The 57,366-nt window shown below is 63.1% G+C and carries 50 protein-coding genes (1 of these 50 only partly in view); 23 read left to right on the top strand and 27 right to left on the bottom strand.

The window, feature by feature from the left end; genetic code table 11:
- The 3 genes from LB513_RS19045 to LB513_RS19035 all read left to right on the top strand — a co-directional run.
- Window positions 1-395, top strand: partial view of an LLM class flavin-dependent oxidoreductase gene (locus LB513_RS19045; RefSeq protein WP_224665054.1) — the end only. It extends 658 nt beyond the left edge of the window; 395 of the gene's 1,053 nt are visible here — the last part of the coding sequence; the start codon falls outside the window, past its left edge; it ends in the stop codon at window positions 393-395.
- 89 nt (window positions 396-484) lie between these two features.
- Window positions 485-1,654, top strand: a complete 1,170-nt coding sequence (locus tag LB513_RS19040) for an AI-2E family transporter (protein ID WP_224665053.1) — start codon at window positions 485-487, stop codon at window positions 1,652-1,654.
- A gap of 67 nt (window positions 1,655-1,721) precedes the next feature.
- Window positions 1,722-2,723, top strand: a complete 1,002-nt coding sequence (locus LB513_RS19035) for an LLM class flavin-dependent oxidoreductase (RefSeq protein ID WP_224665052.1) — start codon at window positions 1,722-1,724, stop codon at window positions 2,721-2,723.
- A 64-nt stretch (window positions 2,724-2,787) separates the two neighbouring features.
- On the opposite strand, the gene LB513_RS19030 is transcribed toward LB513_RS19035, so the two are convergent.
- Genes LB513_RS19030 through LB513_RS19005 form a run of 6 tightly spaced genes read right to left on the bottom strand, consistent with a single transcriptional unit; the run spans window position 2,788 to window position 10,095 of the window.
- Window positions 2,788-3,249: a MarR family winged helix-turn-helix transcriptional regulator gene (locus LB513_RS19030; protein ID WP_224665210.1), complete on the bottom strand. Its 462-nt coding sequence runs from the start codon at window positions 3,247-3,249 to the stop codon at window positions 2,788-2,790.
- Window positions 3,246-3,830, bottom strand: a complete 585-nt coding sequence (locus LB513_RS19025) for an amino acid synthesis family protein (protein ID WP_224665051.1) — start codon at window positions 3,828-3,830, stop codon at window positions 3,246-3,248. The genes LB513_RS19030 and LB513_RS19025 overlap by 4 nt, the downstream gene beginning before the upstream one ends.
- Window positions 3,823-4,707 (bottom strand): UPF0280 family protein, encoded by an 885-nt coding sequence (locus tag LB513_RS19020; RefSeq protein ID WP_224665050.1) that lies wholly within the window; start codon window positions 4,705-4,707, stop codon window positions 3,823-3,825. The genes LB513_RS19025 and LB513_RS19020 overlap by 8 nt, the downstream gene beginning before the upstream one ends.
- Window positions 4,707-6,248, bottom strand: coding sequence for a 6-hydroxynicotinate reductase (locus LB513_RS19015; protein WP_224665049.1), 1,542 nt, complete (start codon window positions 6,246-6,248; stop codon window positions 4,707-4,709). The genes LB513_RS19020 and LB513_RS19015 overlap by 1 nt, the downstream gene beginning before the upstream one ends.
- Entirely contained in the window at window positions 6,245-9,235 is a 2,991-nt protein-coding gene (locus tag LB513_RS19010; RefSeq protein ID WP_224665048.1) for a molybdopterin-dependent oxidoreductase, read from the bottom strand. The genes LB513_RS19015 and LB513_RS19010 overlap by 4 nt, the downstream gene beginning before the upstream one ends.
- On the bottom strand, window positions 9,232-10,095 hold the full coding sequence (locus LB513_RS19005) for an FAD binding domain-containing protein (RefSeq protein ID WP_224665047.1): 864 nt from the start codon (window positions 10,093-10,095) through the stop codon (window positions 9,232-9,234). Before LB513_RS19005 ends, LB513_RS19010 begins: the two co-directional genes overlap by 4 nt.
- Window positions 10,096-10,339: 244 nt before the next feature.
- On the opposite strand from LB513_RS19005, the gene pncA reads away from it, so the two are divergent.
- On the top strand, window positions 10,340-10,954 hold the full coding sequence (gene pncA, locus LB513_RS19000; protein ID WP_224665046.1) for a bifunctional nicotinamidase/pyrazinamidase: 615 nt from the start codon (window positions 10,340-10,342) through the stop codon (window positions 10,952-10,954).
- Between the two features lie 58 nt (window positions 10,955-11,012).
- Window positions 11,013-12,407 carry a sodium:proton antiporter gene (locus LB513_RS18995; RefSeq protein WP_224665209.1) on the top strand — a complete coding sequence of 465 codons (1,395 nt, stop codon included), beginning with the start codon at window positions 11,013-11,015 and terminating at the stop codon, window positions 12,405-12,407.
- Here LB513_RS18995 and LB513_RS18990 read toward each other — a convergent pair whose 3' ends face one another.
- The 8 genes from LB513_RS18990 to gcvA all read right to left on the bottom strand — a co-directional run bounded on the left by LB513_RS18990 (window position 12,408) and on the right by gcvA (window position 21,433).
- On the bottom strand, window positions 12,408-13,142 hold the full coding sequence (locus LB513_RS18990; protein WP_224665045.1) for an ABC transporter ATP-binding protein: 735 nt from the start codon (window positions 13,140-13,142) through the stop codon (window positions 12,408-12,410).
- Window positions 13,139-13,864: an ABC transporter ATP-binding protein gene (locus LB513_RS18985; protein ID WP_224665044.1), complete on the bottom strand. Its 726-nt coding sequence runs from the start codon at window positions 13,862-13,864 to the stop codon at window positions 13,139-13,141. The genes LB513_RS18990 and LB513_RS18985 overlap by 4 nt, the downstream gene beginning before the upstream one ends.
- Window positions 13,861-14,823 (bottom strand): branched-chain amino acid ABC transporter permease, encoded by a 963-nt coding sequence (locus LB513_RS18980; protein ID WP_224665043.1) that lies wholly within the window; start codon window positions 14,821-14,823, stop codon window positions 13,861-13,863. Before LB513_RS18980 ends, LB513_RS18985 begins: the two co-directional genes overlap by 4 nt.
- Entirely contained in the window at window positions 14,820-15,701 is an 882-nt protein-coding gene (locus LB513_RS18975) for a branched-chain amino acid ABC transporter permease (RefSeq protein WP_224665042.1), read from the bottom strand. Before LB513_RS18975 ends, LB513_RS18980 begins: the two co-directional genes overlap by 4 nt.
- A 217-nt stretch (window positions 15,702-15,918) precedes the next feature.
- Window positions 15,919-17,223: an ABC transporter substrate-binding protein gene (locus LB513_RS18970; RefSeq protein WP_224665041.1), complete on the bottom strand. Its 1,305-nt coding sequence runs from the start codon at window positions 17,221-17,223 to the stop codon at window positions 15,919-15,921.
- Between the two features lie 156 nt (window positions 17,224-17,379).
- On the bottom strand, window positions 17,380-18,819 hold the full coding sequence (locus LB513_RS18965) for a hypothetical protein (protein ID WP_224665040.1): 1,440 nt from the start codon (window positions 18,817-18,819) through the stop codon (window positions 17,380-17,382).
- A 196-nt stretch (window positions 18,820-19,015) separates the two neighbouring features.
- Window positions 19,016-20,320: a nicotinate phosphoribosyltransferase gene (gene pncB, locus LB513_RS18960; RefSeq protein ID WP_224665039.1), complete on the bottom strand. Its 1,305-nt coding sequence runs from the start codon at window positions 20,318-20,320 to the stop codon at window positions 19,016-19,018.
- 138 nt (window positions 20,321-20,458) lie between these two features.
- Window positions 20,459-21,433 (bottom strand): transcriptional regulator GcvA, encoded by a 975-nt coding sequence (gene gcvA / locus LB513_RS18955; RefSeq protein ID WP_224665038.1) that lies wholly within the window; start codon window positions 21,431-21,433, stop codon window positions 20,459-20,461.
- Window positions 21,434-21,637: 204 nt separating this feature from the next.
- Between gcvA and speB the strand changes: the two genes are divergently transcribed.
- The 7 genes from speB to LB513_RS18920 all read left to right on the top strand — a co-directional run bounded on the left by speB (window position 21,638) and on the right by LB513_RS18920 (window position 30,412).
- A complete protein-coding gene (gene speB, locus LB513_RS18950; RefSeq protein ID WP_224665037.1) occupies window positions 21,638-22,699 on the top strand; it encodes an agmatinase in 1,062 nt (353 codons plus the stop codon).
- A 78-nt stretch (window positions 22,700-22,777) separates the two neighbouring features.
- Window positions 22,778-23,578: a transporter substrate-binding domain-containing protein gene (locus tag LB513_RS18945; RefSeq protein WP_224665036.1), complete on the top strand. Its 801-nt coding sequence runs from the start codon at window positions 22,778-22,780 to the stop codon at window positions 23,576-23,578.
- Window positions 23,579-23,584: 6 nt separating this feature from the next.
- Window positions 23,585-24,241, top strand: coding sequence for an amino acid ABC transporter permease (locus LB513_RS18940; protein WP_224665035.1), 657 nt, complete (start codon window positions 23,585-23,587; stop codon window positions 24,239-24,241).
- Entirely contained in the window at window positions 24,238-24,885 is a 648-nt protein-coding gene (locus LB513_RS18935) for an amino acid ABC transporter permease (RefSeq protein WP_224665034.1), read from the top strand. The genes LB513_RS18940 and LB513_RS18935 overlap by 4 nt, the downstream gene beginning before the upstream one ends.
- An 86-nt stretch (window positions 24,886-24,971) precedes the next feature.
- The gene (locus LB513_RS18930) at window positions 24,972-25,676 is read left to right on the top strand and encodes a DUF2270 domain-containing protein (RefSeq protein WP_224665033.1); all 705 of its coding nucleotides are present in this window, start codon (window positions 24,972-24,974) and stop codon (window positions 25,674-25,676) included.
- 124 nt (window positions 25,677-25,800) lie between these two features.
- Window positions 25,801-27,573 carry an SLC13 family permease gene (locus LB513_RS18925; protein WP_224665032.1) on the top strand — a complete coding sequence of 591 codons (1,773 nt, stop codon included), beginning with the start codon at window positions 25,801-25,803 and terminating at the stop codon, window positions 27,571-27,573.
- Window positions 27,574-27,712: 139 nt separating this feature from the next.
- Window positions 27,713-30,412: a glycosyltransferase gene (locus LB513_RS18920; RefSeq protein WP_224665031.1), complete on the top strand. Its 2,700-nt coding sequence runs from the start codon at window positions 27,713-27,715 to the stop codon at window positions 30,410-30,412.
- A gap of 227 nt (window positions 30,413-30,639) precedes the next feature.
- On the opposite strand, the gene greA is transcribed toward LB513_RS18920, so the two are convergent.
- Window positions 30,640-31,125: a transcription elongation factor GreA gene (gene greA, locus LB513_RS18915; protein WP_224665030.1), complete on the bottom strand. Its 486-nt coding sequence runs from the start codon at window positions 31,123-31,125 to the stop codon at window positions 30,640-30,642.
- Window positions 31,126-31,363: 238 nt separating this feature from the next.
- Here greA and thyX point away from each other — a divergent pair, with 238 nt between their 5' ends.
- The 5 genes from thyX to LB513_RS18890 are packed head-to-tail and all read left to right on the top strand — an operon-like array spanning window position 31,364 to window position 37,541.
- The gene (gene thyX / locus LB513_RS18910) at window positions 31,364-32,293 is read left to right on the top strand and encodes an FAD-dependent thymidylate synthase (RefSeq protein WP_224665029.1); all 930 of its coding nucleotides are present in this window, start codon (window positions 31,364-31,366) and stop codon (window positions 32,291-32,293) included.
- Complete coding sequence (locus LB513_RS18905) at window positions 32,290-33,615, top strand: hypothetical protein (RefSeq protein WP_224665028.1); 1,326 nt, start codon at window positions 32,290-32,292, stop codon at window positions 33,613-33,615. The genes thyX and LB513_RS18905 overlap by 4 nt, the downstream gene beginning before the upstream one ends.
- A gap of 3 nt (window positions 33,616-33,618) precedes the next feature.
- A complete protein-coding gene (locus LB513_RS18900) occupies window positions 33,619-34,581 on the top strand; it encodes a hypothetical protein (protein WP_224665027.1) in 963 nt (320 codons plus the stop codon).
- Between the two features lie 3 nt (window positions 34,582-34,584).
- A complete protein-coding gene (locus LB513_RS18895) occupies window positions 34,585-36,609 on the top strand; it encodes a hypothetical protein (protein WP_224665026.1) in 2,025 nt (674 codons plus the stop codon).
- A complete protein-coding gene (locus tag LB513_RS18890; protein WP_224665025.1) occupies window positions 36,606-37,541 on the top strand; it encodes a hypothetical protein in 936 nt (311 codons plus the stop codon). Before LB513_RS18895 ends, LB513_RS18890 begins: the two co-directional genes overlap by 4 nt.
- Before the next feature lie 160 nt (window positions 37,542-37,701).
- On the opposite strand, the gene LB513_RS18885 is transcribed toward LB513_RS18890, so the two are convergent.
- The 5 genes from LB513_RS18885 to LB513_RS18865 form a co-directional block, all read right to left on the bottom strand.
- Window positions 37,702-37,947, bottom strand: a complete 246-nt coding sequence (locus LB513_RS18885) for a MoaD/ThiS family protein (RefSeq protein ID WP_224665024.1) — start codon at window positions 37,945-37,947, stop codon at window positions 37,702-37,704.
- 158 nt (window positions 37,948-38,105) lie between these two features.
- Window positions 38,106-40,370, bottom strand: a complete 2,265-nt coding sequence (locus LB513_RS18880; RefSeq protein WP_224665023.1) for a xanthine dehydrogenase family protein molybdopterin-binding subunit — start codon at window positions 40,368-40,370, stop codon at window positions 38,106-38,108.
- Window position 40,371: 1 nt separating this feature from the next.
- Window positions 40,372-40,848: a (2Fe-2S)-binding protein gene (locus LB513_RS18875; protein WP_224665022.1), complete on the bottom strand. Its 477-nt coding sequence runs from the start codon at window positions 40,846-40,848 to the stop codon at window positions 40,372-40,374.
- Window positions 40,848-41,708 (bottom strand): FAD binding domain-containing protein, encoded by an 861-nt coding sequence (locus tag LB513_RS18870; RefSeq protein ID WP_224665021.1) that lies wholly within the window; start codon window positions 41,706-41,708, stop codon window positions 40,848-40,850. Before LB513_RS18870 ends, LB513_RS18875 begins: the two co-directional genes overlap by 1 nt.
- Window positions 41,709-41,887: 179 nt before the next feature.
- On the bottom strand, window positions 41,888-43,291 hold the full coding sequence (locus tag LB513_RS18865) for an MATE family efflux transporter (RefSeq protein WP_224665020.1): 1,404 nt from the start codon (window positions 43,289-43,291) through the stop codon (window positions 41,888-41,890).
- A 239-nt stretch (window positions 43,292-43,530) separates the two neighbouring features.
- On the opposite strand from LB513_RS18865, the gene LB513_RS18860 reads away from it, so the two are divergent.
- From LB513_RS18860 to LB513_RS18835, 6 genes are all read left to right on the top strand, one after another.
- Window positions 43,531-44,448 carry an AraC family transcriptional regulator gene (locus LB513_RS18860; protein WP_224665019.1) on the top strand — a complete coding sequence of 306 codons (918 nt, stop codon included), beginning with the start codon at window positions 43,531-43,533 and terminating at the stop codon, window positions 44,446-44,448.
- Between the two features lie 228 nt (window positions 44,449-44,676).
- Window positions 44,677-45,948 carry an ABC transporter substrate-binding protein gene (locus tag LB513_RS18855; protein ID WP_411962724.1) on the top strand — a complete coding sequence of 424 codons (1,272 nt, stop codon included), beginning with the start codon at window positions 44,677-44,679 and terminating at the stop codon, window positions 45,946-45,948.
- Between the two features lie 108 nt (window positions 45,949-46,056).
- Window positions 46,057-46,923 carry a carbohydrate ABC transporter permease gene (locus tag LB513_RS18850; RefSeq protein ID WP_224665018.1) on the top strand — a complete coding sequence of 289 codons (867 nt, stop codon included), beginning with the start codon at window positions 46,057-46,059 and terminating at the stop codon, window positions 46,921-46,923.
- Window positions 46,920-47,747, top strand: a complete 828-nt coding sequence (locus tag LB513_RS18845; RefSeq protein ID WP_224665017.1) for a carbohydrate ABC transporter permease — start codon at window positions 46,920-46,922, stop codon at window positions 47,745-47,747. The genes LB513_RS18850 and LB513_RS18845 overlap by 4 nt, the downstream gene beginning before the upstream one ends.
- A 15-nt stretch (window positions 47,748-47,762) precedes the next feature.
- Window positions 47,763-48,809, top strand: a complete 1,047-nt coding sequence (locus LB513_RS18840; protein ID WP_224665016.1) for an NAD(P)-dependent alcohol dehydrogenase — start codon at window positions 47,763-47,765, stop codon at window positions 48,807-48,809.
- A 7-nt stretch (window positions 48,810-48,816) separates the two neighbouring features.
- The gene (locus LB513_RS18835) at window positions 48,817-49,905 is read left to right on the top strand and encodes an ABC transporter ATP-binding protein (RefSeq protein ID WP_224665015.1); all 1,089 of its coding nucleotides are present in this window, start codon (window positions 48,817-48,819) and stop codon (window positions 49,903-49,905) included.
- A gap of 12 nt (window positions 49,906-49,917) precedes the next feature.
- Here the strand turns inward: LB513_RS18835 and LB513_RS18830 are convergent, their stop codons facing one another.
- Genes LB513_RS18830 through LB513_RS18800 form a run of 7 tightly spaced genes read right to left on the bottom strand, consistent with a single transcriptional unit; the run spans window position 49,918 to window position 57,244 of the window.
- Window positions 49,918-51,501: an FGGY-family carbohydrate kinase gene (locus LB513_RS18830; protein ID WP_224665014.1), complete on the bottom strand. Its 1,584-nt coding sequence runs from the start codon at window positions 51,499-51,501 to the stop codon at window positions 49,918-49,920.
- On the bottom strand, window positions 51,498-52,181 hold the full coding sequence (locus tag LB513_RS18825) for an HAD family hydrolase (RefSeq protein WP_224665013.1): 684 nt from the start codon (window positions 52,179-52,181) through the stop codon (window positions 51,498-51,500). The genes LB513_RS18830 and LB513_RS18825 overlap by 4 nt, the downstream gene beginning before the upstream one ends.
- A gap of 15 nt (window positions 52,182-52,196) precedes the next feature.
- Entirely contained in the window at window positions 52,197-53,675 is a 1,479-nt protein-coding gene (locus LB513_RS18820; protein WP_224665012.1) for a mannitol dehydrogenase family protein, read from the bottom strand.
- A gap of 38 nt (window positions 53,676-53,713) precedes the next feature.
- A complete protein-coding gene (locus LB513_RS18815) occupies window positions 53,714-54,484 on the bottom strand; it encodes an L-iditol 2-dehydrogenase (protein WP_224665207.1) in 771 nt (256 codons plus the stop codon).
- 2 nt (window positions 54,485-54,486) lie between these two features.
- A complete protein-coding gene (locus tag LB513_RS18810) occupies window positions 54,487-55,485 on the bottom strand; it encodes an ABC transporter ATP-binding protein (RefSeq protein WP_224665011.1) in 999 nt (332 codons plus the stop codon).
- A gap of 51 nt (window positions 55,486-55,536) precedes the next feature.
- The gene (locus tag LB513_RS18805; protein ID WP_224665010.1) at window positions 55,537-56,361 is read right to left on the bottom strand and encodes a carbohydrate ABC transporter permease; all 825 of its coding nucleotides are present in this window, start codon (window positions 56,359-56,361) and stop codon (window positions 55,537-55,539) included.
- 10 nt (window positions 56,362-56,371) lie between these two features.
- The gene (locus LB513_RS18800) at window positions 56,372-57,244 is read right to left on the bottom strand and encodes a carbohydrate ABC transporter permease (RefSeq protein WP_224665009.1); all 873 of its coding nucleotides are present in this window, start codon (window positions 57,242-57,244) and stop codon (window positions 56,372-56,374) included.
- Between the last annotated feature and the right edge of the window lie 122 nt (window positions 57,245-57,366).

Raw genomic sequence — 57,366 nt, 5'->3', positions numbered from 1 at the left:
GTGCCGGCAGCGACCAGGCTAGCCTCGCCACCAGCATCAACGTGCACGGCTTCATTGCCGAAACGACCGAGCAGGCGGCCGATGATTTCTACGGTCCGCAGGCCGAGGTAATGAACCGCATCGGCCGCGAACGCGGCTGGGGCCCGACTTCGAGGGCGCATTTCGATCAGTCGCGCGGCCCGACTGGCGCGTTGTTCGTCGGCAATCCCGAACAGGTCGCGGAAAAGATCGTTGCCCATCACAGGATCTTCCGCAACGACCGTTTCCTTCTGCAAATGGCGATCGGCACCATGCCGCATGCCAAGATCATGAAGGCGATCGAACTGTATGGCACCAGGGTGGCGCCGATCGTACGCAAGGAAACCGCTATGATCGCGCCAGTGGCTGCTGCATGACGACCGCGCCCAGCTGATCCGCTGGAACCTTGGTAGGCCCTCGCACGTTTGGGAGGATTCGCCCCGTTGGTGGTGCGTGGGGGCAAGAGATGAAAGCCGAACCGGTCGCCTCGGGCGCCAGTGTTGTCGAGAGCCCGGATGAGCGCGCCGCTTCATGGGCCGACATCCGCCTGATGCGCTCCATGCTGGTCGGCATCTTCATTTTCCTGGCGACAGGCGCGCTTTATTTCGGGCGCGCCTTTTTCATGCCCGTCATCCTCGCTTTCCTGCTCACGCTCACGCTCACCCCGATTGTGCGTTTCCTGCGCAAGCGCGGCATTCCCGAGTTTGTCTCGGCGACAATGCTGGTTTTGCTGTCGATTTTCATCTTCGCCACCGCCGGCTATCTGCTGAGCGGCCCGATCATCGACCTCATGAACAACACGACGTCGATCGGCCAGCAACTCACCGAGCGGCTGGCGCAGTTCAAGCGGCCGCTCGCCCGGATCATGGACCTCTCGCATCAGGTCGAAGCACTCACCGAGACGGCGCAGGAGCCCGGCGTGCAGAAAGTCGCCGTCGCCCCCTCCGGGATCCTGTCGACGGCCGCTGGAAATCTCCTCGAGGCGGGCACCAGCATTACCATCGTCTTCGTGCTGTCGCTGTTCCTGCTGGCCTCGGGGACGCTCTTCTACGAGAAGATCATCCAGTCCTTTGCCAGCCTCTCGCAAAAGAAGCGGGCCCTGCGTGTCGTCTATGATGTGGAGCGCGAGATCTCGCACTATCTGCTCACCGTCGCCATCATCAATACGGGGTTGGGCACGGTGATCGGCCTCGGCCTCTGGGCCCTTGGCATGCCAAATCCCCTGGTCTGGGGTGCCGCCGCGGCAATGCTCAACTTTCTGCCCTATGTCGGCGCTCTGATAACCCTGGTGCTTGTCGCGGTCATAGCCCTGATCAGCTTCGACACGATCACCTACGCGCTCCTGGCGCCTGCGTTCGTGCTGTTATGCGACATCATCGAGGGTCAGTTCGTGACGCCCATGGTGGTCGGCCGGCGCCTCGAGATCAACGCCGTGGCGATTTTCATCGCCATCGCCTTCTGGTCGTGGCTCTGGGGCTTCGTCGGCGCGCTTATGGCGGTGCCGTTGCTGGTCGTCATAAAAGTGTTCTGCGACCATTTTGACGGCCTTAGCCATGTCGGCAATTTCCTCGCCGCCCAGCAGACCACGACGGTGGAGGACGAGGTCGACGACGACGCGCCATCCACGAGTGGCTGATCAATTTTTTTGAATTTGCGGCGCCGACGGACGCTTCCTACATGCGGTCTTACACAGGATGCCCGCCATGACCGCTCTCTCCGTTCTCGATCTGTCGCCCATCGTCGAAGGCAGTGATGAATCGCAGTCGCTCGCCAACTCGCTCGACCTTGCCCGTCACGCCGAACGGTTGGGCTACAAGCGCTTTTGGCTGGCCGAACATCACAACATGCCAGGCATAGCCAGCGCGGCAACCGCCGTCGTCATTGCCCATGTCGCCGGCGGCACCAGAACGATACGCGTCGGCGCCGGCGGCATCATGCTTCCCAACCATTCGCCGCTGGTCATTGCCGAGCAGTTCGGCACGCTGGCAGCCCTGCATCCCGGCCGCATCGATCTCGGCCTCGGCCGCGCGCCCGGCACCGACATGGGCACCGCGCGCGCCCTGCGCCGCAACCTCGATGCCGGCGCCGACAATTTCCCGCAGGATGTCATAGAACTGATGGGTTACTTCCAGCCGGCCGAGCCGGGCCAGCGCGTGCACGCGGTGCCAGGCGAGGGCCAGAAGGTCCCGGTCTGGATCCTGGGCTCCAGCCTCTACGGCGCTCAACTCGCTGCCATGCTGGGCCTGCCCTACGCATTCGCTTCGCATTTTGCCCCGGCCGAGCTCGACCACGCGTTGGACATCTACCGCTCACGCTTCCAGCCGTCGGAGCAGCTCGACAAGCCTTATGTCATGCTCGGCCTCAACGTTTTCGCGGCCCCGACCGACGCCGAGGCGCGGCTGTTGTTCACTTCCCTGCAACAGGCCTTCGTCAATCTGCGCACCGGAAGGCCCGGTAAATTGCCGCCTCCTGTGGAAGGGTATGAAAGCAGTCTCGACCCGATGGCTAAGAGCATGCTGGGCCAGGCGCTGTCCTGTGCGGTCGTCGGCTCGCCCGATACAGTCAGGCAAGGCATCGATGCTTTCGTGCGCCGCACGGGCGCCGACGAGCTGATGGTCACTGCGCAGATGTTCGATCATGCGGCCCGCGTGCGATCGTTCGAGATCCTAGCCGACGCCCACAAATCTGTATCGCAAGCGGCCTGAAGGGCAGGGCCGTTTTCCGAGGTCGCAGGAGCCCTGCGGGCTAGGGTCTCCCGGCCGTGCGGCCTTAGGCCAGCTTGGCCAGAAGCTTCATGAAAGTGGCGATCTCCTTTGCTGAGAGCGGAGCCAATGTCTCCTGGGTGATCTCGCGGGCAAGCGGGATCAGGCGTTCGACCGCGTCGCGGCCTTCGGCGGTCAGATTGACCAGCAGTCGCCTCTTGTCGACCTCGTGCCGCGAAAGCTCGACTAGGCCCCGCGCCTTCAGCCGGTCGATGACCCCCTTGACCGTTGCCGCATCCATGGCGATCAGCGCACCGAGCTGGTTCTGGGACGTTTCGCCGACATCGCGCAACTTGGCGAGTGCCGCGAATTGCGGCGGCGTCAGGTCGGCGATCCGTGCAGCGAAAATCGAGACATGACGCTGATGCGCCTTGCGCAGGATAAAGCCGACCTGCTCCTGCAGGCGGTAATCACTGTCGTCGGGCCCGTCTGCCTCGACCAGCTTGAGCAGATTGTCCTCGCCGCTCACCTCAGCCCGTCCCAAGCCTTAATGTCTCCGGCCGCCAGCCCACCCATGCGGTCATGCACGCGCGGGCCGCAGGTCATGGCGAGGCAGAACAGGATCTCGTCCGGGCGCGGACCATCACTGATGCCGACTTCCATCGCATCGAAATGGCTGCGTACGTAAGCGGCGTTGATATGGCCGAGCGGGACGTCCAGCCGCGATCCGAAGGCGCCGACCTTCTTGGCCGACGGCACGATGGCCTTGGCGTCGCCAAGCCGTTCGCGCATGGCGTAGCCTCCCGGCACATGCCAGAGCGCGCCATGCTCCAGTTCGCCGGCCGTGCCGACAATGGCTCCCTTGCCGTAGCCGTCGATCTGCTTCACGTCGCCGCCGAGCGCCGCGATGAGCTTGTCCGCGAGCATCAACCCAAGCGGCTTGAGATCATCCATGGCGCTCTGCAGCTCTTCGACATAGCGCCCGGCGAACGGGTTCCGGACCAGCGCAATGGCGGCGGCGCGGCGGCGCGGCACGGTGGCTGCCGGCCCGCCATCGTGAAAGATCTCTTCGCTCAGGACCGCGATCTTGCGGATTGGAAACTCAGGCATGGACAACTTCCTCCCTCGGATTTCTGTTGGGCGCGGCGAGCACGACCGATCCACTGATGCGGGCTTCACCGCCCAGGAAAAGCACCGACCCGGCAATCAGGCCCCGCCGGCGAAAATCTTCCGCGACCGCAAGGCCATTGCCCAACGCCCGCGCCACCTCGCCAAGTGCAAGCGTTCCGACGCCTTGTGTCACCAGGCGCGCGCCGAGATCAGTGTCGGGCGACAAGTCCTGTGCGGGGGTGCGCTTGATGGCGGGATTGCCCGGCAGGTCTACGGCATTGGCGATGAGCGTCGCCGCCGCATCCGCCTCGGCGCCGGTTCGCGCCAGCACCGTGACGGCGTCGGCAATGCCGAGCGAGAAGGAGCGGCCGCGCCAGCCGCTGGTGGCGACGCCGCGAACGCCGTCTTCCGCGCGGATCGTGATCCGGTCGGCCATGCCGTTGCCGGTGCCGGCGACCGCCAGGCCCATCGACTGACCCCTGGCAATATGCAGAGCGCAATCGCCGCCATTGTTGACATAGGCGCGATCGAGCTTGCGCCCGGCGAGCAGAGCGGCAAGCATTTCGTCGGCTACCGAACCGGCCACGGCCGCCATCGGAGTTATGAAGCATTCGGCCAAAGGCATGACGGCCGCTTCCATGCGGCGCGCCGTCGGGCCGGCGAAGCTGCGCGGCGCCAGGAAGAAAGCCGGGAGCCGCAATTCGGGAAGTTCCTCGACCAGTTCGATCAGGATGTTCTCGAACCTTGCAATCGCCTGCTCATAAGCCAGGCGACATTCCCTCGGCTCACCGAACGCCTGCACGATCAGGTCGATCGGCCCGTGATTGAGATGCAGACGCTTGCCGTCCTGCAGCCACTGCACCCGCGGCCCGTCCATCAACCGGCCCCGTCCGGGCCGGTGCGCCGCAACTGCGCCAGCGGCGGCCATGGGTTGCCGGCCGGCGCGCCCGTGCCGCGGCGCGGATTGAGATATTCGCCACCTTTGGCAACAATATCCTCGACGCTGCGGATCTCCGCTTCGTAGCCGCCCAGCCGGATATAGTCGTCGCGGCGCAAGGTGAATTCGATCGGCGCCACCAGCGCCGGTGTCGGCACATAGCCGAAGGCGCCTTCAGGCACGCGTGTGACATCGACCATCAGTGTGATGCCGCCGCCCGGCCACACATAGGCCGGTGCTCCTCCGACCGTCACATAGGTCTTCAGGCCCTGCACCGAGCGGGTCAGGTTGACCGGATTTTCGGTGACGCCGGCGCGCAGCGAACCGCCCGCGCCGCCGACAAAGAGGACCGTGCACAGGGCCGGCTCGCAATTGTCCTCGATCAGTTCCACCGACTTTCGCAGCCGCTCCGGAAACGGCTTCCACACCGGCCGCAACGCGTCGTCCAGTTCGTAATAGGCGAACTGCTCGCCTGTAGTGGAGACCATCAGCAGCGACAGGCCAGGGCGAGCGCCCTTTTTGGCATTCCATTCGCCGAGGATCGACAGCGGGTCGGAAATGCTGGTGCCGCCCCAGCCGAGGCCGGGCTCGGAGACCTTGAAATAGCGACCGGGCGTCGAACGCCGCCCAAGGATCTTGATGCCCGTATCCTGCCAGCCCAGCACCTTGCCGGCCTGGTGCTCCGAAACGACGCCGGTAATATGGTCGTCGACCACCACCACCTCGTCGACCAGCCCGCGCCATTGCGTGGCGAACATGCCGATGGTGGCCGAACCGCAACCCACGCGCATTCGATGTTCGGCCTTGCCGTCGATGACAGGTGGTTTGCCGGCTTCGACAATGATCGTCGCGCCGACATCGATGGTCAGTTCCACCGGCTTGCGGTTGCACAGATCGAGCATGGCATCGCAGGTGGCGCGGCCCTCCGCCTTCGAGCCGCCGGTCAGGTGGTGCACGCCGCCCAGCGACAGCATCTGCGAGCCGTATTCGCCTGTCGTGACATGGCCGATCGCTTCGCCAGCTGCACGCACGATGGCCGTCTCGTGGCCGATATGACGGTCGGTGTCGATCTTCACCTTGACGCCGCAATACGAGAAAATGCCTTCGGTGACCACTGTGACAAGATCGACGCCCTCGACCTCCTGGCTGACGATGAACGGAGCCGGCTTGTAGTCGGGGTAAGTAGTGCCGGCGCCGATCGCCGTGACGAACCGGTGACCGGTGTTGACGAGCTCGCCGTCCCACGCCTCAGCCTCGCGGGCGAACTGCACTAAGGGGGCGCCGCTTTCGGCCGCATGGTCGAGGATGGTCAACGGGTCCATGCGCACGATGCGGCCACCGACATTGCCGTAGCGGTCGCAGGCGCCGGTGCGGCCATCGGCGATGTAGCACATGACAGGACAGGCATCGCAGCGGATCTTCTCCGCTACCAGCCTCTCGCCGGCATCATGGGTTTCGAAGCGTTCGGCAAGCTCGCTCATGCGCCTGCCGCCTCTGACGGGAGGGATTCTTTTTCGCGGATGCCGGCGCGGATCCGCGTCGGCGTCGCCGGAATCTTGGTGATGAGGACGCCTGTAGCGTGCCGGATCGCGTTGAGGATCGCCGGCGCCGTCGGAATCAGCACATGCTCACCCAGGCCCTTGGCGCCGAACGGCCCTTCCGGGTCGGGCACCTCGACCAAAATAGTCTCGATCGGCGGCACGTCGCCGATCGTCGGGATAAGATAGTCGTGCAAATTCTCGGTGCGACCGGGGATATACTCCTCCATCAACGCCATGCCGATGCCCTGCGCGATGCCGCCCTCGATCTGGCCTTCGACCAGCAAGGGATTGATCGCCTTGCCGACATCATGCGCGGCGGTGATCTTGATCAGCTTCACCGTGCCGAGCTTGAGGTCGACTTCGAGCTCCGCGATCTGCGCGCCATAGCCATACACGGCATAGGGTTTGCCCTGGCCCTTGGCGTCGAGCGGCAATGTCGGCGGATCGTAGGTCTCCTCCGCCCGGAAGACGAATCCCTCCGCATCGGCGCCGAGGGAGGCGAGATCGATGCGGCGAAGGGCCTCGCTTTCGCGAATGACAATCGCCGAACCGTCCAGCTCGACGGCGGCATTCTCCGAAACATTGGCGAAACGCAGGATCTGTTCGCGCAAGGCGCGGCCCGCCATCTGCGCCGCCTTGCCGGTGACGAACGTCTGGCGCGAGGCCGAAGTCTTGCCGGCATCCGGGGTGATTGCCGTGTCGGCGCTCTTCAGCCGGAACCTGTCCAGCGGCAGGCCCAGCGCATCGGCGCAGATCTGCGCAATGACGGTATTTGAGCCCTGGCCGATGTCGACGGCGCCCTGATGCAGGACAACCGTGCCGTCAGCCGCGATCCCGACCAGGATGGTCGACGGATTGGGCAAGGAGGTGTTGCCGCAGCCATACCAGCAGGACGCGATGCCGACGCCTCGCTGTGTATAGGAATGGGACGAATTGAATTCATCCGCATCGGCCTCGGCGCGCTCCCAATGCGGCCGCAGTGCCTCGAGGCACTCGGCAATGCCGACGCCGGAGTCCAGCTTCTGACCGGTCACTGTTTCGCACCCGTCCCGGAGGCAATTCTTCAGGCGAAAGTCGAGCCGGTCCATGCCGAGCTTCCCGGCGAGCTCATCATACAGCGTTTCCTGCATGATCGTCGCCTGCGGCACGCCGAAGCCCCGGAACGCACCCGAGATCGGTCCATGTGTGTGGATCGCGCGGCCCTCGGCGCGGTAGTTCGGCGTCGCATAGGGGCCTGACGCATGCACCGGCACGCGGTTGGCCACGGTCGGACCCCAGCTGGCATAGGCGCCTGTGTTGAAGTCGCCGGTAAAGACCATGCCGGTGACGCGGCCTTCGGCATCGGCGCCGATCGTCGCCCGCATCTGCGCCGGATGGCGCTTGGTGGTCGACATCATCGATTCGGTGCGCGTGTAGGCGAGCGCCGCCGGCCGGCCGGTCTTCAGGGCCACAAGGCCGATCAGAGGCTGCAGCGAAACGTCGAGCTTCGACCCGAAGCCGCCGCCGGTCGCGGTCGGCACGATGCGCACCTTGTCGACGGCAAGGCCGAGCAGCTTGGCCGTCTCGTCACGGTCCATGTAGGGGGCCTGGGTGCAGGCGACGATCACCAGCGTGTCGCCGTCGAGATAGGCGTGTCCAGCTTCGGGTTCGATATAGGCATGCTCGACATAGGACGTCTCGATGGCGCCAGAGACCGTGACCGCTGCGCCGGCAAGGGCGGCGTCGGGATCGCCGCGTTCGACAAAGCCGGAGGTGAGCAGGTTCCCGGGGCGGTTCTGATGAACCAGCGCCGCGCCGTCGGCCTGCGCCTCGGCAGGCTTGAGCAGATGCGGCAGCGCGGTCCAGCGAACCGGGAAATCCGACAGATCGAGTTCGAGAATGGCTTCGCGTTCGCCGGCGACCAGAGCCACCGCCTCGCCGCGAAGCCGCGCAAAGCCTTCGGCCAGCGCCGGCTGGTCTGCAAACGGACCGATGACGCCGAAACAGTTCTTGCCCGGAATGTCGGCGGCGGTGAAGACACCGGCGACGCCGGGGTGAGCCCTTGCCCAGCCATCCAGGTCGCCAAATTCGAACTTGGCGTGATAGTGCGGGGAGCGGACGACCAGCACGGCCAACGCATCGGCTGGAAAGGAATCGCCGCCGAATTTCTCGTCGCCGGTGACTTTCGGCACGCCGTCGAGCCGGACGGGGGAGGAGCCTATGGCATGGCCGCAGATCGGCATTCTACGGTCAAGATCGCGATCCAATCTCGGATTGTGACGTTGACCCTCACCCTTGCCCTCTCCCCGTGAAGAACCGGGAGAGGGGAGCGCGGTCGTTGCTGCTTCTTCCTTCGCCCCGTCACTATACGGGGAGAAGGTGCCGGAAGGCGGATGCGGGGCGGCGCTGTCTGTCGCTGGTTCGAACCGCCCGGCATCCATCACCGCTTCGATGATCTTCCGGTAGCCGGTACAGCGGCACAGAATGCCGCCCAGCGCGTCCTGGACCTCGGTCTCGGTCGGGCTGGGCTTGGTGTCCAGCAAGGCGGTCGCCGCAACCAGCAGCGCCGGCGTGCAGATGCCGCATTGTGCCGCGCCATGGGCGAGGAAGGAGGCCTGCAGCGCCGACAGCCGGTCACGGCCCAGCCCCTCGACCGTCGTGACCGATGCCCCCGCGACGGAAGCCGCCGCCATCAGGCAGGCGCAGACGGGATCGCCATCGACCAACACTGTGCAAGCGCCGCAATCCCCGGCGTCACAGCCGACCTTGGTTCCGGTCAGCCGCAAGTCGTCGCGCAGAATTGATGAGAGCCGGCGCAGCGGCGGCACGTTGACCAAGACAGCAGCGCCATTGACCTCGAACGCAATCTCGGCGCGCTCAAATCCAAATCCCGGCTCAACCGCCGGGTCGGCCTGCGTTTCACCTGGGTCGGACCATACCCGGTTCATGCCGCCACCATTCTATGGTCGCTCTCTTGGCCCGAGGCTGTCAGCACGGCGCGGGCAACGAGTTCGCGCACCGCGTCGAGCCTGTATTCGGCACTGCCGCGCACATCGGCGATCGGCGCCAGCTCGTCCATCGGCGCGGCCAGGATCGCCGCCGCCAGCCGGTGATCAGCCCTCAGGCCGAGCAAGGCTCTCTCAACGCCCGCGAGGCGCTTGGCTACCACCGAACAGGAGCCGACGGCTATTGCGGCTTGCGCTACCATGCCGTTGTCGACGACCAGCCGTGCGGCCACCATGGCGATGGAAATCACAAGGTAGCGCCGCGCGCCGAGCTTGACGAAGGCCGACATTCCAGAGGCTGAGGATCTCGGCACGTGGATTGCAATGACCATCTCGCCAGGCAATATGGCGGTGCGGCGATTGCCGAGAATGAAGTCCTGCAGCAGAATATGTCGAGTAGCCGCCGCCGAACGCAGCTCGACCTCGGCATCGAGGGCCAGCAGGCCCGGCACGCCGTCCGCCGCGGGCGAGGCGTTGCAGAGATTGCCGGCAATCGAGGCGACATTCTGGATTTGCTGAGAACCGACTTCCCGCGCCGCCTGCTTCAACGCATCGAAGGCGGCTGGCAACGGGTGGCGAATAATGTCGGCCCAGGTCGTGCGCGCGCCGATGATGAAATGACTGTCCGTTTCGGCAATGCCGCGCAGGCAAGTCAAACCGTTGATGTCGAGCACGTCATCGAGGAACGGCTTGGAGCCTTGTGCCGGATAGAAATCCGTGCCGCCTGCAAGGATGCGCCAGGCGCCCTCGCCAAGCAGCGCGAGCGCCTCGTCGACGGTGGTGGGTTTCGCGTAACGGATCACGCTTTGCCTTCCAGAAAGAAGCCCTTCAGGATCCCTGTACGGGAAAGGCTTCGCCACATCGGCGCCGGTAAACTCATTCGTATGCAAATGATATCAAGCCGGCGCAAATTGTCAAAGCCGGAGTTTGCCACGGTTGCCTCGCCACGCACTTGTTGTGCCTTAAGAGGTTGACGCAGCCGGCCATCTGGTCGAGTTTCTGCCTCCGGTCGCGACAGCGGCATCGAGACGGAGAGGGAGTAGCCGCATGGCCGACGAAGCGCTTGTCGTCATCGACATGCAGAATGATTTTTGCCCGGGCGGCGCGCTGGCCGTAACCGGAGGCGACGAGATCGTTCCCCTGATCAATGATCTGATCCGCCATGCCGACCATGTCGTGCTGACGCAGGACTGGCACCCGGCCGGCCATTCGAGCTTTGCCTCGAGTCATCCAGGCTTGCAGCCCTACGCGACGATCGACATGCCCTATGGCCCGCAGACCCTGTGGCCCGACCATTGCATCCAGGGCAGCCTCGGCTCGGATTTCCACTCAGGCCTCGCCTGGACCAAGGCGGAACTCGTCATCCGCAAGGGGTTTCGCCCCGCCATCGACAGTTATTCGGCCTTCTTCGAAAACGACCGGACGACGCCGACCGGCCTGGCCGGCTATCTCAAGGAGCGTGGCATCGACACGCTGACCATGGTCGGTCTGGCCACCGATTTCTGCGTTGCTTTCTCCGCGCTGGACGCCGTCAGCCAAGGGTTCAAGACCACCGTGCGGCTCGACGCCTGCCGCGGCATCGATCTCAATGGCTCGCTAGAGACGATGCTGCGCCGCCTGCACGACGCCGGCGTCATGCTTGAAGACCATTTGTCGGACTGAGCGGACCGTGGGGATCAAGCGGGCTTCTTGGCGGGCGCTGACCTGTGCCGCCGTCGCGATGGCGATCGCGATCCTGGCTCCTGCGGCGGCTCTCGCGGCAGAGGAACATGGCCTGCCCGGCGCCTCGATGCCGCTATGGTGGGCGCTGCCTTTTGCCGGCTTGTTGCTGTCGATCGCCACCGGGCCGCTGCTCTTCCACCATGTCTGGGAACATCACTACGGCAAGATCGCTGCCCTGTGGGCTGCGCTGGTGATCGTGCCGCTGGCGCTTGCCTTCGGCGTTCCCGCCGCGGTCGGGGCGGTGCTGCATGCGCTGCTCACCGAATACATGTCGTTCATCATCCTGCTGTTCGCGCTGTTCACCATTTCGGGCGGCATCCTGGTCGCCGGAAATATTCACGGCACGCCGCTGGTCAATGCGGGGTTGCTGCTGGTCGGTGCACTGCTCGCCTCGGTCATCGGCACGACCGGCGCCTCGATGATCCTGATCCGGCCGCTCATCCGCGCCAACGACAACAGGCCGTTCAACGCCCATGTCGTCGTCTTCTTCATCTTCCTGGTTTCCAACATCGGCGGCTCGCTGACACCGCTCGGCGACCCGCCGCTGTTCGTCGGCTTCCTGCGCGGCGTCGACTTCTTCTGGACAACCACGCACCTCTATCGGGAAACGCTGTTTGTCGGCGGCGCCGTGCTGGCCGCATTCCTGGCGCTCGACATCATCCTGCATCGGCGCGAAAACGGCGCGCCGAAGATCAAGGATCCGACACCGGATTCAAGAGTAAGGATTCGCGGCCTGCCCAACCTTCCGTTACTGGCCGGCGTCATCGCCGCCATCCTCCTGTCGGCGACCTGGAAGCCGGAGGTCAGCGTCACCATCGCCGGCGCCACGCTGGAACTGCAGAACCTGCTACGCGACGCTGCCATCCTGACGCTCGCCCTTGTCTCTCTCGCGGTCTCGCGCAAGGAGTACCGCGAGGCGAATGGCTTCAACTGGGGACCGATCGCGGAAGTGGCAAAACTGTTTGCCGGTATCTTCATCTGCATCGTGCCGGTCATCGCCATTCTGAGGGCCGGCAATGAGGGCGCACTGGCGCCGCTGGTCGCGCTGGTGACCACCGCGCAAGGCGCACCCAACGACCTCGCCTATTTCTGGCTGACCGGGGCGCTGTCGTCCTTTCTCGACAACGCGCCGACCTATCTGGTGTTTTTCGAGTTGGCTGGCGGCGATCCCCAACATCTAATGACCGAACTCGCCTCGACTCTGGCGGCGATTTCCGCCGGCGCCGTCTTCATGGGCGCCAACACCTATATCGGCAACGCACCCAACTTCATGGTCTACGCCATTGCCCGTCAGAGCGGCGTCAAAATGCCCGGCTTCTTCGGTTACATGCTGTGGTCCGGCCTGGTGCTGATCCCGACGTTCCTGGTGGCTGGCTTCCTGTTCTTCGGCTGATCAGCCCACGCCGACATAACGCCTGACCGCCGAGGGATCGGCGCGCAGTTCCTCGACATCGACCGTCTCGCGGTTGCGGCCGTTTTCGATGAACGAGACGCGGTCGGCGATCGACAGCACCGCATCGACGCGCTGCTCCACCAGGATGGTGGAGACGCCCATGTCGCGCAGTGTCACCACCGTCTCGCGGATCTTGGCGATCATCGACGGCATCAGCCCCTCGGTCGGCTCGTCCAGCAGCAGCACCTGTGGTTCGAGACAGAGCGCGCGGGCCATGGCCAGCATCTGCTGTTCGCCGCCCGACAAGGTGCCGGAGCGCTGCCGCAGCCTTTGGCGCAGCAATGGAAAAAGGTCGAGGACGTTTTCCCGCACGGCTTTTCCCTTGCGGCGCGCCATCAGCCCGATCTCGATGTTTTCCGCCACCGTCATTTCGGCGAACAGCCGCCTGCCTTGCGGTACATAGGCGACGCCCGCCTTTGGCACTTCATGCGCCGGCAGGCCGGTCAGTTCCTTGCCGCCGAGCCTGATCGAGCCGACCCGGGCCGGCACCAGCCCCATGATCGCCTTCAGCGTCGTCGTCTTGCCGGCCCCGTTGCGGCCGAACAGGCACAGCACCTCGCCCTCGTGAAGGACAAGATCGAGGCCGTGGAGTATCTGGACCTCGCCATAAAAGCAGTCCAGTCCCGAGATCACCAAGGCTTCGGCCTCTGGAACGCCGGCGTTCATCCCGGTCATGGGGCGGATCCGAGATAGGCTTCCTGCACCGCCGCATTCTGGCGGACTGCTTCCGGCGTGCCTTCGGCGAGGATACTGCCCATGTTGAAGACCGTTATGCGATCGGCCAGTTGCATCACGACCGGCATGTTGTGCTCGATCAGCAGCACGGTCGCGCTCGCCGCGATCTCGCGCACCAGGGCAATGAAATTGTCGATCTCGCTGTCTGCCAGACCCTGTGTCGGTTCGTCGAGGATCAGCAGGCGGGGCTTCAGCGCCAGGCCCATCGCCACCTCGAGCAGACGCTGGTGGCCATAGGACAACTGCCCGGCCAGCATGGCGGCCTGGTCCGCGAGGCCGACGCGTTCGAGAGCATCCATGACAGCGCCCTGTACGGCGCTCGGGGAATGCCCATGGCGTTGCGTCAGTTGCGCGGGCAGCGCGACGTTGGCGTAGACGGACAGGTTGGCGTAGATGCTGGTGATCTGGAACGTGTAGGCGATGCCCTTGCGCACGCGGGCATATTCCGGCAGCTCCGTTATGTCGGCGCCGTCGAAAACGATCATGCCGCCTGAGGGTCTGATGCGGCCGCTCAACAGGCTGACAAAGGTCGTCTTGCCCGCGCCATTGGGCCCGATGACGGCGCGGATTTCACCGGGCATCAGCGTGAAATCCACATTGTCCACCGCGCGCAGACCACCGAAATCGCGTGACAGGCCCTTGGTGGTCAGCAGCGGTGTCATGGCAGCCACCCGAGCCAGCGCTGGCGCAGGCTGCCCAAGATGCCTTTTGGAAAAAACAGCACCAGCGCGATGAGCGCGATGCCGACGATCAGCAGATAGGCGGACGTGTAGGCGCTGGTGACGTCCGTGACATAATACATGAACAGGGTGCCGATCAGCGGCCCGAGTGTCGTGGCCGCACCCCCGAGCAGCACCCAAAGCAACGGCAGGATCGAATACTGAACCGAGGCGAAGCTCGATCCGACATAGCCGAACAGCAGCGCATAGGCGGCGCCAGAGGCGGCGCAGATGGCGCCGGAGACGACGATTGCGGCGAGCTTGTTGGAGAAGGTGTTGTAGCCCAGCATCCTCGTTCGCTCCTCGTTCTCGCGGATGGCGACCAGCACCCGGCCGTACCGTGACCGCACGATCGCCAAGGTGATCAGGAGCACGACCGAGAACAGCACCAGCGCCGTCATGTAGCGGACCGTCGGATCGGTGAGGTCGAGCGAGGTTGCGCCGAAAGTCAGCACGCGCGCCGGCTGCGGCACCACCATGCCCTGGTCGCCACCCGTCCAGGACGCGAAGTAAAGGATGACGAGATAAAAGACCTGGGCGAACATCATGGTGACGATCATGAAGGCGACGCCCGTGGTGCGCAACGCCAAGAGGCCTATGACCACGGCCAGGGCCGCGCCGCAGGCAATTCCGCCGAGAAAGGCCAAAGGCACGCTCCAGCCAAGATGGATGACGGCAAGGCCGGCGCCATAGAGCCCGACGGAAAAGAACATGGCGTGGCCGAGGCTGAGCAGGCCGACATAGCCGAACAGCATGTTGTAGCCCATGGCGAAGACCGCCAGCACCAGGATCCGGGCAAGCAGGCCGTGATAATAAGCCGGCAACACAAAGCTCAGCACGAACAGAAATGCGATGACGCCGGCATGCAGGGCATAGGCTTTAACAGGCGAAGCCTCGCTCATCGCGCTGCGGTCCCGAACAGGCCCTGGGGCCGGAACACCAGCACCATCGCGACCAGCAGTGTCGCGATGATCTTGGCCAGCGTCGGCGAAAAGAACATAGAGATGATGCCGTCGGACATGCCGATCAGCAAGGCGGCGACGATTGTGCCGCGCAACGAGCCGAGGCCGCCTATGATGACGACGATGAAGGAGAGCAGCAGCGGGTCCTGCCCCATCAGATAGTGGGCCTGGCTGATGGGCACGATCAGCACAGCGGCGATCGCCGCCAGCACGGCGCCGAGGGCGAACACGCCGCCATAGACACGATCGACGGGGATGCCGAAGGCCTGCGCCGTCTCGCTGTCATATTGCGTGGCGCGCATGACGAGGCCGATCCTGGTGCGAGTCAGCACCAGCCATGTCGCCACAAGCAGCAGCGCGGAGGTGGCGATGACGGACAGCTTGTAGCCGGAATAGCCGAACCAGGGCAGAAGGATGCGATAGGTGAAAGGCGGTTCGACCGGACGCGCCTCCGGGCCGTAGAAGGTGAGTGCCAGCTGCTGGATGATGTAGAGCATACCGATCGTGGCGACGATGGTGGCTTCCGGATTGTAGTCAAGACGCCGCAGGACCAGCCGTTCGGCGACTAGGGCAATTCCGCCGACGATCAGCGGCGAGATCACCAGCGCGGCGAGGAAACCCAGCGCCGGATGGCCGCCGATTGCCGTTGTGATCGCCCAGGCGAGCACCGCGCCGAGCATGAAGAATTCGCCGTGCGCGACATTGACCACGCGCATCACGCCGAAGACCAGCGACAACCCGAGCGCCGTCAGCGCCAGCACTGCCGAGGTGACAAGGCCTTCGAGGGCGGCGAGGAGGAGATGGGGACCGAAGTGCATGGGCTACCCGGTTACGGTGGCGCGAGGCGCCCCCCTCTGCCCTGCCAGGCATCTCCCCCTCAAGGGGGGAGATTGGCAGCTCGTGCGGCCGCGGCCACTTGGCGACTTTGGTAATTGGCGAAACCCGAAGCCACATCCAATCTCCCCCCTTGAGGGGGAGATGTCCGGTAGGACAGAGGGGGGCGGCCTGGCGCTCACGCTTGCTGGATAGCCAAGCTTATAGCGCCTGCGTCGTGTAATCCCCCTCGGCTTCGTAAAGCCCATCTTCGATCTTGGTCTTGTGCACCACCTTCAGCTTGCCGCCTTCGACCTTGGAGATGTTCTGGATGCCGAAACACTGATGGATCTTGCCGTTGAAGGTCTTCGGCCCCTGCGGATGCTCCGGCCCTTCGGCGAACGCGGTCAGTGCTTCGGTCGCCTCGACCAACTTGGCCCGGTCTTCCGGCCCTTTGTAGCCGGCGTCTTCCATCGCCTTCTTGACGACGTAGAGCGTTTCCCAGCAGCCGAACATATGGGCGGCGGTCGAAACGTCCTTTGCGTCGCCGACCGCGGCGCCATTGTCATCGATGCCGACGGCGGCGCGATAGGCTTTCTGTGCGTCGCTGTCATCGGGCTGCGCATAGCGCGGCGAGCCTTCCCAGAAATGGCTGCCGTCGAGGAATTCAAGGCCCGGGCTGTTGATGTCCGTGGCCTCCAGGGAGTCGATGAAACCGAACAGCTGCGGCCGGTTGGAGCCGTAGAACTCGCCGAGCTCCTTGACGAAGGTGAGGACCGCCGGACCGACCATGACATGGTAGATGACCTCGGTCTCGGCCGGGATCTGCGGAAAATACTTGGTGAAGGACGATTCCGTGGGCGGGATGGCGATCTGCGCGATGACGTCGGCGCCCTGCGCCTTCAGCGCCGGCGGCAGATAGTCGCGATGGTCGTAGCCAAAGGCGAAATCCGGGTAGATCATGGTGACCTTCTTGCCGACATTTCCGGCGATCCATGGCGCCATCGACTGGATCTGGCTCTTCACATCGGTGATGCCCGGCTGGAAGACATAGCGGTTCAGCTTGGTCGAGGCGACATGGTGGCCTTCGCTGACGACGAAATAGGGCATCTTGTTTTCGCCGGCGGCGGGCGCCGAGCCGATGACGACATGCGAGAACAGCGTGCCGAAAACGATATCCGTCTTGTGCTGCGTTGCGAACTTGCCGACCATCTCGGCGCCGCGGCCCGGATCGGTGCCGTCATCCTCGATGATCACCTCGACCTGGCGGCCATTGATGCCGCCGGCTGCGTTGATCGCCTTGACCGCGGCCGCCGTGGTCTTCTCGTACCAGCGGCCATAGGCGGCGCCGATGCCGGTGCGGTGCGACTGGAAGCCGATCTTGATCGGCGCCGAACTCTGCGCCTGCGCGTAGCGGACGAAGCCCGGGGCGACGGCGAGGCCGGCGCCGGCCGCGAGGCCCTTCAGCGCCGTGCGGCGGGTGAGCCCGGTTGTGCTGAGATCGAAAAACCCATTCTTGTCAGTCACGGTGGTTCCCCTGTTTCTTGAGTTTTGACCAATGGCTGGACGCGGCGGGCTCACCTTGCGGGGAGACCCTGAATTGCATGTGTACAAACTAATCACCAAAGTCGGGACACGGCAATGCCGCTCTCCCGGGGAATTCATTATTTCCGAAGCAACCGCTCAGCCAATCGTCGGCGTGGCGAGCAGCCAGAGGCCGAAGACGGTATAGGCGATCATCAGCAAGGTGAGCGGAAACTGGCTGAGCGCGGCGCGGGCCGGCACAGGGTTCAGCCTTGCGGCGAAACCATGCGCCACGAGGACGGCGAGCACATGGCCAAGAACGATGGCGCCGGCCTGGATATTCCAAAGCCACCAGGCGGATTCTGCGCCGGCCACGATGCCTGCCTCGATCGCCATGTCGGCGGTGCCGAACAGGTTCCAGCCGAGTGCGAAGGGGTCGGACAGGGAGGCCAGCGCATATTGTCCGTCGACGAGCAGGGCGGTCATATAATGCGCGATGTGATAGGCGAGCGCGATCGGTACGATCGACCACACCAGCAAACCGGCCGCGTGGCCGGAAGGCCGGTCGCCCCCCGCAAGCAGCCGGCCAAGCCAGACTGCCAGAAGAAAAATCGCGGCCAGCATCGCGAATGTCAACACAAGTCCGAGCGTGCCGCTGCCGGTCATGGCCGTGCGGCCGGGAAATTCGAGCGGGTTGATGCCGAACAGTCCAAGCCAGAAGAAGGTCTTCGACAGCCCGTCAAAGGAAACGGAAGATAGTGCCAGCAGAAGGAAGGCGATACCGCTGGCCGACAGCGGCCCGGCCGCAAAGAGCTTGGCGCCGGGCCAGCAAAGGCCAAGCCGGCCATTCTCGTCGCGTTCGACGGGCGCGAAACGCGCCACCATCGAGTAGAAGACGGTGAGGGCTTCGCCGGCCGGGTTCCAGGCCCGGTACCCGAATAACAGCATGGCGACGAAGCTGAAAAGCCAGTAGAGGCCGGCCGCCCAGGCCAGCCGCGCCGGATCGTCGGGGGCGGGATCGATCAGTTCGAACCAGGCGAAAGCGAAGAACAGAACGAGCGCCGGCCAGCAGCCGATCCAATTTGGCAGACGCCATGCCCGGTCCTCGTTCACGCCGAAAAGGCGCGACACAAGGCGGTAAGGCCCGAACCACGGATTCAGCCATGACCAGAGGTCGCCGAAAATCCCCTGCATCACCGTGAGGCCTGCCCACAGCATGGTCCAGATCACCAATGGCAGCGGGTTGGAAAGGGGGTCGCGGCTCCCGAACAGCCCGGAGGCGACAAGTGTGGCGAAGCCGGCAAAGGAGACCAGGCTGACGGCCGTGCGGGCGCCGTCGTCGAGCGTGAACAACGGCAAGCGGCGGCGCCAGAAACGGTCGAGCCAATCCGTCGGCAGCTGGGCCAGCACGAGGAAACTGATCGCGACGGCGACGGCGCCTCCCACGAGATAGTAGCCGGTCGGCAAGAGCAGGACGTGCCCGCGATCGGAGGCGTGAGCGAAGGCGCGGGTGGGGAGAAACGACGTGAGGAGAGCCGACCAGACGGAATATCCTCTCCCGTCGAGATCCTTCACACCCCCCTCTGTCCTGCCCGACATCTCCCCCGCAAGGGGGGAGATTGGCAGATCGCCCGTTCGGCGCCGTTCTTGCGACGTCGAAGATTTGCGACTTTGGAGGCGAAGGCTGATCTCCCCCCTTGCGGGGGAGATGGCCGGCAGGCCAGAGGGGGGTTGGCGGGAACTCACGCTATCCGAGATTTCCATCTTAGCCGGAGGACAATACGCGGTCGGATCTTCACACCTTCACCAGATGCTCCACGCGGTCTTTCTCGCCGAAAATCCTGAGATACCGCTCGATCTCCTTCTCGTCTCCGGTCGCCTTCGCTGGATTATCCGACAGCTTGACGGCCGGCCGCCCATTGGCCTCGGTAACCTTGCAGACCAGCGATATGGCGTCCAGGCTGTGGGTCTCGGTCGGGGCGCAGTCCTCGAAATCATTGGTCAAATTGGTCCCCCAGCCGAAGGACATGCGCACCTTGCCCTTAAAATGGCGATAGGTCTCTTCGATCGTTTCCACCTCCAGCCCGTCGGAGAAGATCAGCAGCTTCTGGCGCGGATCCTTGCCCTTCTCGCGCCACCAGGACAGGATCTTCTCGCCGCCCTCGATCGGCGGCGCGCTGTCGGGGCGGAACCCCGTCCAGTCGGCCACCCAGTCCGGCGCATCGCGCAGGAAGGAGGCCGTGCCGAAGGCGTCGGGAAGCACGATCAGGAGATTGCCGCCATAATAGCGCTGCCAGTCCTGCAACACCTTGTAGGGCGATTGTTTCAATTCCTCTTCCGAATTGGCGAGCGCGGCAAACACCATCGGCAATTCATGGGCGTTGGTGCCGAGCGCCTCGAGGTCCGTATCCATCGCCAGCAGCACGTTGGAGGTACCGGTGAACGCCTCGCCAATGCCTTCCTTCAAGGCTTCGACGCACCAGCGCTGCCAAAGGAAGGAGTGGCGCCTCCGCGTACCGAAGTCCGAGATGCGGATGTCGGGCAGCGCCTTCAGCCGCTCGGTCTTGGCCCACATTTTGGACTTGGCGCGGGCATAGAGCACGTCGAGCGCGAACGGTCCGAACGCGCGCATCGCCGCGCGGGAACGCAACTCGTTGATGATGGCAAGCGCCGGGATCTCCCACAATGTGGTGTACATCCACTGTCCGCTGAAGGTCAGTTCGTACTGCCCGTCGCGCTTGGAAAGCTCGTATTCCGGCAACCGGAAATTCGCCAGCCAGGCCAGGAACTCCGGCTCGAAAATCTGCTTGCGGCCGTAGAAATTATTACCGCCGAGCCAGATCATTTCCTTCTTGCTGAGACGCAGGGTGCGGGCATGGTCGAGCTGTTCGCGCAATTCGCCTTCGTCGATCTCGTCGGCCAGGCGCACCGAGGTGGTGCGGTTGATCAGCGAGAAGGTGGTGTCGACCTTGGGATACATGCCCCAGATCATCTGCAGCATCAGGAGCTTGTAGAAATCCGTGTCGAGCAGGCTGCGCACGATCGGGTCGAGCTTCCAGGTGTGATTGTAGACGCGCCGCGCAATATCGGTCTTAGCCATGGTTCAACATTCGCCTTCACTGCCTGCCATCCAAAACCGCGACAGGCCTCATAGCATCGAATTGATAGGAGCGCTGCCCGGTTTGAGGCTGGTCCGACAAAAAGAACACCCTGCATCCGGTCAGAAAGGATGCGCGCGTCAGCCCCCGGTCTTGCCGCCGAGAACCCGGAGCGCCGGTCGCTTGCGGCGGGTGACGAAGCGGCCGGCCACCGGGGCGTCGGCGCGGCTGTCTGCCTGCGCTTTCTCGGCAAAAAGCCAGTCGATGAAGACCTGGACGACCGGCGCCGCCCGCATTTCATTGCGGCAGACGACATAGAAATCATCGACGGCCGGCACCGACAGGCTGAATGGCGCGATCAGCATGCCCCTGGCCAGGAGAGCGCTGGCCGTCACGGAATCGCCGAGCGCCACGCCATGGCCGTGGACGGCCGCCTCCGTTGCCATGCGCGCGTCGCCAAGATGGTGGCGTCGGCCCCGTTCCAGGTCGAGCGCTTCCGCCGCCGCCAGCCAGGTGTGCCATTCACGCCCATCGTCGCCATGCAGGAAGACATGGTCGGCCAGATCGCGCACGGTGCGGATCGGACGGTTGTTGATCAGGGTCGGGCTCACCACAGGAAACAGCTCGAGCCCCGACCATTTGCGCATCCAGCAATCGGTCCAGCTGCCGTCGCCATAGTGAACGCAGACGTCGATATGCTGCGCCCGCACGTCCCTTGCGTCGTTGGACGGGATGAGCGTCAGCTGGATGTCTGGATATTGCGCCGTGAAGCTGCCGAGCCGCGGCGTCATCCACAAGAGCAGCAGGGCCGGCACGCACGAGACCGACAGCGCGCCACTGCTTGCCGGACGCGTCAGCCGCTGGGTTGCGGCGGCGATGCCGTCGAAAGCGGTCGACACGGCGGGCAGCAGCTCGGCGCCATGCGGCGTCAGTTTGACCCGCTGGCCGGCGCGCTCGAAAAGCTTGACGCCGAGCGACTGCTCGAGCGCCTTGATCTGGTGGCTGATGGCACCATGCGTGACATTCAACTCTCCCGCTGCCTTGGTCAGCGAGCCATGGCGCGCCGTTGCCTCGAAGGCGCGCAGCGGGTTCAGGGGCGGCAGGCGGTTGGCCATGGCAATCCAGCTATACTGTGAGATTTTCTCACATAACTGACCCTAACAATATCAATTGCTTTTTCAATGCGGCTGCCGGAGACTTTGCCGGGAACAGCATCAAACGTCAGGTCGACAAGGCCGGCGCAACCGCGGCGGGGTCCTGGACGGATCGAGCCGTGCGCCGCCATAGACCAGATCGCTTCAGACAGCAGGAGAACCGGCATGGGTTACGACCGCGGCAAGCTCGACGCCTTGCGCCGCAAATATGGCGAGAGCCATGGCGGCGAGATGTTCGACCCGAAGTTCCGCAAGGTGGCCGACAAGATCTTCAACAAGAGCGGCACGCGGCTGGCGCCCTATTCCGGCATTCCGACATTCCTTGCCGCGCCTTATCGTGAAATCGCGGCCGATAATCCGGATTTTGGCGATCTGCAGGTGGCGATGATCGGCGTGCCGATGGACCTTGGCGTCACCAACCGGCCCGGCTCGCGCTTCGGGCCAAGGGCATTGCGCGCCATCGAGCGCATCGGCCCGTACAATCACGTGCTGGAATGCGCGCCGACGCATGAACTCAGGGTCGCCGATATCGGCGACACACCGTTCCGCAGCCGCTACCGGCTGGAGATCAGCCATGAGGACATAGAGCGCCGTACCAACCAGATCGTCGATGCCGGTGTCATCCCGCTATCGGTCGGCGGCGACCACTCCATCAGCCATCCGATCCTGAAAGCCGTCGGCAAGAAGGCTCCGGTCGGCCTCATCCACATCGACGCCCATTGCGACACCAGCGGCCTGTTCGACATGACCAAGTTCCACCATGGCGGGCCCTTCCGCAATGCGGTGCTGGACGGCGTGCTGGATCCGACGCGGACCATCCAGATCGGCATCCGCGGCTCGGCTGAATATCTGTGGGAGTTCACCTACGAATCCGGCATGACCGTAGTCCACGCCGAGGAAGTGACGGGCCTGGGCATTCCGGCCATCATCGATAAGGCGCGCAAAATCGTCGGCGACGGCCCGACCTATGTTTCCTTCGACATCGACAGTGTCGATCCGGCCTTCGCACCTGGCACCGGGACGCCGGAAATTGGCGGGCTGACGACGCGCGAGGTGTTGGAGCTGCTGCGCGGCCTGAAGGGCCTCAACATCGTCGGCGGCGACGTCGTCGAGGTGGCGCCGCAATATGACGCCACCACCAACACGGCGCATGCCGGTGCACAGGTTCTGTTCGAGATCCTGAGCCTGATGGTGTTCAGCCCGGCAATCTCAGGCAAGCAAGCCTGATCTTGAAAGCAAAGGACGGCCGCCGTGCTGGAGCCGGCGGACGCCTCGAACAGAAAAGCTTCCAGACAGGGGAATACAATGACAATTCGCACGACCCTCAAATCGACCATCGCCGCCGTGCTGATGCTGGGCGCTGCCGGTCTCGCCACGCAGGCCAGTGCCGACGCGCTGGCCGACATCACCAAGGCCGGCACCATCAATGTCGGCGTCTTCGCGGATTTCCCGCCCTTCTCCTCGGCAAGCGCCGACATGAGCCTCAAGGGCTACGATATGGATGTCGCGCAATACATCGCCGACACGTTGAAGGTGAAGTTGAACCCGGTCCCCGTCACCGGCCAGAACCGCATCCCCTATCTCAACGACCACCGCGTCGATATCCTGATGAGCGTCGGCTATTCCAAGGAGCGCGAGCAGGTCATCGACTTCGCCGCCGCCTACGCGCCCTACTACATCGCGGTGATCGGTCCGGCGGCAATGTCGGTCAAGGGCAAGGAAGATCTCGCCGGCAAGTCCATTTCGGTCAATCGCGGCACGCTCGAAGACACGTCGCTGACCGAGGCCGCGCCGGCTTCGGCCGATATCAAGCGCTTCGACAACTACAATTCCGTGATCCAGGCTTTCATCTCAGGCCAGACCCAGCTGATGGTTGTGGGCAATGATGTCGGGGCGCAGGTGCTGGCCAAGCAGGACCAGCTCAAGCCGGAACAGAAGTTCCAGCTCCTGACCTCGCCCTCGCATATCGGCCTCAACAAGAACGAGGATGCCCTCAAGAAGGCGGTCAACGACGCCGTCGCCAAGATGCTGGCCGACGGCAAGCTGGACGAAAGCTCGAAAGCTTGGCTGAAGACGCCGCTCAATCCCGACAATCTTAAGGATTGAGGCCAGGTGGCCTTCGCCTGGCTTCCGGGCGCCCTGGCCGACATTGCGCGCGGTGCGGCCACGACGGTCCTGTTGATCGCCGTGACCACGCTGGCGGGAACGCTGCTCAGCATCCTGGGCGCCGCCGGCCGCCGCAACGGGCCCGCCCTGCTCAGGCACGCCATCGGCTGGTATGTCGAGATCATCCGCAACACGCCGTTCCTGGTGCAACTGTTCTTCATCTTCTTCGGTCTGCCCAGCCTGGGCATACGGCTCGACCCGTTGCTGGCGGCCATCGTGGCCATGACGCTCAACATGGCGGCCTACACGATCGAGATCGTCGGCGCCGGGCTTGATGCCGTGCCGGCCGGGCAGACCGAAGCGGCCCTGTCGCTGGGGCTCAGGCCACGCCAGGTCTTTATCAAGATCGTGCTGCCGCAGGCGCTCAAGGTCATCTATCCCGCGCTCACCAGCCAGATCGTCATCATGATGCTGGAATCTGCCGTCGTCTCGCAGATCGCCGTGCGCGAACTGACCTACGAGGCCGACATGCTGCAGGCGCGCACCTTCCGCTCCTTCGAGACCTATCTTGTCGTGACCATCGTCTATCTGGCTTTGTCGATGGCCTTGCGCCGGCTGCTCGTCAGCGGCGGGCGCCGCGTTCTGGGGGCGGGCGTCTCATGATCGAGTTCACCTTCTGGGACATCGTGCGCAACCTGCTGTTCGCCGCCCGTTGGACGGTCCTCTTGTCGCTGGCGGCCTTCATCGGCGGCGGCATCGTCGGCCTGATCGTGCTGTTCTTCCGCATAGCCAAGAATGGATGGAGCCGGCGCATCGCCTCTGGCTATATCGCGCTGTTCCAGGGCACGCCGCTGCTGATGCAGCTGTTCCTGATGTTCTTCGGCCTGCCGATGCTGGGCCTGCGCATCGAGCCCTGGACCGCCGCCGTACTCGGCCTCACCTTCTTCGCCAGCGCCTATCTGGCCGAGATCTGGCGCAGCGGCGTCGACGCGCTGCCGCTCGGCCAATGGGATGCCGGCGCCAGCCTCGGCCTACACTATCTGCAGGAGCTCAGGCTGATCATCCTGCCGCAGGCTTTCGCGATCACCCGCGCGCCCACCGTCGGCTTCCTGGTGCAGCTGATCAAGTCGACGGCGCTGACCTCGATCATCGGTTTCGAGGAGCTGGTGCGTACCTCCAACGCCATCAACAATGCCACTTTCGAACCGTTCAAGGTCTACGGCCTCGTGGCGCTGATCTTTTTCGCCATGTGTTTCCCGCTGACGCGATATGCGCGCGCCCTCGAACGCCGTGCCTCGGCCCGCTGAGCCAACCCACGCGCCGCGCAAATCGATTGCATTGGCCGCCGACTTTAGACACCCTTATTCCCGGAACCCAAACGTGGCGTGATGGAATGGCCAGTTTCGAACCCCCGCCCGGCAGAGAGCTGACCTCGCACCACTCGGCGCGGTCGCCGGCGGAGGTGACGACGATCATCATGCATTACTATCGCGGCGAGATGGCGCGGATGTCGAGCTGGCGGGCCCGTCTCGACCAGACCTCCAACTGGGCGATCACCGTGACCGCGGCTATGCTCTCGGTCTCGCTGTCGACCCCCACCTCGCATCACGGCGTGCTGCTGTTTGCCATGGTGCTGGTCATGCTGCTTCTGTTCATCGAGGCCAGGCGGTATCGATTCTTCGATGTCTATCGCGACCGCGTCCGCCTGGTCGAAAAACATTATCTGGGAGCGTTCTTCGGCTCCGAACCGCCGCACAGGCCGTGGCAGGACGTGCTGTCGCTGAGCTTGAAGCATCCGCAGTTCAACATCACGGCTTTCGGCGCCATGTGCCGGCGGCTGCGGCGAAACTACATCTGGATGTTCCTGATCCTGCTCATGGCATGGCTGCTCAAAATATCGTCCTCGCTGCTGCAGCCGGCAGGTGCTGCAACCGGCGATGCGCATGCCCCTTATGTGGATGTGATCGCCAGCGCGCAGCTCGGCCCCATCCCCGGCTGGGTGGTCCTGGCCGGCGTCGCGACCTTCTATGCGTTTGTGGGCTGGATGTCGCGGCAGCGCATCAGCCGCGACGAAGACGACGGCTCGGTTCATGTCTAGCCGGGCCGGCGCTTGTCGCAGCGCCGCCGGCAGAGACGGAGCGGAAGCCGGTGAGCACCGACGCAACGAACGGCCGTTTGGGTCGTTCTGATCCGCCGCGCCCGCGGCGGGGGATATCCGAAGCATGACGACACCGCAGATCCTGTCCTTCGCCGTCATCGCCGTGATGATGGCGGCCTTCGTGTGGGGACGATACCGCTACGACCTCGTCGCCGCCGCGGCCCTGCTGGTCTCGGTCGCGGTCGGGATCGTGCCCTTCGACCAGATGTTCTCCGGCTTCAGCGACGACATCGTCATCATCGTCGGCAGCGCGCTGCTGGTCAGCGCCGGCATAGCGCGCACCGGCATCATGGAAGCGGCGATCAAGCGCTACGCCCCGAACCTGTCGGGGGTGCGCACGCAGCTGGCGCTCCTCGTCATCACGGTCACCATCCTGTCCGCCTTCGTCAAGAACATCGGCGCGCTGGCCATCATGATTCCGATCGCCTTCCAGTTCGCCCGCCGCTCGAACATCTCGCCCTCGGTGTTCCTGATGCCGATGTCGTTCGGCTCACTGCTGGGCGGGTTGATGACGCAGGTCGGCACGTCGCCCAACATCGTCGTTTCGCGTGTGCGCGAACAGCTGACCGGCACGCCGTTCACCATGTTCGACTTCACGCCCGTGGGGGCCGCGCTCGCCGTGGCCGGCACCATTTTCCTGCTGTTCTTCTACTGGCTCGTGCCGGTGCGGGTGAAGACCGGCGGCGCCCTGAACGAAGCCATCGACATCAAGAATTATCTCACCGAGGCGGTGATCGTGGCGGACTCCACTGTCCTCGGCAAGACCGTCGCCGATCTGCTCAAACTGTCGGGCGGCGACGCCAGGGTGACGTCGATCCTGCGCAACCGCACCATGCGCATGACGCCGCTGCCCGACGCCGTGCTGAAGGCGGACGACATCCTGCTGCTGGAGGGCGACCCCGAAGCGCTGGACCGTCTCGTCTCGCAGGCCAGGCTGAGCGTGACCGGCGATCGGCAGGGAGCCGAGGAGGACAACAGCGACATCATGGCGATCGAAGCCGTCATCGGCGAGAGCTCGTCGCTGATCGGCTGGACCGCGCAGCGCCTGGCGCTCTACGACCGTTTCAAGGTTAATCTGCTGGCGGTCAGCCGCCGTGGCGAGCGCCTCGACCGCCGCCTGGCCGAGGTCCGGCTGAGGCTTGGCGATGTGATCGTGCTGCAGGGCAGTGCCGCAGCCATGCCCGAGGTGCTGCGCGAATTCGGCTGCCTGCCGCTGGCCGAGCGTGCGATCCTGCTGGGCAGCGTCCGCAAGGGCATCGTCCCGGTCGCGGTGCTGGCCGCCGCCATGGCGGCGACCGCGCTCGGCCTGCTTCCCGTTCCCGTCGCCTTCTTCGCGGCGGCGGTCGCCATGGTGCTGCTCAAGGTCATTCCGGTGCGCGAAGTCTACCAGGGGCTCGACGGCCCGATCCTGGTCATGCTGGCGGCGCTCATCCCCGTCAGCGACTCGCTGCGCAGCACCGGCGCAACCCAGATCATCGCCGGGGAGCTCGCCCGGCTGGGAGACGTGCTGCCGGCGGCGGGCGCGCTGGCGCTCATCCTGGTCGCGGCCATGGCGGTGACGCCCTTCCTCAACAACGCGGCGACGGTGCTGGTGATGGCGCCGATCGCGGCGCAATTCGCCGGCGACCTCGGCTACAGGCCCGAAGCTTTCCTGATGGCGGTCGCCATCGGCGCCGGCTCCGACTTCCTGACCCCGATCGGCCACCAATGCAACACGCTGGTCATGGGCCCGGGCGGCTACCGCTTCAGCGACTATCCGCGCCTCGGCCTGCCCCTGTCCTTCCTGGTCATCGCCGTTGCGGTGCCGATGCTGATGCTGGTGTGGCCGATGAGGTGAGGGGGCACCCCGGCCGCCGATGGCCGGGTGATGCGGTAGCCGGTGTTTGCGTTCAGCGAGGGCTCGTAGCATAGAAGAGCAGGGGCAAGGTCCGGGGGGTCCGCGGCCGGCCACGAGGTGCCATCGGCGCCGTCGGCAGATGGAACTGAACAATGGGCGGGCTCATCCGGAAATCCCCTTGCCCGTGACGCCGCGGACAGTTCTCATCGTCGAACCGCACCTGGAGGACCAGGCCGGCCATCCCTATCGCTATGTACGCGCGGTGGCCGCTGCGTTTTCGCGCTCGGGATGGGGCAGCACCGTCCTTGCGCATCGCGCCTATTGCGGTCCGAAGACGATCAACGCAGCCGAAATTCGGCCTGCCTTTCCCAGAACCTACTATGAAAGGACAGACCGGCTCGGCGGTTCGCGGCACGCGCTCGAACAATGGCTGCGGTCCGTTCGCCAGGATCTGAAAGGGCTCCTGAAAGGTCGGGACGCCACTCCCGGCCGGCTCGCCTTGATGGCCGGCGCAGCCGCGCTGGCAGTCGCGGTCTCGCCCGCGATCCTCGTCCTTGCGCTTGCCTATGCCCTATGGCGCGTGGCGGCGGCAGCCCTGGGCACGACCCCCACGCGCAACACCGTTTCGCCTTTCGCGCAAAGCGTGGCGCGCGAGATCGAACGCACCAAAGGCGAGCTGAGCCTGTTTGTCCCGACGGCGACCCCAGCCATGCTGGCCGAGTTGCTTGTCTTGCCCCTCTTCTTAACGCGGCCGCCGCCCCGGATGGCCTGTGTTTTCCATGAAGATCCCCGCCTTTATGCGGATTGGTATCGCCCCTTGGATCTCGACTCGCTCGCCCATCGGCTGCGCGGTTCCGGCTGGAAAGACGGCATCCGTTTCTTCGCCACCAACCCCCAACTCGCCGCCGACATGTCCAGCCTGCTGGACGCGCCGGTGTGCGATTTCGGCGATGTCTTCGAGGAGCAGGAAGTGGCGGCACTGGGATCGATCGCAGCGGGACGGCATCCGCCCCCGCAGGACCTGCCTGGCAAGGAGGCTGCCTTTTTCAGGGAATTGTCGAAACGCAAAAAATCTGGGCGGCGGCTGGCCGTCTGCCTTGGCGCGATACGCCCCGACAAAGGCGGCACGCAGCTTGCCGCCATGGTTTCCGCTCTGGACGCCGGGGCGGAGGGTTTCGATCTCGTCCTTCAGGCAGCCCGCTGGCCGGACGCTTTGCGCTCGGATTGCCTGGCCCTAAGTGTGCGCAGGGATGTCGTGGTGGTCGAGCATCCGCTTTCGGATGCCGGCTATCTCGGGCTTCTGGAGCTGTCGGATGTCGTCCTGCTGCCCTACGACGCCGAGGCCTATCGCTGCCGCGTCAGCCGCGTCTTCATCGAGGCAGCCCTGGCGGGGCGGCCGGTGCTGGCCTCCCGGGGGATCTCCGCGCAGACCGATCCGGAACCGTCATCGGCGCGCTTCATTGCCGATTGGAATGCCTGGCCGGCCGAGGCAACCGAGCTGCTCGCGTCTTCTCCAGGGGATGTAGTCGCCCGCCGGGCTCGTGAGCGCGCTGCGGGCGCGAGCTGGAACCGCTGGTCCGAGGCCGCGACCTGGCTCTGCACCCGGTCGGCCCCGCTCATCATGCCCAAGCCGGTCCTGTATGTGCGGCCCTCCTGGTACCTGACGGGCAGTGCCACGGTGTTCGATCAGCATCTGCGTTCTCTGGCCGACAGGGGCATACCGGTCATCGAGGTGATCATCGTGCCCGACCGCGTGCGCAGGGCGCTGCGCAAATCCTGGCGCGCCGCCCTCGACGACCGGGCCTCGAGCGCGGCGGTGCTGACCTGCCTGTCCGGCCGCCGTTCGGGCGGGGTAGGATTCATGCAGCGCAAACTGATGCGCCTACGTACCAGAGGGCGAAGCCAGGCGGTTCTCCTGGCCGAACGCTCCAGGCTCTCGCCCCTCCCGCCGGCCGTGCGCAGGATTGCCCGTGACAGGGGCTTCTCCTTCATCCTGGTGAACCACTATTTCCATCTGCCCTTGATCGCCTCCTTCGGGCATCGCTTTCCTGTCTGGCTGGAGACGCATGATCTGCAGGCCCGGCAGATCATGCTGCGAGGGGAAATCAATCCATCGACCGGCCATGAAGACCCATTCGAGGAACTTGTGGCCGACGAGATGGCCTATGTGTCCCGTGCGGATGTCATCGGCGCCATCAATGTCGACGAGGAGGCTTTTTTCCGCGCCCGCCTCGGCCCGCACCAGTCGAAAGTCCTGCTCTGCCAGCCATCGGTCTCGCTGCCGCCATCCCAGGAGATCGCCCCTGGCTGTGACGTTCTGATCGTCGCCAGCGACAACCACGCCAATGTCATCGGCCTGTCCTGGTTCGTGCAGCATGTGCTGCCCAAGCTGGGCCGCGAGCGATCGATAAAAGTTGTCGGCAACATGGGGACGGTGGCGCAGCGCGAGGGCCTACTGCACGACCAGGTCGACTACATCGGCACCGTCAAGACCCTGGCGCCTCACTACCGGTCGGCCCGCCTCGTCGCCATGCCGGTAGCCGCCGGCGCGGGAATCGCCATCAAGGCCCTGGAGGCCCTCGAAGCGGGCCGTCCGATCGTCGCGACGCCCCTTGCCTATCGCGGGCTCCCCACAGATTTCCAGCCCCCCGAGCCGAAGCCGACCGCGGACGCGTCGGAATTCGCCGCCACCATCGAGCGGCTGCTCGACGACAGCCAGGCGCATGACCGCGCGGTTATGTCCACGCTACAGGCAAACCTGGCGCTGGGGATAAAGGAGCGCTTCGAAGCGCAGATGGCTGGGGCCGTCGAGCGCCTAGCGAAGTGTGAGATCGACTGATTAATGCCGGCTTGCGCCGTGTCTTCAACAAAGCCCCGATCCTGGTATTGCGCCCATCGCCGTACGCCGGCGATCTGGTCGGCCTTTCCACGCGACAAGCTCGTTCCGACCACAGACCCCTTCGAGACAGTAAGGCGGCTTGGAGGGCGCCGACCTAATGGCGACCACGGTGCCCCGAACCCGAACCTGTCCTCCACGGATATCCGGGCGCAGGCGGCGGGGCTGGTCTACGAGGAAATGGACAGGATCTCGAGTTCGCGCTGGCCGAGCTGAACAACATCGCCAACGCTCTTGCCAATCAGCGCGATCGCCACCGGCGAACCATGCGAGATCGACGCTTGCGCCGGGTTGGCCTCATCCTCGCCGACGATGCGGAAGGTCTGGGTGCGGCCATCATCGCGCGCGAAGGTGACGGTGTGCCCGAAGGCGATCACGTCATGAGACGTCGGCACCGGCATGAGCTGAGCCGTACGGACGCGTTCGGCATAATAGGTGACATCGCGAACCGGAACGGCAGAATGCCGCCGCCTCTCGTTGACATCTTCCAACGCGCCGGCCGCCTCGAGCGCCTGCCGGGCGCGCGCCAATTCATCCCTTAGCATCTTGAGACCCGCCTCGGTGACGAGGTTGATCCGATCGGAGATGGGCCGAGCCGGCAGCACGGTTTCCGACGCCGCCTCCGCACTTTCCTCCTTGGCAAAGGCTACGCTCACTGGGGAGTGGCTCCGTGTGGAATGGTGGTGGTTAGCGGATAACCCACGGGGGAGGATAAAGCTTCAACTATTCGACAGCTGGCTTTGCCGGATCAGAATGGTTACGAACGCGCTGGAGCGCCTGGGCCGCGAACTCGGTTGGAGCTTAAGCGCCGCCAAGGTGCAATATGCCAGACCCGCTTCAGTTTCTCGGAACGTTCGGATACCATGAGTTGAGCTTATCATGAGGCACACGGCGATGGACAAAATCGATCCCTACGCTCAAGCGGAGGAGCAGCGGACATCGCCCCCAAGCGCGACTTACCGAGAGATATCGCCTGGGCTTGAGGATAGGCTGTTTACGCCAGTTCCAGTGCTCGACCACGGATTTGTTCGTGTGGTGGACTACATGGGCAATGACAGTTCAGTAGTGCAGGCAGCCCGAGTTTCGTATGGCCGGGGCACAAAGCAGGTGTCGGAGGACAGGGGGTTGATCAACTATCTGCTCCGGCATCGCCATACCACGCCATTCGAGATGGCCGAGATCAAGCTCCACGTTAAGCTGCCAATATTTGTTGCGAGGCAATGGATCAGGCATCGGACGGCCAGCGTAAACGAATACTCCGCAAGGTACTCAGTTCTAGATAGGGAATTCTATGTGCCCGCGCCCGAGCACTTAGCCTCCCAGTCAATATCCAATCGCCAGGGACGAGGACAGGTATTGTCCGGCGATGAGGCTGAGAGGGCGCTGACGATTCTGAAGGAGACAGCGCAACGATCATATGACGAGTACCTAACGCTTCTCAACCTCAACGAGGATGGCACAAAGAGAACTGAACATAGCGACGGACTGGCCAGAGAACTTGCAAGGGCAAATCTGACGGTCGGATTCTACACGCAATGGTACTGGAAAGTTAATCTTCACAACTTGATGGGGTTCTTGCAACTTCGTGCCGACCCACATGCGCAGTACGAAATTCGCTCATATGCCGACGTAATATTGGATATAATGAGCGCATGGGTTCCCCTTACCTACGAGGCATTTTTAGAGCATAGACTTCAGTCTGCCACCTTCTCATCGACCGCCGTGAAGGTGATTAGGCGCATGCTGGCCGGCGAGGCGGTCACAGAAGAGAGCAGCGGCTTGGGCAGGCGCGAATGGATCGAACTTAGCGAAATACTGCGTTGACTACCTCCAGCGAGCTTGCCGCGGATAGGAGGGATGGTCGGCCTACTCAGGCAGGCTGGTGCTTCGACGAAGCCCTTTCTGAGATGTGCAGTGCCTATGCTTCAACCGGCCGGCCAGTTGAAGTAGACTTCAGGAAGCTCGTTCCTGTTGGCTCGGGCGCCGATCGAGCCACCCATTTGATGCACTCCTATCCGGCGAAACTGCTGCCAAACATACCGATCTTCTTCGTTAATTGCCCCTCTCTGGCACCCAAGAATGGAACTGTTTACGACCCATTTTGCGGTACGGGAACGGTACTTGTCGAAGGACTGTTGGCCGGCCAGCGAATTGCTGGCTCTGATGCAAATCCACTAGCTAGATTAATCGCAAGCGTAAAGACGACACACGTCGACCTGGGGCAGACATCCGACGACCTGGCGCGGGTTGCAGAGCGTGCAAAGGCCGCACGCCCGTCTGTATTCCAGCCGGTGGTGAATGTTGGCAAGTGGTTCACCCCAGATGTGCAACTTCAACTCGGTCAAATCCGTTCGGTTATTGATGAAATAGTTGATCCCCTCACCAAGCAGTTTATCCAGGTCGCATTCTCTCAGACCGTGCGGAAGGTCAGCCTTGCAGACCCTAGGATGTCGGTGCCGGTTAGATACAAGGGTCCAAAACGCGAGGCACCTGATGTTCTCTCCACGTTCAAACGCATTGCGACAGCTAATGCTGTACGCGCTGCCTCCCTACCACAGAACAGTCTTCCGTTCTTTATTGGGAAAGATGCACGTGTCCGGCTGACTTCTGCACCATCTGTTCATGCGCAGGCTGATCTCATTATTACGTCGCCACCCTATGCCGGAGCGCAGAAGTATATAAGGGCCTCTTCGCTCAGCCTTGGTTGGCTCGGAATGGTTCCGCAAGACAAACTCAGAACGCTTGAAACACTGAATATTGGTAGAGAGCATCTTAACGCTCGCGAGCGAACGGATCGCAGCTCAGAAATATTCGACGCTGCCCACCCAATATTGCGGACAATAGCTGAAATAAACCCTCTTCGCGCCAACATTTTACGGGTATATTTAGCGGAAATGCGTGACGCCGCGAAAGCTGTGGTCGCGAGCCTAAGGACAGGCGGCCACTTGGTACTTGTGATGGGCGACAATCGGGTATGCGGGATGCCCGTCATGACGAGCCAGTTCATCAGAGGATTCTTTGAAGAGGAGGGCCTAATGCTACTTTGCGAACTCGTTGACACTATTAAATCGCGCGGCCTTATGACAAAACGTAACCGAACCGCAGGCATGATCACCCAAGAGCATGTCTTCCTGTTTCGGAAATAGCCGATGAGAAAGCAAGACGTTGTCGATCTTCTGTATGAGAAGCTTAAGTCTCTGTCCGAGACAATTTGGGAGCGTCAGCATTCAATAAATCATATCGAGACGTGGGTAAATCAGTTCGAAACCACTGAAAACATCTTGGATGATGAGCGGATACATGCTCTCTACTTATTAACAAATTTTATATACTTTGGACAAATAGAAATTAGAGCGCTACTAGTTTCTTTGTATCGCGACCTATTCAAAACACCGATCATTCACGGCGTCCGCCGCGCCAATGGAGATACCACGGATACCGATCTCCTTCAAAGGGAATTCGCGAAGCAACTTGAGGCCACTCGATTTCTTGGCGTTGGCAACCCATCTGAGAGTGGCGTACATCTTCTATACTATTTTAGGCAGGAGAATTCACTTCCCAGGACTGCATTTATCAATTCACACGAGATTTTTAGTCGCGAGACAGCAGGTGATTCGCAGGTGCTGTCTGTACGAGATAAAAAAATTGAGCGCTATGTATTTATTGACGATCTTTGCGGGTCCGGAACTCAGGCAGAGCAGTACTCAAGGGATTTGGTTGAACCGCTTCGAAAGCTGAAGCCGGACGTTAAAATCCATTACCTGGTGCTTTTCGCGACTGATCTGGGTCTGAAGGCAGTTCGCGATCTGAACCGGTACGACTATGTCGCGTCTGTTTTTGAACTCGATCACTCTTTCAAGACCTTGGAGCCCGGGTCGAGGATATTTAGCAGCCAAGATGGTCGATATGATCGGCTGAAGGTGCGAGCGACCTGTGAAAAGCATGGTCATCAGCTTTGGTCGAAGCATCCCTTAGGGTACAAGGATGGTCAGCTACTTTTGGGGTTCAGTCACAACACACCTGACAACACGCTGCCAATTTTTTGGGGCGAGGGCAATCCACCCCATGCATGGGACCCAATGTTTAAACGCTACCACAAGAATTACGGTTAACTGATGCCGATAGCCCGATACGCAAACCCGTTCGCTATCACGAAGGCGGTTGACCTCAACGACCAGCAGATCGAAAGTCTTTGGGTGCGAATGATGGACGATGGTGAAGCCGACGAACTGGCGGAGCTAGACCATCCCACGTCCCCCATGCCTACGTTCATTTTAGGGGCGAAAGGAAGTGGCAAGACGCACCTGATGAGACATCAGGCGTATGAGCTTCAAAAACTGCGGTACAAGAGCCGCGATCTGGATGCGAGGGAAGGCATCTCAGATGACGGCTACATTGGGCTATATGTTAGGTGCAGCGGTCTGCAATCGAGCCGGTTCTCAGGTAAGCGTCAGCTTCCGGAACTCTGGGATGAACTCTTCTCATATTACTTCGAACTATGGCTCGCCCAGCATCTTCTGTATGTCGCAATGGACTTGGGACTGGGAGCGCTCGACGGAGACGAGAATGACCTAGTTGACGAACTCGTGACCTTGTTTGACGTTAAGCCTAATCTCCCGGCTCCCACATTGCTAGGGCTTAGCTCCGCCTTGAGTGAGGCCCAAAAGACACTCGACTTTGAGATCAACAACTGCCTCATCAAAGGTTCTCTTGACGTCCAGATCACCGCGACTCGAGGCAAGCTTGTTTTTGGCATTCCGAAGGTCCTCAGCGGTCGCTATACATTTCTCCGGGACGTTCTATTTTCCTACGACATCGACGAGTTCGAGAACCTAACGGACCCGCAGCAGGTGCACGTCAACACCCTGCTTCGTGAGAAAGAGCCGCCAACTACCTTTCGCATAGGCGCAAGGTCATATGGCGTGAAGACGCAAAAGACCAACAGCGGAGGTGAGGAAAACCAAGCCGACTCGGAATACCGAGAGATTCATCTCGACTTGGAATTTCGGGAGCACAAAAGTCAGTACAGCGACTTTGTGAAGGCATTGATAGCCAAGCGTCTCGCGAGCGGGTCAGGGCGCGATACAGACGGATCTGTAACCGGCTTCCTCGACCAGTATTTCGGTTTTTTTGACACCAGCTGGTCGAATGCATTATGGCCAACTCGGCTGAAGCAACAACCTGGAGGGCAGCGAGTTCATTTCACGAATCTCCGAAAGGTCCTGGCCTCGATGAGATTGGATGAGGCAAAAGCAGGGCACGCCGAAGAAGTTCTCTCCAGCCCAGAGTTTCCAATCATCGAGAAGCTGAACCTTTTGCTTCTCTATCAAGAATTAGCGAAAAGGCGTTCTTTTGATGAGGCGCTGGGTGATGTTGGAGCCCGTTTTCGGCGGTATCAAGCCGGCGAAGAGTCACCGCAAAGTAGCTATAAACAGGCCCTTCAGCACTATAGTGACGATCTTGCAGCACAATTGTTGCGTGAGAATGGTGAAGCTCAGATTTATTGTGGTATCGGAACGTTTATCACGATGTCCGCAGGGATACCAAGGGCACTTCTAACGGTACTTCGATCGACGTTTGAATGGGCTGTCTTCCACGATGAGCGCCCCTTCGACGGGGGGGTGATCTCCTTGAGATCCCAGCAGCGGGGCGTACTGGAGGCGTCGAATTGGTACTATAACAACATGAGGAAGGCAGGCGAAGATGGGCTACTCGTGCAAACAGCGGTTGAACGATTGGCGAATCTATTTAGAGTAAATCGCTTCGCCGACAAGCCAATAGAAGTCTCACTATCTAGCTTTAGTGTTGCAGAACAGGACTTGGATCAGGAGGCCCGTCGTATTCTGAAACTGGCTGAAGCACGTGCATTCATCCACCGCGTGCCAGGCGGGCAGCGTGAGCGGAACTCTGAGAACATCACCGCCAAGTTCCAGCTTAGTCCAATGCTAGCTCCTCGATGGGACTTACCCCTCGCCAGACGTGGGGTTATGCCACTATCGACCTCAGATTTTAATGCGATATTCCTTCCTGATAGAAAGACCGCTTATGATGACCTGGTCCGCAAATTCCGCGGCCGAGTAATGGCGCCGTTCCGCAACCAAAGGGAAGAAGGCTCCGAACAGCTTGGGCTGTTCCAATGACCGACTACACCTATCTGTACCGTGACAACACTACGCTAAACGATTTGGCCTCGGCCAAATGGGACGTTTTTATTTCTGCTCATAACCCAACGGAGAGGGTTTTAAGGGTCTTCGATGCTGTGTCAGCCAAGCAGAAAGACTGGGTTTCGCATGCCGAGTACGGGCTTACAAAGGATCGGGTTCCGCCTGGTTCGTTCACCAGCGATGCGCGGCGTGAAGACGACTTCATGTTCGAGTACTTCGAGGAACGTCTGAGGGGCGTTGATTTGAAAACGGTTTCTATATGTGTGGATGTGACCGGCTTCATGCGTCCACACATGCTTTACCTAGTGCACTATCTTTCCGAGAAAGGTGCGAAGAAGGTCGACATTGTCTATGCGGAGCCGGGTCACTATAAGCGACTCGACGATACTCAATTCGCGAGCGATCGTGTGCACACCGTGCGACAGGTCGCCGGCTACGAAGGTATTACCGCCAACAAGACCCGCGACGACCTGTTGATTATAAATGCAGGCTTTGAAGATCGACTAACTGCGGAAGTGGCCGAGGACAAGGACAAGGCTCGCAAGGTAGTGCTACTAGGCTTACCCTCTCTAAAGGCTGACATGTATCAGCAAGGTGTCCTTCGAACGAGAAGAGCAAGAGATGCCCTTGGAGAAGGTGCACGTGAATTGTTTGCGCCTGCGGCTGACCCCTTTGCTACCGCCACGGTTCTAAGCGACCTCGTCGGCAAGGAGCGGCTCTCGAGCGGCATCGACAATCTCTACCTATCACCACTATCCACTAAACCGAGCGCTCTCGGCTTTGCGTTGTTCTACATTCGGGAGTGTCGCGGGACGGCTGCCAGCATCATATTTCCATTTTCAGAAAGCTACGCGGCCGATGCTAGCGAGGGAATCGGCCGAATCTGGAAATATGAAATGGAATTCTGACGGATGCACGTTTAACACGTGGTAATGAGGCGCCAAAATTACCTCAGCTAATTTATATCGTCAATAAGTCCGCAGTTAGTTTTTCTACACAATATCAAGCAATCTACTTCCGGCCTCACCAAGAACATTCGAAACCTTGACGCCAAGTGAAGGCAGCGGGCTATCCCCCCGCCAACCTCGGCAGCAAAAAGATCTCCGCCCCCTGCGGCAGCTCCTTGCTCCACGTGTCACGATAGATCGTGCCGTCGATTGCCACGGCGATCCCCTTGTCGATCCATGGCTCGAAGGCGGGATACTGTTCAGCCAGTTTCCTGAACAGCTCCCTGATGTCCTTGGCCTCGATCTCGACCTTGGTCTTGCCGCCGGCGAGCTGGCCGAGCGCGCCCCATAGGGTGACTTCGACCATCGCTTAAGCTGTGTTGGTATTCAGGTGATGCCGGCCTGCAAATACCAGATACCTCCGCTTCCGGTGCTCACGTACGAAAATTACGCTCCGCTCCGGTTCTCGGAATCCGGCATTTTCGGCTCGGCCTGACCTGAATCTCAACACACCTTGGCCCAAGCTCAGCCTTCCCGTTCCGCCTCGATCGCCGCCAGGATGCGGGGCGGCGACATCGGGATGTGGGTCATGCGCACGCCCGCCGCGTTCGACACCGCGTTGGCGATCGCCGCCAGCGGCGGCACGATCGAGGTTTCGCCCACGCCGCGCACGCCATAGGGGTGGTTGGGGTTGGGGATTTCCAGGATCTGCGTGTCGATCATCGGCAGGTCGGAGCAGACCGGGATGCGATAGTCGAGGAAGCCGGCGTTCTGAAGCCTTCCGTCCTTGCCGTAGATATACTCCTCGTTGAGCGCCCAGCCGATGCCTTGCGCCGCACCGCCCTGGTACTGGCCCTCGACATAGGTCGGGTGCACCGCCTTGCCGGCATCCTGCACCACCGTGTAGCGGATCACCCTGGTCGAGCCGGTCTCGGGGTCGACCTCGATGTCGCATATATGGGTGGCGAAGGAGACGCCGGCGCCGTCGGCGACGAGCTCGCTATGGCCGGCGATCGGGCCGCCGGTCTTGCCGGAGGCCGCCGCGATCTCCTTGAGCGACAGGGCGGCGAGGTTGCCGTATTTCTCGCCCCTGGCTATGGCGTGGCCCTTTTCCCAGACGACGTCGTCGACCGGTATGTCCCAGGTCTGCGCGGCGCGTTCGCGCAGGATCTTGATCGCGTTGCGGGCGGCCGAGATGGTGGCCATGGAGGACGAGAAGGTGCCGCGGCTGCCGTCGGTCATGTCGTTGTAGCCGAGGCTCGACGTGTCTGCGACGATCGCCTTGACCTGGCTGTAGTCGATGCCGAGCTCTTCGGCCGCCACCAGCGACAGCGAGGCGCGCGAGCCGCCGACATCGACCGTCCCGACGGCGAGCGACACCGAGCCGTCCATGCCGATATTGAGGTCGGTGCAGGTCTGGCCGCCGAAATTGAACCAGAAGCCGCAGGCCATGCCGCGTCCCTGGTTCTTGCCCAGCGGCGCCTTCATGTGCGGATGGTCCTTCGCCGCTTCCAGCGTCGGGCCGATGCCGATCGGCCCGTAGACCGGGCCGTAGGAGGAGCGCGTGCCTTCCTGGGCGGCGTTCTTGATGCGGAATTCGACGGCATCCATGCCGAGTTCCTTGGCCAGCTCGTCGACAGCGCTTTCCACCGCGAAGGCCGCCATCGGCGCCGAAGGCGCGCGGTAGGCGGCGGTCTTGGGCCGGTTGACCAGCACTTCGTAGCCGACGGTCTTGACGTTATCGAGCCTGTAGCAGGCGAACGCCGTCATGGCGCCGATCTCCGCCCACATGCCGGCATAAGGGCCGGACGTGTAGCGCAGCGTCGCTTCCGCGGCGGTAATGGTGCCGTCCTTGCGGGCGCCGATCTTGACGTCGATCGAGGTCGCGCTGGTCGGGCCGGAGGCGCGGAACACCTCGTCGCGCGTCATCACCAGCTTCACCGGCCGGCCTGCCTTGCGCGACAAGGCCAGCGCCACCGGCTCGGCCCAGACATGGGTCTTGCCGCCGAAGCCGCCGCCGATCTCCGACGAGGTGACGCGCAGTTTCGAGGCTTCCATGCCGAGCAGCTGAGCGCAATGCTGGCGGTAGACGAAATGCCCCTGCGTGCAGACCCAGAGGTCGGCGGTGCCGTCGGAGCTGACATTGGCGACGCAGGCGTGCGGCTCGATATAGCCCTGATGCGTCTGCTCGGTCTTGAACGAGCGTTCGACGATGAAGTCGGCCTGGCCGAAACCTTCATGCACGTCGCCATGGCCATATTGCGTGCGCTTGGAGACGTTGGATGGCTTGACCGGCTTTTCCTCGAGGCCCTCGGTGAAGATGGCGTCGTTGATGAGCGGCGCGCCATGCTGCATCGCCTCGTCGACATCGGTGACATGCGGCAGGATCTCGTAGTCCACCTCGATCAGCTTCAGCGCCTGCCTGGCGGTGCGCGCATCGACGGCGGCGACCGCGGCCACGGCATGGCCGTCATAGAGCGCCTTGGTGCGCGCCATGCAATTGTCGAGAATGTCGAACATGGCGGCGTCGCCATTGGTCAGGTCGGGCAGGTCGGCGGCGGTGATCACCGCCTTGACGCCGGGCAACTGCTCGGCCTTCGAAGTGTCGATGCCCCTGATCCTGGCATGGGCGTGCGGGCTCCTCAGCACGCGGCCCACCAGCTGGCCGGCCATGCTGAAGTCGGCGCCGTAGCGCGCGCGGCCGGTCACCTTGTCGACGCCGTCGGGCCGGATCGGGCGCGTGCCGACGGATTTGAATTGACGCCCCGAAAAACGCGGATCGAAATTCATCTCAGGCTCCCTTCATCACGGTGGCGGCGTCCTGGACGGCGCGCACGATCTTGTCATAGCCGGTGCAGCGGCAGAGGTTGCCGGCCAGGCCGAAACGTATCTCTTCCTCGCTCGGGTCGGGATTCTTGGCCAACAGGTCCTTGGCCGCGATCAGGAAGCCCGGCGTGCAGATGCCGCATTGCAGCGCCGCATGCTCGAGGAACTTCTGCTGCAGCGTGTGCAGCTGGTCGCCTTGCGCCATGCCCTCGACGGTCTCGATCGTGCGTCCTTCTGCTTCCGCGCCGAGCACCAGGCAGGAGCAGACCAGCCGGTTGTCGAGGATGACGCTGCAGGCGCCGCAGTCGCCGGTGCCGCAGCCTTCCTTGGCGCCGGTCAGGCCGAGCCGGTCGCGCAGCACGTCAAGCAGCGTCTCGTCGGGCTGGCACAGATATTCGTAATTGTCGCCATTGATCGTCGTCGATACTGCTACGCCAGCCATTATTTGCCTCCTGCGCGTTCATAGGCGGTGATCGCGGCCCGTCTGGCCAGCACGCCCGCAACCTTTCTCCGGAACTCGATGGTGCCCCGCTTGTCGTCGATGGGCCGGCAGGCGCCGGCGCACACTGTCGCCAGCCGCTCCAGCGCGGCCTCGTCCAGCTTCCTGCCGATCAGCGCCTCGGCGGCTTCCTCGACCAGCAGCACGGTCGGTGCTGCGGCGCCCAGCGCGACGCGGGCTGCGGTGACGACGCCTTGCTCGTCGAGCGTCAGGTTCACGCCGGCGCTGACCACGGCGATGTCCATCTCCGTGCGCGGAATGAAGCGCAGATAGGCGTCGCCCGAGCGCGCGGCGCGCTTGGGAAGCAGGATCGCCTCGACGATCTCACCCCTGGCGAGCGAGGTCTTGCCCGGTCCGGTCGGCACCGCCTCGACGGGAATGGTGCGCTTGCCGCCCGGCCCGACGATCAACGCCTGGGCCCCGGCCGCGACCAGCGCCGGCACGCTATCTGCCGCCGGCGAGGCGTTGCACAGATTGCCCGCCATGGTGCAGCGGCCCTGAACCTGCTTGGAGCCGATAAGGCTGGCTGCCTCGACGACGCCGGGCCAGGCTTTTTTCAGGGGGGCGTTCTCGCGCAGCGCGGCGCAGGGCACGGTCGCGCCGACGCTGAAGCCTTCGGCGGTCTCGCGGATTTCGCTCAGGCCGTCGATGAGTTTGATGTCGACGATCAGGTCCGGTTCGACAAACCCGCCCTTCATCCTGACCAGGAGGTCGCTGCCTCCGGCAAGGATCGCGGCAGGCCCCGCCGCACCGGCCAATTGGCCGACGGCATCTTCAATTGAAAGCGGACGTATGTAGCGCATCGTCTCCCCTTGGATATCGTGATTTCAGCGACCGTTATAAACACTCTCCCCGTAATGGCTATCGGGTTCGTCATTTGCGGCGATTGGTCCAGGCGCGGCAAGAGCCGGTCCAAAGGCTGGAGCCGAGTGTATTTTTGGTGGCGAAGGGCAGGGCGCGAAGCCTCGCGGCTGGCCGCATTTTAACGTGCGAAGACGAGCGGCGGCGCCAGGCGGTCCCGCCGCAGCCAGCGCGCCAGCAGCAGCGCCGCCACCACGGCCAATCCCAACGACAGCCCCATCCAGATGCCGATGCCATGCAGGCCGAAATGGAAGGCAAGCAGCACGCCGAGCGGCAGGCCGATGCCCCAATAGCCGATGGCGGCGTAGATCATCGGCACCTTGGTGTCGTGCAGGCCGCGCAGCATTCCTGCGGTAACGGCCTGCGCGCCGTCGAACACCTGGAACAGCGCCGCAAAGGCCAGGAACGACACGGCAAGCGCGATCACCCTGGCATTGGCCGGGTTGGCAAGATCGATAAAGGCGCTGATCAGCACATGCGGCCACAGGATCATCACCAGCCCCATCAGCGCCATGAAGGAGACGCTCATGACGAAGGCGGTCCAGCCGGCGCGCGAAACGCCTTCGCGATTTCCCGCGCCATGCGCCAGGCCGACGCGCACCGTCACAGCCTGGTTGAGGCCGAGCGGCACCATGAAGGAGATCGACGCGATCTGGATGGCGATGGCGTGCGCGGCCAGCGAATCCGCGTCGATCAGGCCCATCAGCAGGGCTGCCGCATTGAAGATCGTCACCTCGAAGGCCAGGATGCCGGCGATCGGCAAGCCGAGCCGCAGCAGGCCCATGAAGCGCGGCCAGTCAGAGCGCCAGAACCGCCCGAACAGACGGTAGCGGCGGAACTTCTTCTCCAGCATCACCACGGCGGCCATGCCGGCGAACATCATCGTGCTCGACAGCGAGGTGGCGAGACCGGAGCCGGCTATGCCCATTGCGGGGAAGCCGAGATTGCCGAACATGAACAGCCAGTTGAAGAAGACATTGCAGGCGACGGCGACGAAGACGATCACCAGTGCCCAGCCGGGCCGCTCCAGCGCAGAGATGAACGAGCGCAGCACGATGTAGAAGTAGAACGGCAGCACCGCCCATTCCAGCCAGCGCAGATAGATGCCGGCGTGGTGGGCCAGGAGAGGGTCCTGGCCCATGGCCAGCAGGATGGACTCACCATGCCAGAGGCAGATCCAGATCGGGATGGAGATCAGGATCGCCAGCCAGAGGCCCTGGCGCACGGTGCGACGCAAATCGCGCACCGAATGCCGGCGGCGGCCGAGCTCGGTCGCCATCATCGGCGATGTCGCCAGCATCAGGCCGAGGCCGAAGATCAGCGGCATGAAATAGAGGTTCGCGCCAAGCGCGCCGCTGGCCAGCGTGTCCGGACCGAGCCGGCCCATCATCATCACGTCCGTCGCCGTCATCGCGGTCTGGCCGAGATTGGTCAGAACCATCGGCCAGGCAAGCGCCAGCGTCGCCCTGATTTCCTGACGCCAAGCATGTCCCGGCGCGTGGGCGCGGGCTTCGATCGCAGACATTGTCCTGCTCTTTCCGGGCGCGGCACGTCGGCGAAATGGCCGGAAGCCGCATGTCAACGGCGAGACCTGCGGCTTCGCGGCGTTTGCGCCAGCTTTTGGACGAAACGCGACGCGAAGGCAAGAGAGTGAGCCCGCAACAGGTTGCGCCATGCGCCGCAATCATCTGCCCGTAGAGGAGCATTTCACATGGCGGCAACGGGCTGCTACGAAGTGCGGCAACAGGCGGATGGAGGCAGGGGATGGCGTTCAGGCAGCGAAAAAACCCGGTTGCGATACCGCGCACGGCGCCCGCCTTCGAGCACATCGTCACCGAAGCCAGCGAAAGCTTCCTGTGGCGTCTCGACGACTATCCCTGGGAGCGCAATGTCTGGAATTTCCATCCGGAATACGAAATCCATCTGCTGCGGAAATCCTCCGGCGTGGTTCTGGTCGGCGACCATATCGGCGAGTTCGGACCGGGCTATCTGACCATCGTCGGCGGCGGGCTGCCGCATGATTGGGTGACCTCGGTGCGGCCGGGCGAGCTGATCGAGGGTCGCGACATCGTCCTGCAGTTCGATGCCGAGCGGCTGCGGGGCTGCGCCGGCCTGCTGCCCGAATTGCGCGAACTCGAACCGCTCCTGGAACGGTCGCTGCGCGGCATGGTTTTCCACGGGCAGACGGCGCTCGACGGCGCCGAGCTGATGGAGCGGATGGGCGAGGTGCACGGGCTGACAAGATTTCGCCTGTTCCTCGAGCTTCTGGACCTTCTGGCCACGACCGACGAATACGCGCTCTTGTCATCGCCGGATTTTTCGCCGCTTCTCGACGCGGAATCGCTCGATATCATCCAGCGCTCGCTGACCTATCTGTTCCAGCATTTCGCCGAGGATTTGAAGCTGCCGGACGTGGCTGAACTGGCCGGGATGAGCGAAAGTACATTCTCGCGCTTCTTCCAGAAGAATACCGGCAACTCGTTCAGCGACCACGTCGCCAAGCTGAGGCTCTGGCAGGCCTGCAAACTGCTGGCCGACACCGATGTCCCAATCACCGACATCTGCTTCCAAGTCGGCTACATGAACATTTCCAACTTCAACCGTGCCTTCATGCGCAAGCACAAGATGACGCCTTCGTCCTATCGCCGCCTGTCCCGCCAGCGCCTGACGATGCGCGGATGACTCGTCTGTCGCATGCAATCGATACTCATGTGACAGGCTGAGCTGACGGGCGCGGCATTTTGCAGCGCACAATGCATAAAAGTACAGGTGTGCTGCAACGGGGCTTCTAGCTTGGTTCGTCCCGACTGCGCATCTTGGCGCTGGGCAGCATGTCTCTCGGGCGATGGTGAGGATCGCGCATTCCGGGGACGACGCTTCCCGCGACCTGTTCCTGGAGGAGAAAAGATCATGACGACAATCCGGCTTGCCGCCCGCCTTGGCGCGGCCCTTATGCTTTCCACGACCGTTTCCACCATCGCCCTGGCACAGGCGCCGGTCTGCTCCGCGCCGGTCAAGGTGCTGGCGCAGCCCCGCGACGGCCTGACCCTGCTGGAGGAGTCCAAGGACGAGTTCCAGAAGCTCGCCGGCGCCAGCTTCCAGATCGACTATCTGAACGAGAACGATCGCCGCGCGAAGTCGCGCGCCGATGCCTCCACCGTCGGCAACTACAATGTCTACTACGTCGACGAGGCCAACGTCGCGCTGTTCGCCTCGTCGAAATGGATCGTGCCGCTGGCCGATTACTACCCCGCCGATTACGACTATGCCGATTTCGATCCGGGCCGCCAGAAGGTCGCCACCTATGACGGCAAGGTCTGGTTCGCGCCTCTGACCGGCGGTGGCGATCTGATGGTCTATCGCAAGGATATTCTGGAAGCGGCCGGCATCCAGCCGCCGAAGACGCTGGACGAGCTGATCGCCGACGTGCCGAAGCTGACCAACCCCGACAAGGGCATTTACGGCATCGCCCTGCGCGGCGCGCGCGGTTCGGGCGCCAATGTCTGGCGCTGGATGCCATTCTTCAAGGCCTATGGCGGCAAGTGGTTCGACGGCGACAAGCCGGTCTTCAATTCGGAGGCCGCCGTCAAAGCGACGGAAACCTATCTCAAGCTGTTCAAGGATTCAGCGCCGGGCACGCAGACCGGCAGCTGGGATGAATCGACCGGCGCCTTCCTGTCGGGCCAGGTCGCCATCCTGGTCGAATCGACGCCGCTATCGGGCATGGCAGTTGATCCGAAGACCTCGCAGGTAGTCGGCAAGATCGGCTTCCTGCCGCCGCCTTCGCCGCTTCCCGGCGGCGGCTACGGCCACGGCCTCGCCATCGCGGCAAAGGCCAATGCCGACGACGCTTCGAAGAAATGCGCCGGCCTGTTCATCGCCTGGGCGACTTCGAAGGAAAACGAGAAGCGCCGGCTCGACGCCCATCAGTTCGGCGAGCTGAACCGCACCAGCGTGCTCTCCAGCAAGGAATTCGCCGACATTTACGGCGCCGACCTCGGCCAGGCCCTGGCCGAGACCGGCAAGGTGACGGCGGTGAACTTCTGGCAGGACCCGCGCTGGCCCGACCTTGGCGACCGCTGGGGCATCATCCTCGAGGAACTGGTCACCGGTACGCGCACCGACATCAAGGGCGGCCTCGACGAGCTTGATGCCTATGCCAAGCAGCTGGTGAAGAAATAGGCCATCCTCCCCTGCGGCGCACGGGTCCGCGGCATCAATGGGATGCCGGGATCGGTGCGTCGCGGGACTTCTCGTCATCGCCGCTGAGCCGCAGCCAGGGATAGACAGATGCCGCGACGCTCCTCCTTGCCGGTCACCTTCGTCGTGCCGACGCTCGTCATTCTCCTGATCCTGTCGATGGTGCCGACGCTCTACGCGATCGTCATCGCCCTGCAGAACCGCGAGCTCAGCTCGGCGGACTATTCCTATGTCTGGTTCTCGAATTTCTACGATCTGTTCTCTGACCGCCGCTTCCTCAACGCCGTCTGGGTGTCGGTGAAGTGGGAGATCGTCACCGTGGCCGCGACGATGACGGTGGCCATCGGGCTTGGCGTCCTGATGTTCGAGGTCGCCTCGCCGCGCCTGCGCAACATCTACTGCCTTCTGTTCATCATCCCGGTGCTTTTGCCGCGCGTCTCGGCGGCCTTCGTCTGGAAATTCGCCTACCATCCGCTCTACGGCATCGCCACCTATCCCTACCGGCTACTCACCGGGGGGATGATCTTCGATCCGCTGTCCAAGCCCGCCACGGCGCTCTTCGCCGTGGCGTCGGTCGATGTCTGGCAATGGGGCCTGTTCTTCGCCGTCATCGTTTTGAAGCTATTGGAAACTTTGCCGCGACAGCCGATCGAGGCGGCGCGGCTCGACCATGCCAGAAGCTGGCAGATCCACGCCTATGTCACCTTGCCGATGCTGAAGGCGCCACTGGTCAGCCTGATGTTCGTCAAGATGATCGAATCGCTGCGATCCTTCGACCTGATTTACGTCATGACCCGTGGCGGGCCGGGCGTAGCGACCGAGACACTCGACATGTACGCCTTCTCTCAGGGCTTCATCGAGTCCGGCAAGGTGTCCTATGCCTCGGCGATGGCCGTGCTGATGATGGTCGCCACCGTCATCACCTTCACCATGCTGTGGAAGCGGGTGCAGGCATGAGGCGGCCTCGCACCGGAGTGGGCCGCCTGTTGGGCAAGGCGGTGCTGGCCTTCGCGGGTTTCATGGCGGTTTTTCCGCTGTTGTGGACAGCGCTGAATTCGCTGAAGAACAATGTCGACATCATCACCCGGGTCCCGCGCGTGGTGTTCACGCCGACCCTTGCCAACATCAGCTATATCCTCGGCCGAGACAGCGTCCTGACCGGTCTCTACAATTCGGTCGTCGCCTGCGGCGTGGCGGTGCTGGTCGGCGTGGTGCTCGGCCTGCCAGCCGCTTATGCGGTGGCGCGCTACCCGAACCGCTGGGCCGGCGACATCCAATTCTTCGTTCTGTCGCTGCGCTTCCTGCCGCCGGTCGCGGTCGCCATCCCGCTGATGGTCATCTGGCTGCAGGTCGGCCTCTACGACACGCTCGCCGCGCTCATCGTCACCTACAGCCTGCTCACCATCTCGGTCATCATGTGGCTGGCCATTCCCGCCTTCCAGGCTGTGCCGAAGGAGGTCGAGGAAGCGGCCTTCGTCGACGGCTACGGCGCCTATTCGGTGTTCTGGAGGATTGCGCTGCCGGTTGCGGCGCGCTCGCTCGCCGGCGCTGTCGCCTTCAGCTTCGTGCTGGTCTGGAACGAGTTCCTGATCGCGCTGATGCTGTCGAGCTCCAACGCCAAGACCTTGCCGATCGTTGCGTCGGAACTCTCCCAGCAGGGCATGAACGTGCCGTGGGGGATCCTCAATGCCTCGGTCGTGCTGCTGTCGCTGCCGCCGCTGCTGTTTCTCGGCGTGCTGAGCGGCTTCCTGAATTCCGTTTTCCGGCAAAAAAAGACTTGAAGCGAGGACGAGACGATGCGGGCATTGGTGCTTGAGAAGAAGGGCGAACTGGCCCTGCGCGAGATCGCGCTGCCGCTCGATGTGGGGCCGGACGATGTCAGGATCGCCATCCATACGGTCGGCGTCTGCGGCAGCGACGTGCACTATTACACGCATGGCGCCATCGGCAGCTATGTCGTACGCGCGCCGATGGTGCTCGGTCACGAGGCTTCCGGAACAATTGTGCAGGTCGGCGCCAACGTGACGAGGCTGAAGGTTGGCGACCGCGTTTGCATGGAGCCGGGCGTGCCAAACCTGTCGTCACGCGCAACCAAGCTCGGCATCTACAATGTCGATCCAGACGTCTCCTTCTGGGCAACGCCGCCGGTGCATGGCGTGCTCGCGCCCTACACCGTGCATCCGGCCGCGTTCACCTACAGGCTGCCGGACAATGTCTCCTTCGCCGAAGGGGCGATGGTCGAGCCCTTTGCCATCGGCATGCAGGCGGCGTCCCGCGCCCGCATCGTGCCAGGCGACGTCGCCGTCGTCATCGGCTGCGGTCCGATTGGCATCATGATTGCGCTGGCGGCTCTCGCCGGCGGTTGCTCGAAGGTGCTGATCTCCGACTTCTCGGCCCCCAAGCTGGAGATCGCGGCGCGTTATTCCGGCATCGCTCCCGTCAATATCGGTGAGCGGTCACTGGCCGACGCAGTCTCCGAAGCGACCGACAATTGGGGCGCCGACATCGTGTTCGAGGCGAGCGGCAGCCCGAAGGCCTTTGCCGATCTGTTCGATGTCGTACGCCCCGGAGGCGCGGTGGTGCTGGTCGGGTTGCCGGTGGAGCCGGTTACCGTCAACGTTCCGGCTGCGATATCGAAGGAGGTTCGCATCGAGACGGTATTCCGCTACGCCAACATCTTCGACCGCGCCCTGCAACTCATCGCCTCCGGCAAGGTCGACCTCAATCCGCTTATCACCGGAACCTATGCCTTCGACGACAGCATCGAGGCGTTCGAGCGGGCCGCGGCGGGCAAGCCGGAAGACGTCAAGCTGCAGATCCTGATTTCGAGCGAAAAGGCCTGACAGAGCCATGTCCGCGATCGTCTGTTCTCATGTCGACAAATCCTATGGCGCCACTTCGGTCATCCGCGATCTTAATTTGAGCATCGAGGAACACGAATTCGTCGTCTTCCTCGGCCCTTCCGGTTGCGGCAAGTCCACTTTGCTGAGGATGCTGGCCGGGCTGGAGGATATCAGCGGCGGCGAGATCTCGATCGGCGGTACGGTGGTCAATGACCTCGATCCGGGCGACCGTGGCGTCGCCATGGTGTTCCAGAACTACGCGCTCTATCCGCATATGACGATCTTCGACAACATCGCCTTCGGTCTGAAGCGGCAGAACGTGCCGAAGGCCGAAATCCGGCAGCGCGTGGGCGCCGTCTCGACGACGCTGGGTCTCGATCCCTATCTCGATCGCAAGCCGGCCGAGCTGTCCGGCGGGCAGCAGCAGCGCGTCGCCATCGCGCGCGCCATGATCAAGACACCAAAAGTGTTCCTGTTCGATGAGCCGCTGTCCAACCTGGACGCAAAACTGCGCAACCATATGCGCGTCGAGATCGCGCGGCTGCACCAGTCGTTGAACACGACCACCGTCTACGTCACCCATGACCAGCTGGAGGCGATGACGCTCGCGGATCGCATCGTCCTCTTGCGAGATGGCAGGATCGAGCAGATCGGTTCGCCGGCGGAAATCTACGAGCGCCCGGGCAATCTGTTCGTGGCGGGGTTCATCGGAACCCCGAACATGAACTTCATCGATGTGACGATCGGCCGGGACGGCGACGCCTGGACGCTGACCAATGCCGGAACGGTCTTCACCATCTCAGGCGAACGCTTCAGGCTACAGCAGGGTGAGCGCGCCGTCCTTGGGATAAGGCCGCCCGACCTCGTCGCCGCCAGTCCCGGCGCGTCAGGAAATCTCCTGGAAGGGACGGCCGATCTCATCGAATTCCACGGCAATGACGCGCTGGTGACGTTCTGCTTGGGCGGCAAGGAAATCAGTGCGCTGGTGCCGAGCCGTGCCTGCCCGGCCATCCGCGCCGACGTCCGCTACGGTTTCGATGAATCGAGCCTGCACCTGTTCGATGCGCAATCCGGCATGTCCCTGCGCCGACAGTAACAACGAGGATTGCTAGCGAATCGCGTCCAGCATCCGCCGCTGCCGGTGCATTTCAAGGAAGACCCTGTAGTCGCGGTCGAAGCGTCCGGCGGCTGCCTGGTTCGATCCTCGCGTCTTGCCACCTTGCTGCATGGCAACGCAGGCGGCGTTGAGGTCCGGGAAAAGCCCGGCGGCGGTAGCCGCGACCATGCCGGTGCCGAGTAGCACCGCCTCGTCGGCCAGAGGCTCGACCACCGTGCAGCCGGTTGCGTCGGCATAGAGTTCCATCAGTAACGGGTTCTTGGTGTGGCCACCGGTGACGTGCAGCGTGTCGATCAGGTAGCCGTTCTCGTTCAGCGCCTCCAGCACATGGCGCACCCCGAGCGCGATGCCGACGGCGGTGCGCCAGTAGAGCTTGCACAAGCTGTCGAACGAGGAATCCAGCGTCAGCCCGCTGACGACGCCGATCGCATGCGGATCGGCGAGAGGCGAGCGGTTGCCGTGGAAGTCCGGCAGCACATGCAGCCTGGCGGCGAGGTTGTCACCTTCGGCTGCGCGCAGTTCTGTGACGCGCCTGGCGATCCGGGCATGCATGGCGGCGTCCGGCTCGCCGCCCGCGCCGTGCCAGCGAATGATGTGGTCGAGCAGAGCGCCGGTGGCCGACTGGCCGCCTTCCGAGAGCCAGAGCTTCGGCAGTGCGGCACCGTAATAAGGCCCCCAGACCCCGGCGAAGGGCTGCGGATCGGGCGACATCGCCATGACGCAGCTCGACGTTCCGGCAATCAGCGCAAGGTGCCGGCCGATATTCTGTTCGTCACCGGCAAAGCCGCCGAGCACGCCAAGCGCGCCGGCATACGCGTCGATGAGCCCCGCGCCGACCCGGCACGTCTCGCTCAGCCCAAGCTCTGCCGCCGCCTGCGCCGTCAGATGGCCGATATCGGCGCCGACGGCGCTGGCCCGTTCGGGCAGATTGCCGTGCTCGAACAGATCATCGAGACCGACGATGTCGAAGAAATCGCGCCGCCAAGCCCTGTCTTCATGCGCCAGATAGGTCCATTTGGCCGTCAGCGTGCATTGCGAGCGGGCCAGCGAGCCGGTCGCCTGCCACGTCAGGAAGTCGGCCAGGTCGAACAGATAGCTGGCTTCATTCCAACTGTCAGGCAGGTTGCGCTTCAGCCACATCAGCTTCGGCGTCGCCATTTCCGGCGACATGACCCCGCCTATGTAATTCAGCACGGCATGTCCGCTCGCGGTGCATTCGTCGGCTTCCGCTATGGCGCGATGATCGAGCCAGACGATCGTATCCCAGCGCCTCTCGCCCGTGGTGGAAACGCTGAGCTGATCCCCTTGCCGGTCCCGCACGACAAGCGAGCAGGTGGCATCGAAGGAAATGCCGACGATGTCTTGCGCGCCGACGCCTGATTTTTCGCGTGCGGCACGCACCGCGGTGCAGACCGCCGACCAGATGTCGCGCGAATCATGCTCGGCGTGATCGGGCTTCGGCTGGTTCATCAGGATTGGATGCTCGGCGCGTCCAAGCAAGCTACCGCTGGTGTCGAGAATGCCCGCGCGAGCGCTCCCGGTGCCGACATCGACCGCGCAAACGAAATTCTTCAAGACGCTCTTACTCTCGCTCCCAGGCCTGCAATCAGATCGGGCAATTGCAGCATGTTAGCGAATATAGAGTCCGGCTGCATCGACGCAAGGCGCACTTGCAGCGCCGGGTTGCCGGCATGGGAACCCCCGGTGAAGGCGAAGACCGCCATGCCTGCCGCTTGCGCCGCCGCGATGCCCGCCGGGCTGTCCTCGATGACAAGGCAATGCCGTGGCTCGACATGCATGGAGGCTGCGGCATAGAGAAAGAGATCCGGCTCCGGCTTGCCTTGCGCCACCATGCTTGCACTGAACAGATGCGGTTCCAGAAGGCCGAGCAGTCCGGTGACATCAAGCGCGTGGCGGATGCGGTCGAGCGTACCCGACGAGGCGACGCAGCAGGGAAGGTCGAGCCTCGGCAGCATCTCCCTGACGCCCGGCATCGGTTTCAGTTCTTCGCGGAACCGGCGCATGAGATCGACCTGCATTTCAGCAAGGCGGCTATCGGCGATGTCGAGGCCGAATTCGCGACAGAGGATCTCGCGCACGCTTTTCGTGCTCTTGCCGAGAAAATGCTCGTAGGCGAGGTCGTCGCTGACGCTGCCGCCGGCAAGTTGGATCATGGCGAGCAGGGCCGAGACGGAAAGCGCCTCACTGTCGACCAGCACGCCATCGCAGTCGAAGATGACGAGTTCAGGCGCCATAGCGTGAAACGGCGGTCAGAGGCTGCCGGCGAGATAGCGCGTCAGCGTGGCGCGTGTGCCGTCCGCCCAGAGCATTTTGAGGGCGTGGCCGAAGGCCTCGACAAAAGCGGTCGCCCGGCCGACATCACCGTAAATATCCTCCATGGCCAGCCATGCGGCCGGCGCATCCTTTGCCGCCCTTGCCGTTGCCTGCAGCCGGTCCCAGCTTGGGTCGTTGGGCTCGATGACCGCGCCGCTGTCGGTCGTGCCGAAGCAGTAGCGGCACCAGAGCGCCGATTCCAGCGCCAAGCCGGCGACGCCCTGTCCGGCCTTCAACCGGTCGGCAATGGTCGGGATGATGAATTTCGGCTGCCGGTTCGAGCCGTCCAGGCAAAGCCGCCGCACCGTGTCGCCGATCTTGGGATTGGAGAAGCGCTTGTCGATGAGCTGGTAGTAGTTTTCCAGCACAGTGTCTGGAACGGGCGGTACGGTCGGGATGATCTCGTCATGCTCGAGCTTGTCGAGAAAGCCGCGCACCAAAGGCTCCTGCATCGCTTCATGGACGAAATGAATGTCCATCAGCCCGGCCGGGTAGGCGATGGTGGCATGGCCGCCATTGAGGATGCGTATCTTCATCAGTTCATAGGGCGCGACATCCCTGACGAACTGCACGCCGACCTTTTCCAGCGGCGGACGGCCGTCGGTGAAATGATCTTCCAGCACCCATTGCCGGAACGGCTCGCAGAACACCGGCCAATTGTCCTCCAGCCCGAAATCCTTGGCCAGGATGCCGCGTTCGCGATCCGTGGTGGCCGGCGTGATCCGGTCGACCATGGCGTTCGGAAAGGCGACATGCTCGCCGACCCAATTTGCCAGGTCCTCGTCGATAAGCCGGGCAAGGCCGATGACGCCGTCGGAGGTGACGTGGCCGTTGTGAGGGATGTTGTCGCAGGACATGACGGTGAACGGCACGGTGCCCTCGTCACGCCGGCGCACCAGCCCGGCAAGGATGATGCCGAACACGGTCTTCGGCGTGGCGCCCGGCTGCGCATCTGCGACGATGTCGGGATGGGCCGGATTGAACACGCCAGAAGCCGGGTCGATGAAATAGCCGCCCTCTGTGATGGTCAGCGAAACGATCCGGATCGCCGGGTCGGCAAGCCGTTTGATGATCCCGGCCGGGTCTCCCGGTGTCAGGAAGTCGATCATGGAGCCGGTGACACGGGCGCTCATATGGCCCTCGTCCTGCTCGACCACCGTGGTCAGCCAGTCCTGTTCTTCAAGCTTGGCGCGGCCGACCTTCTCGCCCTCGAACACGCCGGCCCCGACCAGCGCCCAGTCGTGGCCGAGGCCCGAATTGAACAGGTCGTCGAGATAGACGGCCTGGTGCGAGCGATGGAAATTGCCGACGCCGAAATGCACGATGCCGGCCTTGAGCGAGGCGCGATCGTATTTAGGGCCGGCGACCTTGGCCGGCAGGTTCGCCAGCGCCTCGGACGAGAGTTTCGTAGCCATGGTTCACTCCTTCGCCGGCAAAGCCGGAACGCATACGGTCAGCTCATCCACTGGCCGCCGTCGACATTGTAAGTCTGGGCGACGATGTATTCGGCCTCGCTGCTGGCCAGGAAGATCGCCATGCCGGTCAGATCTTGCGGCTTGCCCATGCGGCCGTAAGGGACGCCCTCGCCGACAAGACGCTTCTTCTCGCCCCTCGGGCGGTTCTCGTATTTGGCGAACAGCGCATCGACCTGGTCCCACATGTCGCTGTCGACCACCCCGGGCGCGATGCCATTGACGTTGATGCGGTGCTTGATCAGGTCGAGCCCCGCCGACTGGGTCAGCGAGATGACGGCGGCCTTGGTAGCGCAATAGACCCCGACCGGCGGTTCGCCGCGTCGCCCGGCCTGGCTCGCCATGTTGATGATCCTGCCGCCCTTGCCCCGCGCGATCATCGAGCGGGCCGCTGCCTGCAACATGAAAAGCGTGCCGGCGACATTGACGGAGAACAGTTTCTCGTAACTCGCCCGGGTGATGTCGACGATCGGCGCCAGGTCGAACAAGGCGGCGTTGTTGATCAGGATGTCGAGCCCGCCGGTCTTGGTCTCGACCGCCTTTACCGCGGCGTCGATCGAGGCCTGATCGCTAACGTCGAGCATGACCGCATAGGCCCTGCCGCCGATCTCGGCGGCCGTCTTTTCCGCCGCCTCCAGGTTGATGTCGGCAATGGCAACAGTGGCGCCTTCGCCGGCATAGGCCTCGGCGAACGCCCGGCCGATGCCACGGGCGGCCCCGGTGATCAGCGCCGATTTGCCGGCCAGGCGCATGCTCACATCGCCTTTCCGTCAGAGCCGAAGCGGTGCAGCTTGGCCTTTTCCGGCGTCAGGTAGATCGTGTCGCCGTGGTGAACGGCGAGTTCACCGTCCGCCCGCACCGTCAGGGGGCCGACGCCATCGGCCTGGACATGCAGGAAGGTATCGGAGCCGAGATGCTCGGCAACGCCGACTGTCGCCTTCCATTCGCCTTCGGTGGTCGAGATGCCCATATGTTCGGGACGGATGCCGATCGTCTTGGCGCCGTATTTGGCGGCCGGCGCGCCTTCCACAAGGTTCATCTTCGGCGAGCCGATGAAGCCGGCGACGAACAGGTTCTTCGGTGTCTTGTAGAGCTCCATCGGCGAGCCGACCTGCTCGATGTTGCCGGCGTTCAGCACCACGATCTTGTCGGCCATAGTCATAGCCTCGACCTGATCATGGGTCACGTAGATCATCGTGGTCTTGAGTTGCTGGTGCAACTCGCTGATTTCCAGCCTCATGGTGCCGCGAAGCGCTGCGTCGAGGTTGGACAGCGGCTCGTCGAACAGGAAGGCGGTCGGCTGCCGCACGATGGCACGGCCGATGGCGACGCGCTGGCGCTGGCCGCCGGAAAGCTGGCCCGGCCGGCGCTCGAGATAATTGGTCAGGTTGAGCACGCGCGCCGCGTCTCCCACCTTTTTGTCGATGGTGGCCTTGTCCTCGCCTGCCATCTTCAGCGGGAAGCCGATGTTCTTGGCCACCGTCATGTGCGGATAGAGCGCGTAGGACTGGAACACCATGGCGAGCTTTCGCTTTGCCGGCGCCTCGCCGGTGACATCGCGCCCATCGATGTTGATGGTGCCGCCGCTGGTGTCTTCCAGCCCCGCGATCAGCCGCAGCAACGTCGACTTGCCGCAACCGGACGGGCCGACGAAGACGACGAATTCGCCATTTTCGATAACCAGATCGAGGCCGGGGATGATGGAGGTCGTTCCGAAGGACTTCGAGACGTTCTTGAGCGTGATGTTTCCCATGGTTTCCTCCCCGAGGGGTTGTTTTTCGCCGGCTTCTTCAAGCAGCGTTGGTTACTTCACGGCGCCAAAGGTCAGGCCCCGCACCAGCTGCTTCTGACTGAACCACCCCATGATCAGGATCGGCGCGATGGCCAGCGTCGAGGCGGCGGAAAGCTTTGCCCAGAACAGGCCTTGCGGGCTGGAAAACGAGCTGATGAAGGCGGTGAGCGGCGCGGCCTCCGTCGTGGTTAGCCGGATCGTCCAGAACGCCTCGTTCCAGGCCAGGATGATGTTGAGCAGCATCGTCGAGGCGATGCCTGGCACCGCCATCGGCGTCAGCACATAGATGATCTCGTTCCACAGCGAGGCGCCGTCCATGCGCGCGGCCTCCAGGATCTCGCCCGGGATTTCGCGGAAGTAGGTGTAGAGCATCCACACCACGATCGGCAGGTTGATCAGCATCAGCATGATCATCAGTCCGATGCGGCTGTCGAGCAGGCCGAGATTGCGGAAGATCAGGTAGATCGGAAACAGCACGGCCACCGCCGGCATCATCTTGGTGGAGAGCATCCACATCAATATGTCCTTGGTCCGCTTCGTCGGCGAAAACGCCATCGACCATGCCGCCGGAATGGCGACCAGCAGGGCCAGGATGGTCGAACCCAGCGACAGGATCACCGAGTTCATGAAGAACTTGAAATAGCCGCTCTGCGCCTGGACCTCGGCATAGCTCTCGAATGTTCCCGACGGGATGAGGCTGAAGCCCTGGATGGCCTCCTGCTCCGACTTGAACGAGGTGATGATCGTGTAGAGGATCGGAAAGAAGATCAGCAGGGCAACGATCCAGGCGGCGATTGTCGCGACTGTCTTGTGTCGGGTGGTGACTGCACGTGCCATTTGTCTTCCCCTATCTGTCCAGGTTCTTGCCGACGGCGCGCATGGCGAAGAAGGCGACGATGTTGGCGAGGATGACGGCGATCACACCGCCCGCGGAGGCCTGGCCGATTTTGAACTCCAGCAGCGCCTTCTGGTAGACGAGGAAGGGCAGGTTGGTGGAGGCATATCCAGGGCCGCCATTGGTGGTGACCAGGATCTCGGCATAGACGGAAAGCAGGAAGATCGTCTGGATCAGGATGACGACGGTGATGGCGCGCGACATGTGCGGCAGCGTCAGATAGATGAAGCGGCTGACGAAGCCGGCGCCGTCCATCTCGGCGGCCTCCTTCTGCTCGCCATCGAGCGACTGCAGGGCCGTCAACAGGATGAGGGTCGCGAAGGGCAGCCACTGCCAGGCGACGATGATGATGATGGCCAGCATCGGATGCTGCCCGAACCAGTCGATCGGCTGGGCGCCGAAGAAGCGCGCTATGTCGGCAAACACCCCATATTGCGGGTGCATGATCATGTTCTTCCAGACCAGCGCGGCCACCGGTGGCATGACGAAGAACGGCGATATGACGAGGATGCGCACAATGCCCTGGCCCCACATCGGCTGGTCGATCAGCAGCGCCAGCAGGATGCCGCCGATCACCGTGATCAACAGCACGCTGACCACCAGCGTCAGCGTGTTGAGGATCGACTGCAGGAAGGCCGGGTTGGAGTAGAATAGCGCGTAATTGGAAAGGCCGACGAAGCCGTCTCGGATCGGGTTCAGCGGATTGTACTGCTGGAACGAAAAATAGACGGTGATGACCAGCGGCACGATCATCCAGACGAACAGCAACAGGACGGACGGCGCCATCATGAAGCGGGCAAGCGAACGGGTCTGCTGAGTAGCCATCACGGTCACCCTTCACTGGTCGGACTGAATTTTTCAGAGGCGGGATGAGCGGCCGCCCGAACTGGGATTCGGGCGGCCGTCGCCGGGCCCGGGGCGGCCGGCGGTAGGCGCCCGGCGGCGCC

Source organism: Mesorhizobium sp. ES1-1 (assembly GCF_020164785.1).
Lineage (GTDB): Bacteria > Pseudomonadota > Alphaproteobacteria > Rhizobiales > Rhizobiaceae > Mesorhizobium.
The sequence above is the reverse complement of the archived record's forward strand: the minus strand, read 5'-3'. Positions and strand labels throughout refer to the sequence as shown.

What these genes read in the sequence shown, in the direction of transcription:
- pncA (WP_224665046.1), top strand. Translation starts at nt 10,340, where the DNA reads ATGGCCGACGAAGCGCTTGTCGTCATCGACATGCAGAATGATTTTTGC.
- LB513_RS18815 (WP_224665207.1), bottom strand. Translation starts at nt 54,484, where the DNA reads ATGCGCCTGGCCGGCAAATCGGCGCTGATCACCGGGGCCGCCCGTGGC.
- LB513_RS18925 (WP_224665032.1), top strand. Translation starts at nt 25,801, where the DNA reads ATGACGACACCGCAGATCCTGTCCTTCGCCGTCATCGCCGTGATGATG.
- pncB (WP_224665039.1), bottom strand. Translation starts at nt 20,320, where the DNA reads ATGGCTAAGACCGATATTGCGCGGCGCGTCTACAATCACACCTGGAAG.
- LB513_RS18810 (WP_224665011.1), bottom strand. Translation starts at nt 55,485, where the DNA reads ATGGGAAACATCACGCTCAAGAACGTCTCGAAGTCCTTCGGAACGACC.
- LB513_RS18930 (WP_224665033.1), top strand. Translation starts at nt 24,972, where the DNA reads ATGGCCAGTTTCGAACCCCCGCCCGGCAGAGAGCTGACCTCGCACCAC.
- thyX (WP_224665029.1), top strand. Translation starts at nt 31,364, where the DNA reads ATGGACAAAATCGATCCCTACGCTCAAGCGGAGGAGCAGCGGACATCG.
- LB513_RS18835 (WP_224665015.1), top strand. Translation starts at nt 48,817, where the DNA reads ATGTCCGCGATCGTCTGTTCTCATGTCGACAAATCCTATGGCGCCACT.
- LB513_RS18800 (WP_224665009.1), bottom strand. Translation starts at nt 57,244, where the DNA reads ATGGCTACTCAGCAGACCCGTTCGCTTGCCCGCTTCATGATGGCGCCG.
- LB513_RS18885 (WP_224665024.1), bottom strand. Translation starts at nt 37,947, where the DNA reads ATGGTCGAAGTCACCCTATGGGGCGCGCTCGGCCAGCTCGCCGGCGGC.
- LB513_RS19020 (WP_224665050.1), bottom strand. Translation starts at nt 4,707, where the DNA reads ATGGACGGGCCGCGGGTGCAGTGGCTGCAGGACGGCAAGCGTCTGCAT.
- LB513_RS19025 (WP_224665051.1), bottom strand. Translation starts at nt 3,830, where the DNA reads ATGCCTGAGTTTCCAATCCGCAAGATCGCGGTCCTGAGCGAAGAGATC.
- LB513_RS18855 (WP_411962724.1), top strand. Translation starts at nt 44,677, where the DNA reads ATGACGACAATCCGGCTTGCCGCCCGCCTTGGCGCGGCCCTTATGCTT.
- speB (WP_224665037.1), top strand. Translation starts at nt 21,638, where the DNA reads ATGGGTTACGACCGCGGCAAGCTCGACGCCTTGCGCCGCAAATATGGC.
- LB513_RS18875 (WP_224665022.1), bottom strand. Translation starts at nt 40,848, where the DNA reads ATGGCTGGCGTAGCAGTATCGACGACGATCAATGGCGACAATTACGAA.
- LB513_RS18995 (WP_224665209.1), top strand. Translation starts at nt 11,013, where the DNA reads ATGGCGATCGCGATCCTGGCTCCTGCGGCGGCTCTCGCGGCAGAGGAA.
- LB513_RS18865 (WP_224665020.1), bottom strand. Translation starts at nt 43,291, where the DNA reads ATGTCTGCGATCGAAGCCCGCGCCCACGCGCCGGGACATGCTTGGCGT.
- LB513_RS18895 (WP_224665026.1), top strand. Translation starts at nt 34,585, where the DNA reads ATGCCGATAGCCCGATACGCAAACCCGTTCGCTATCACGAAGGCGGTT.
- LB513_RS18850 (WP_224665018.1), top strand. Translation starts at nt 46,057, where the DNA reads ATGCCGCGACGCTCCTCCTTGCCGGTCACCTTCGTCGTGCCGACGCTC.
- LB513_RS19040 (WP_224665053.1), top strand. Translation starts at nt 485, where the DNA reads ATGAAAGCCGAACCGGTCGCCTCGGGCGCCAGTGTTGTCGAGAGCCCG.
- LB513_RS18920 (WP_224665031.1), top strand. Translation starts at nt 27,713, where the DNA reads ATGGAACTGAACAATGGGCGGGCTCATCCGGAAATCCCCTTGCCCGTG.
- gcvA (WP_224665038.1), bottom strand. Translation starts at nt 21,433, where the DNA reads ATGGCCAACCGCCTGCCGCCCCTGAACCCGCTGCGCGCCTTCGAGGCA.
- LB513_RS18860 (WP_224665019.1), top strand. Translation starts at nt 43,531, where the DNA reads ATGGCGTTCAGGCAGCGAAAAAACCCGGTTGCGATACCGCGCACGGCG.
- LB513_RS18980 (WP_224665043.1), bottom strand. Translation starts at nt 14,823, where the DNA reads ATGAGCGAGGCTTCGCCTGTTAAAGCCTATGCCCTGCATGCCGGCGTC.
- LB513_RS18805 (WP_224665010.1), bottom strand. Translation starts at nt 56,361, where the DNA reads ATGGCACGTGCAGTCACCACCCGACACAAGACAGTCGCGACAATCGCC.
- LB513_RS18990 (WP_224665045.1), bottom strand. Translation starts at nt 13,142, where the DNA reads ATGACCGGGATGAACGCCGGCGTTCCAGAGGCCGAAGCCTTGGTGATC.
- LB513_RS18945 (WP_224665036.1), top strand. Translation starts at nt 22,778, where the DNA reads ATGACAATTCGCACGACCCTCAAATCGACCATCGCCGCCGTGCTGATG.
- LB513_RS18975 (WP_224665042.1), bottom strand. Translation starts at nt 15,701, where the DNA reads ATGCACTTCGGTCCCCATCTCCTCCTCGCCGCCCTCGAAGGCCTTGTC.
- LB513_RS18870 (WP_224665021.1), bottom strand. Translation starts at nt 41,708, where the DNA reads ATGCGCTACATACGTCCGCTTTCAATTGAAGATGCCGTCGGCCAATTG.
- LB513_RS19015 (WP_224665049.1), bottom strand. Translation starts at nt 6,248, where the DNA reads ATGAGCGAGCTTGCCGAACGCTTCGAAACCCATGATGCCGGCGAGAGG.
- LB513_RS18820 (WP_224665012.1), bottom strand. Translation starts at nt 53,675, where the DNA reads ATGGCTACGAAACTCTCGTCCGAGGCGCTGGCGAACCTGCCGGCCAAG.
- LB513_RS18840 (WP_224665016.1), top strand. Translation starts at nt 47,763, where the DNA reads ATGCGGGCATTGGTGCTTGAGAAGAAGGGCGAACTGGCCCTGCGCGAG.
- LB513_RS18845 (WP_224665017.1), top strand. Translation starts at nt 46,920, where the DNA reads ATGAGGCGGCCTCGCACCGGAGTGGGCCGCCTGTTGGGCAAGGCGGTG.
- LB513_RS18890 (WP_224665025.1), top strand. Translation starts at nt 36,606, where the DNA reads ATGACCGACTACACCTATCTGTACCGTGACAACACTACGCTAAACGAT.
- LB513_RS18985 (WP_224665044.1), bottom strand. Translation starts at nt 13,864, where the DNA reads ATGACACCGCTGCTGACCACCAAGGGCCTGTCACGCGATTTCGGTGGT.
- LB513_RS19010 (WP_224665048.1), bottom strand. Translation starts at nt 9,235, where the DNA reads ATGAACCGGGTATGGTCCGACCCAGGTGAAACGCAGGCCGACCCGGCG.
- LB513_RS18965 (WP_224665040.1), bottom strand. Translation starts at nt 18,819, where the DNA reads ATGTCGGGCAGGACAGAGGGGGGTGTGAAGGATCTCGACGGGAGAGGA.
- LB513_RS18825 (WP_224665013.1), bottom strand. Translation starts at nt 52,181, where the DNA reads ATGGCGCCTGAACTCGTCATCTTCGACTGCGATGGCGTGCTGGTCGAC.
- LB513_RS19035 (WP_224665052.1), top strand. Translation starts at nt 1,722, where the DNA reads ATGACCGCTCTCTCCGTTCTCGATCTGTCGCCCATCGTCGAAGGCAGT.
- LB513_RS18935 (WP_224665034.1), top strand. Translation starts at nt 24,238, where the DNA reads ATGATCGAGTTCACCTTCTGGGACATCGTGCGCAACCTGCTGTTCGCC.
- LB513_RS18900 (WP_224665027.1), top strand. Translation starts at nt 33,619, where the DNA reads ATGAGAAAGCAAGACGTTGTCGATCTTCTGTATGAGAAGCTTAAGTCT.
- LB513_RS18880 (WP_224665023.1), bottom strand. Translation starts at nt 40,370, where the DNA reads ATGAATTTCGATCCGCGTTTTTCGGGGCGTCAATTCAAATCCGTCGGC.